This is a genomic window from Streptomyces sp. NPDC057253, assembly GCF_042669125.1.
Taxonomy (GTDB): domain Bacteria; phylum Actinomycetota; class Actinomycetes; order Streptomycetales; family Streptomycetaceae; genus Streptomyces.
The window spans coordinates 1-50341 of sequence record NZ_JBHUXV010000074.1 but is presented as its reverse complement, the minus strand read 5'-3'; the positions used below and the strand labels follow the sequence as shown (position 1 = coordinate 50341).

The following is a 50341-nucleotide window of genomic DNA, read 5'->3' as shown; positions in this document are numbered from 1 at the left end:
AGCCGGGGGTCTTGCCCGGCTCGGCCCTCGCCGTCGACCTCCGCTCATCCGCCCTGGACGAACTCCCGTGCCAGCCGCTCCCCCAGCGTCACGGCGGCCTCGTGGTCCTCGATCGGCTTCACCCGGGAGTCCTTGAAGACGATGTAGGTGACGCCGGAGGGCGTGCCGCCGCCGTGCGGGTCCGGGCGGATGCCCAGGGCCTTCGCGGTGGCGTAGGACGCCTCGCCGATGATGCCGCTCGGACCCACGTCCCCGACGACGGCGTACTGCACCCGGTCCTGGTACACGACGGCCGCGACCGCCCCGCCGTGCACCCCGTGGGCGCGGTAGTCCCAGATCGCGCTCGGGGTCGGGACCACGATGAACGGCAGGGTCTCGGCGCTCAGATAACGGCCGTCGGACTGCTCGTAGGCGGTGGCGTCGGAGAAGAGGGGGTCGGTGCGGCTGTTGCAGTAGCGACCCGGCCGGCCGTCGCAGTCGATGTCCATGTCGGCCGTCCAGAAAACGGCCTCCTTGGTGCCGCAGACCGGGATGGTCGCGGGGGTGCCCTCGTCGGCGCGGTAGCGGCCGCGCGAGACGGGGGCGCAGTCCCGTACCCGGGCCAGCAGGTCGGCGGCCGGGACCGCGCCCTCCCGCCGGACCACCGGCTCCGTGCGGGCGGTGGCGAGTTCCATGGCGGGGGCTGCCGTGGGGGCGAGCAGAGCGGCGCTTGCCGCGGCCAGCGTCAGCGACTGGACACGCACGATGAGGGACCCTCTCCTCGGAGGCTGTGACGGGCACTCAGGCCAATCTGATGCGGTTTCAGCCGGGCGGCCACCGCTGGGGGTCCGGACGGGGCAGGGGCCGGGGGCCCGGGCCCTCGACGAGCCCCGGCCTCCCGGCCACCCGTACCGGCGCGGGAACAGCGACGACAGCGGCCCGCGCCGGTGGCACGAACTCCCCGTCCCTCATGGAGAGTTCGGCCGTAAGGGTCTTCAGCATACGTAACCGCCCCGAATCCGGCCCACGGGGTCGCCCCCTTGCCCCGGGCCCGCCACCGGCGCCATATTGGTCCGGACCATTGCCGTGGTGTCCTCCGGGGAGGCAGAGACGTGCGAGGCGTACCCGTCCCCCTGGCCCTGTGTGCAGCCCTGGTCTTGGTCGGTTCCTGCGGGTGGAGCGGACCGGCCGAGGAGGAGAGCGGTCGGCTGCCCGCCGCCCCCGTGGGCGTCACCGCGGCCGCGGGCAGCGCGACCAGCGTGCATCTGATGTGGAACGCCGTCGACGCGAGGATCGACCGCTACGAGGTATATCGCGGCACCACAAAGGTCCAGGAGGTACCTGGTTCACAGCACATGGTGGACGTCACCAGGCTCCGGCCCGCCACCCCCTATGTCTTCACCGTGCGGGCCCGCGACACCGAGGGGCGTCTCGGCCCGCCGAGCCCGCAGGTACGGGCCACGACTCCCGCCGCCACGGCCGCGGACCGCTCGGCTCCGACCCGACCCGGCGAGCTGCGCGGCCGGACGGCGGGCAGCCGGGCCGTCCAGCTGAACTGGACCGCCTCCTCGGACGACCGGGACGTGGTGTCGTACGACATCTATCAGGGCGGCAGCAAGATCCACAGTGTGGGCGGCGCCCAGACGGCGGCCGTGGTCACGGGGCTGCGTCCGGGCACCCGCTACTCGTTCACCGTCCGGGCCCGGGACGCGGCCGACAATCTCTCGCCGGCCGGGGCGGCGGTCCGCCTCACGACACCGGGCGGCGACGACGGCAGGGACACCGCCCCGACGGACTTCCGCGCCACGGCACGGCGGGGCGAGGACGGGGCGTACTACCTGGACCTGGCCTGGCTGCCGCCCCGGACGGACGGGGTGGTCACCGAGTACCAGGTCCGCCTCGACGGGGCGGCGGCCACCTCGCTCGTGTTCGGCGGGACACCTCCGCGCGGGAGGACGACGTACAGCTTCTATCTGGGACGCGAGGCCGGGGAACGCCACCGGGTACGGATCCGGGCCCGGCTGCCCGACGGCACCTGGGGCGGCCTGTCGGCCGAGCGGACGGTCACGACGGGGGCCGCCGCCGCCCCGTGACGGCCTCTCACCCCTGCGCCGGGCGAGGGAATGCGTCACCTGTACGGCGGCGCCCGGCATGCGGGCGGGGCCGCGAGCGCATTGGCTGCCTCTGAGGCAGCACGGGCTTCCCCCACCTCGGCGGCGCCACGGATGTACCGCCAACCGTGCCGCCGGAGGGCAGTCCATGCGCACTATTCAGCCACTTCTCCGCTCCGGCCTGACCGTCGCGGCCGTCGCCGCGCTGCCGCTCGCCCTGACCGCCGGGTCCGCCGCGGCCGGCCCCGGGATCTCCGTGAGCACCTCCGGATCCACGGTCTCCGTCACCACGACGGCCTGCTCCCGCACGGCCCCGACCGGCGGCTGGGGCACCGCCTCGCTGCTCACCAGCAGCCAGGCCAACTTCAGCCAGGGCCGTCAGGTGGCCCTGTCGGGGACCACCTCGCTCCAGTCGGCCGCCTGGTCGAGCGTGAGCCCGGGGACGTACACCGTCATCGTGATGTGCGCCTTCGACAACAGCACGGCGGGCACCCAGTCGATCATCGTCTCGGGCTCCGCCACGCCCACCATCTCGGCGACGGCCTCCGCCTCCCCCTCGCGCGGTGTCCTCGGCGGTCTGGGCGGGGCCAGCAAGGACTACGGCACCCTGACGCTGGCGGTCGGCGGCGGTCTGGTGGCGGTCGCCGGGGCGGCCACGGCGTGGGTCCTGCGCCGCCGGTCGCGGCCGTACCGCCTCTGAGGGCCCTCAGCTGTCCGGGAGCTCGGCCAGCTCCTCCAGTGCCTCGGTGAGCCACTGGGTCCAGAAGGTCTCCAGTTCGATGCCCGCGCGCAGGACCAGGTGCTGAAGCCTGGCCTGCGCGCTGTCCTTGCCGGGCGGGAAGTCGCGCTCCTGGATCTGCTCGTACTCCGCCAACTGCCGCCGGTGCAGGTCCAGATGGCGGCGCAGATCGGCTTCGAGGCCCTGTGTGCCGACGACGGCGGCCGCGCGCAGCCGCAGCAGCAGGGCGTCCCGGTGCGGCTTGGGGTCCTGCGCCGCGGCCGTCCAGCGTTCGAGTTCGGCGCGCCCCGCGGGCAGGACCTCGTAGCTCTTCTTCTGCCCCCGGCTCGGCCGGTCCTCCGGGATGGCCCGGATGTATCCCTCGGCCTCCAGTTTTCCCAGCTCGCGATAGATCTGCTGGTGCGAGGCCGACCAGAAGTAGCCGATCGACCTGTCGAACCGACGGGTCAGGTCCAGCCCCGCCGACGGCCTTTCGAGCAGTGCGGTGAGGATCGCGTGCGGGAGTGACATGGAGTCATCCTAGGGACGAGCCGGACGACACCGGTCGGGCCCTAGAGGGCCGCCGCGACCTCGGTGCCCTGCTTGATGGCCCGCTTGGCGTCCAGCTCGGCGGCCACGTCGGCCCCGCCGATCAGGTGCGCGCTGCGGCCCGCGGCGACGAGCTCCTCGTACAGGTCCCGGCGCGGTTCCTGCCCGGTGCACAGGACGATGGTGTCGACCTCCAGGACGGTGCTCTCCTCGCCGACGGTGATGTGCAGACCGGCGTCGTCGACCCGGTCGTAGCGCACCCCCGGGACCATGGTGACGCCCCGGTGCTTGAGCTCGGTGCGGTGGATCCAGCCGGTGGTCTTGCCGAGCCCGGCGCCGACCTTGCTGGTCTTGCGCTGGAGCAGGTGCACGGTGCGGGGCGGGGCGGGGCGTTCGGGGGCGCCGAGTCCGCCGGGGGCCGTGTAGTCCATGTCCACGCCCCACCGGCGGAAGTACGTCGCCGGGTCCTCGTGCGCCTTGTCGCCGCCGTCGGTGAGGAACTCGGCGACGTCGAAGCCGATGCCCCCGGCGCCGAGGATCGCGACCCGGTCGCCGACGGGGGCGCCGTCGCGCAGGACGTCGAGGTAGCCGACCACGCTGGGATGGTCGAGGCCCGGGATGTCGGGGGTGCGCGGGGTGACGCCGGTGGCGACGACGACCTCGTCGTATCCCGCCAAGTCACCCGAGGACACGGGGGTGTTGAGCCGTACGTCCACGCCGTGGGCGGTGAGCTGATGGCGGAAGTAGCGGATCGTCTCGTCGAACTCCTGCTTGCCGGGGACCTTGCGGGCCACGTTGAGCTGGCCGCCGATCTCGCTCGCGGCGTCGAACAGGGTGACCTCATGACCGCGTTCGGCGGCGGAGACCGCGCAGGCGAGACCCGCGGGGCCGGCGCCGACGACCGCGACGCGCTTCTTCCGCCGGGTCGGGGACAGCACCAGCTCGGTCTCGTGGCAGGCGCGCGGGTTGACCAGGCAGGAGGTGATCTTGAGGCTGAAGGTGTGGTCGAGGCAGGCCTGGTTGCAGCCGATGCAGGTGTTGATGGCCTCGGGGCGGCCCTCGGCCGCCTTGTTCACGAACTCGGGGTCGGCGAGCATCGGGCGGGCCATCGACACCATGTCCGCGTACCCGTCGGCGAGCAACTCCTCGGCCAGCTCGGGGGTGTTGATGCGGTTGGTGGTCACCAGCGGCACGGACACCTCGCCCATGAGCCGCTTGGTCACCCAGGTGTAGGCGCCGCGCGGCACCGAGGTGGCGATGGTGGGGATGCGGGCCTCGTGCCAGCCGATGCCGGTGTTGATGATCGTGGCGCCCGCGGCCTCGACGGCCTTGGCGAGCGTGATCACCTCGTCCAGGGTGGAGCCGCCCGGGACCAGGTCCAGCATGGACAGCCGGTAGACGATGATGAAGTCCTCGCCGACCGCCTCGCGCACCCGGCGCACGATCTCGACCGGGAAGCGCATGCGGTTCTCGTACGACCCTCCCCAGCGGTCGGTGCGGTGGTTGGTCGGGGCGGCGATGAACTCGTTGATCAGGTAGCCCTCGGAGCCCATGATCTCCACGCCGTCGTAGCCGGCCTGCCGGGCGAGGCGGGCCGCGCGGGCGTAGTCCTCGATGGTCCGCTCGATGTCGGCGTCGGAGAGCTCGCGGGGCGGGAAGGGGCTGATCGGCGCCTGGAGGGGGCTCGGGGCGACGAGGTCCTGGTGGTAGGCGTACCGGCCGAAGTGCAGGATCTGCAGGGCGATCCGGCCGCCCTCGCGGTGCACGGCCTCGGTGACGGTCCGGTGCTGCTCGGCCTCCGCGTCCGTGGTGAGCTTGGCGCCGCCCTCGTAGGGCCGCCCCTCGTCGTTGGGTGCGATGCCGCCGGTGACGATCAGGCCCACTCCGCCCCGCGCGCGTGCCGCGTAGAACTCCGCCATGCGCTCGAAGCCGCGCTCGGCCTCCTCCAGGCCGACGTGCATCGAGCCCATCAGGACGCGGTTGGGCAGCGTGGTGAAGCCCAGGTCGAGCGGGGTCAGCAGGTGCGGGTAACGGCTCATGGGGCCCCTCCGTCGCGGTCTCGTCCTCCTGTTGTAGAGGACCGCGACGCGTTTATGCAACTAGTTGCATAACGGGGTGACGAGAACCACGTGCTCGGAGGGGCTGCCCGGTGCGGCCTGGTGGACGACCAGCTGCTGGCCGGGGGCGGGCATCACCACCACCGAACTGGGCGCGGACATGCGGGACACGGAGGCACGGACGGTCCTGTCCCGCATGCGCACCGACGTGGACGCCCCTTCGCGACGGCGGCCCCGCCGAACGTCAACGTGGCGGAGATGGTGGTGGTGCCGGACCGGTCACGACAACACCGCGTCCGCTGAGTCAGCGGCTCTCCAGTCGCACATGCAGTTCCCGCTCCTGGTCCCCCGAGGCGGAGGAGAGATCCCGCACCGTGAACATCGAGTCCAAGGTCGTCCGAAGCTGCTCGATGGCCCAGTAGCCCCCCTGCGCGTCGGCCTCCACGGAGGACGACAGCCGCGCGGGCGGCGGGCAGTCCCGCGCCTCGGTCACCTCGAAGGTCCCCAGCCACACCATCGGCCGCGACTCGTGGAGCTGCTGCGGCACCTCGTCGGCACCCCGGTCGGACTCGAAGCAGGTGGTCAGCGTGTCGAAGACGATCCGTGCGTCCTCCGCGCTGCACCCGCTGATCTCCAGGGAGACGGACTCCTCGTGCGTTCGCTCACGATCCATCGTGGTCGCTCCTCTCGTGACGATGACCGGACCGCCGGGTTCCCCGCGAACCGCGCCACACCCTCAGAAAAGCACCACCTTTCGCGGAGCACTACCGGCGGGCGTGGGGCATCTCCGGCGGGCGTGGGCCGCGGTCACCGGTGCGGGCGGTCCCGGTGCGGGTCGAACAGCGGGACCGCGATGCCGGTGAGCACCAGGCCCGTCGCCACGAGGATGCCTTCCGGCAGGGCCATGCCGAAGGCCAGGAGGGCCACGCCCACGGCGAGGGTGCACCAGGCTCCGGTGCGCCGGTACTCGCGGGGCCGGGTGGGACGGCCCGAGCCCAGCGCGCGGGCGAACCGTGGGTCGTCCCGCTCCAGCCGTGCCGCGAGTTCGACCAGGTGTTCGTCGTCGGGCCGGCCCATGACTCCTCCTTCGCGCGGCGAATCTCCGCTACCGTTCGGCGTCCGCCCCCACCGCCACGGGGACCGGCTGCGGGCTCGTGTCGTCCCCGGGTGTGCGGGCACGACGACGGGACCCCAGGGCCCGGGCCAGCAGATGGGCCCGCCCCGCGGCCACGGGGCCGAGAACGGCCAGGACAAGGACATACCCGGCGATGAACGGCGCCAGACGTGCGTCGAGTCCCGCGCCGGCCGCCATCGCGCCGAGAATCAGGGCGAATTCGCCGCGGGCGACGAGGGTGGTGGCGATGTCGGCGGCGGGCTGGGCGCCGTAGCCGTAGAGGCGGGCGACGAGCAGACCGGCGACGATGTTCATCACGACGGTCACGGCCGCCGCGGCGGCGACCGGTCCGGCGACGGTGGTGACGACACCGGGGTCGATGGACAGTCCGAAGGCGAAGAAGAAGATGGCCGCGAAGGCGTCGCGCAGCGGGTGCACCAGGCGGCGGATCCGGGGCCCGGAGGGGGTGCCGGCCAGGATCAGACCGACCATGAAGGCGCCGATGGCGTCGGCGACGCCGAGCACCTCGGAGACCCCCGCGACCAGGACGGCCGCGCCGAGGAAGCTGATGACCAGGAGTTCGTTGTCCCGGACGTGGATCAGCCTGCCGATCCAGCGGGTCCCGTAGCGGGCGGCGACGGCGAGCACGATCAGGAACCCGAAGGCCTTGCCCGCCTGGAGGAGCATCTCCACGGGTCCGCGCGCGCCGCTGATGACCGGCTGGAGCGCGGCGAGGTAGAGGGCGAGGAAGATGTCCTCCACGACGATCACGCCGAGGATCAGCCGGGTCTCGGGGCGGCCGATCCGCCCCAGGTCGATGAGGATCTTGGTGACGATCGCCGACGAGGAGATGCCGAGGACCCCGGCGAGCACCAGGGCCTCCCGCGTGCCCCAGCCGAGCGCGAATCCGAAGCCGAGGCCGGCGCCGACGTTGGCGAGGAGGTAGATCCCGCCCGCGGCGAGCAGCCGCCTGCCGCCGGTGCGCAGGTCGTCGACGTGGAACTCCAGGCCCAGGTAGAACAGCAGCAGCACCAGGCCGAGCGCGGAGAGCATCTCGAAGTCGTGGGCGTCCTGGACCAGCACCAGACCTGGGGTGTGCGGGCCGAGCAGGATGCCGGCGAGCATGAACAGCGGGATGGTCGGCAGTCCGATACGGCCGCCGAGACGGGCGAGGAAGGCCGCGGCGAGGAAGGCGCCGCCCATGGCGAGCAGGGTGTCAGCGTGTCCCACGGGTCACCTCCCCCGGGGGCGCGGACGGACGGGTGTGCTGTGTCGTTCGGGGATGGGTGCGACAGGTCTTACGGGGATGGATGCGACAGCTCCTTCGTCGGTGGATGTCGTTCCACCGTCGCATCCGGTCCCTGGGCCCCGCCATCGGTGCCGACCCCCATTTCCGCGAGGGCCGGCACCCGTCGTTCAGGGGCTCAACTCCTGGTGAAGCGGTAGGTCTTGCTGTCCGTCAGCACACAGAAGCCGGGTGAGACGACGATCACGCGCAGGGTTCCGGTGCGGCGGTCGTAGTCGATGCCCTCCGCCTCGAACGAGCCGGAACACGAGCTGCGCAGGGGCAGTTGGCGCAGTGCCGTGACGTGCCCGGTGACGTCCGCCGAGCCGGTCGGGGCGGCGGACAGGTCGACCTGGAGGAGCGGCTTGGTGTAGCCGAAGAGCGTGCCGGCCGGGTCGTCGGAGGAGCACAGCAGCCGGGTGGCGGTCACGAAGTCGCAGCCCTGTACGTCCCGTACGGCGTGGTCGAGGGTGACGGTGGCCGCCTGCGGGAGGTTCGCCGAGGGCGAGGTGCTCGCGTTGACGCCGGGCGTGGGGAAGACCAGGAAGCGGGTCATGGTGCCCCACTCACCGGAGAGCATCCACTGTCCGTCGGGCGAGATCGCGACCCAGGAGTTGTTGAGCGCCTCGCCGGGGCTGAGGGTGTGGACGTACTCGGACCAGGTGCCGTTCGGCGCCTGCACGCGGTACATCTTCGCGGTGCCGGAGTCGGCCTGGTAGGGCTCGACGTAGTGGCCGTCGTAGGAGGCGTCGGGGTCGCCCACGTGGTTCCAGCCGCGGGTGGAGACGCCGAAGGGGATGGTGCCGATGCCGGTGTACCGGTTGGCGGAGTTGGCCGGGACCTCGACCGAGGTCAGGCCCTGGCTCTCGGTGAGCGGGTCGGCGCGGTCGGAGCCGACCTCGGTCCAGGTGTCGGCGGCGGAGGCGGGCGGCGCGGCGGCCAGGAGGGCCGTCGCGGTGAGGGTGAGGAGGGCGGCGAGAACGGCGTGACAACGCTGTCTGGCGCGCAGGGGCATGGAGGACTCCTGAGACTCCTGGGGCGGGGGGTGAGGTGGTGCGGCGGACAGTCTGGCGCCCAGGCAGGGGTCATGTACAGACCAAGCGAAGGAACGGGAGGGCACCGGAAGAAAGCGAGAGGGCGTTCGTCACCCCGGCGCACTTCACCGGACGCGCGCCCCCTTGTTGAGGGATGGTGGAAGAACACGACCGCGTGGCCACGGAGACGGTTGAGCGCGGTAGAACAAGGGGAGTCGGCACGGGGGTACGGCGTGCCGCGAGGACGGTCTAAGGCGGTTCGTGCAATGGGTGCAGCCGGAATACCCGCGTCCGAGGGCGGGGAGCCCGCGCGCGGGGCAGTACGGCCGAGCGGACTGCTCGACGAGTTGGGCATGGCCTCGGTGGTGCTGGACACCAAAGGCCGCATCGTGCTCTGGAGCCCGCAGGCCGAGGAACTGTTCGGCTACCCCGCGCAGGAGGCCCTCGGGCAGTACGCCGCCCATCTGATGATCCACGAACAGCACGCCGACCTGGTCGTCAAGCTGTTCGCCGACGTCATGGAGACCGGCCAGAGCTGGGCCGGGGCGTTCCCCGTACGGCACAAGGACGGCAGCACCAAGCTCGTGGAGTTCCGCAACATGCGGCTGCTCGACGATCGCGGGGACGTCTACGCGCTGGGGCTGTGCGCCGACCAGGAGACCGTGCGCCGCCTCGACCGGGACGTGGCCCTGTCCACCCGAATGGTCTCCCAGTCCCCCATCGGACTGGCCGTGCTGGACACCGAACTGCGATACGTCTCCGTGAACCCGGCCCTGGAGCAGCTGAACGGCGTCCCGGCCGCGGACCACGTCGGGCGGAAGATCGGCGAGGTCCTCCCCCATCTCGACGTGGCGCCCTTCGAGGCGGCCGCCCGCGAGGTGATGCGGACCGGCAGGCCACTGGTCGACCAGCACACGGTCGGCCACCCGCCCGCGGACCCCGACACGGAACACGCCTGGTCGGTGTCGCTGTACCGCCTGGAGGACGCCAACGGCACCGTCCTCGGCGTCGCGAGCTCGGTCCTGGACGTCACCGAACAGCACCAGGCGACCGTGGAGGCCGAGACCGCCCGCCGCAGGCTGGCCCTGGTCGCCGACGCCTCCGCCCGCATCGGCACCACGCTGGACCTGGACCGGACCGCCCGGGAGCTGGCCGACGTGGCGGTGCCGGAGCTCGCGGATGTGGCGGCCGTGGACCTGCTGGAGGCGGTGGTGCAGGGCCGGCCGAGCACCCTGCGCCCGGCCGAGCCCGCCGTGATGCGCCCGCTGGCCGTCGAGGCGGCCGGGACCCCCGACGCCCTGCCCGCGGCGGACCCGCCGGGACAGGTCGCCCGGTACGCCCCCGAGCGCCTGGTCACCGAGTGCGTGCGCACCGGGAACCCGGTCCTGGTGCCGCAGGTCGGCTCGGACGACCTCGCCCGCATCGCCCGGTCCCCGGAGTCGGCCGCGGTGCTGGCCCGGGCGGGCCTGCACTCCTATCTGGCGGTACCGCTGATCGCGCGCGGCGAGGTGCTCGGCGCGCTCGACCTCAAGCGGGTCGGCAACCCGGAGCCCTTCGGCGAGGACGACCTGCTGCTGGCCCGTGAGCTCGCGGCCCGCGCGGCCGTGCAGATCGACAACGCCCGCTGGTACCAGGACGCCCGCAACACCGCCCTCACCCTCCAGCGCAGTCTGCTGCCCAGCCACCCCTCGGTGACCGGCGGCCTGGAGGTCGCCTCCCGTTACCAGCCCGCGGGCGCCACCGCCGAGGTCGGCGGCGACTGGTTCGACGTGATCCCGCTGACCTGCGGAAAGACCGCGCTGGTCGTGGGCGACGTGATGGGCAGCGGCATCACCGCGGCCGCCACCATGGGCCGGCTGCGCACCGCCACCACCACCCTGGCCTCCCTCGACCTCGACCCGGCCAAACTCCTCGAACACCTCGACCGGATCACCGAGGAACTGGACCACTCCATCGCCACCTGCGTGTACGCCGTGCACGATCCGCGGCTCGGGCAGTGCTGGATCGCCAACGCCGGGCATCTGCCTCCGGTACGGCTGCGCGCGGGCCGTCCGCCCGAGCTGCTGGAGTTGCCCACGGGGGCGCCGCTGGGGGTGGGCGGTGTCGCCTTCTCCACGACCACCGTCGACCTCGAACCCGGCGACCGGCTCGTCCTCTACACGGACGGCCTGGTCGAGACCCGGCAGCATCCCCTCGACGAGCGCCTGGATGCCCTCCTCGACCTCCTCGACTGCCCCGACCGCCCCCTGGAGGAGGTCTGCGACCTCCTGCTGCGCACCCTGCACCAGCCGGACAACTCCGACGACGTGGCCCTGCTGATCGCGCGGGTGCGCACACCAGAGGTCTGAGGCCGGCGTTCTCAGGGCTCCCGCGTGAGCGGCTGTGCCTGGTGCCGGGGTGCGAACTTCTCGACGGCCGCGGCGGTGACGGGGGTGAAGAAGTTGACGAGGTTGCCGTCGGGGTCGCGGAACAGCAGGGACCGGTTGCCCCAGGGCATGGTGGTGGGCCCGGCCACGAAGTCGGTGACGAAGCCGGTCAGGTTCCGGTGCACACGGTCCACGTCGTCGACGAGGAACTCGGTGATCACGCTGTGGTTGTCCGCCGGGCGGGCGGAGTCCGGGGCGAACAGCGGGACGGTGCGGGTGCCGGCGATCGCGAGGGTGGCGCCCGCGGTCCTGAGCTCGGCGAAGTCCTCGGTGGCCCACGTCGCCCGCGCCCCGGTGGCTCGCTCGTAGAAGTCGACCAGGCGTGCGACGTCGCCGGTGATGATGCGGATCGAGACGAAGTCCATGGGAATCTCCTTGGCTGTGCTGAGGCGTGCAGGTCGCAGGCTAGGAGAGATAGTGGACAGAATCGGTCCGGTATCCGCATTAGGCTGCGACCATGTCCCGACCCACCGGCCGCGTGCTGACGCTCCTGGAGCTGTTGCAGTCGGGCGGCACCCGGACGGTGGCCGAACTCGCCGACCGGCTCGGCGTCGAGGGGCGTACCGTGCGCCGGTACGTGGACCAGCTGATCGAGCTCGACGTGCCCGTGGAGTCGGTGCGCGGTCGCTACGGCGGCTACCGGCTGGGGCCCGGGTACCGCGTGCCTCCGCTCATGCTGAGCGACGACGAGGCGCTGGCGGTGCTGCTCGGCCTGGTCGCGGGCCGCCGGGCAGAGCTGACGACGGCCGAGCGCACGGCGAACGAGACGGCGTCGGCGAAGATCCGGCGGGTGCTGCCCCGGCACATCGCCGACCGGCTCGACGCCCTCCTGGACGCTCTCGCCTTCACGGATCAGCCCGGCGAGACGGACCACCCGGACGCCGGGGTCCTGCTCACCGTCGCCGACGCGGTGCGCCACCGCCGGCCGGTCTCGATCCGCTACACCGACCGTGACGGACGGCGCAGCGACCGCACGCTGCACGCGTACGGGATCGTCGCCCACGGGGGCCGCTGGTACGTCACGGGCAAGGACCCCCTGGTCGACGAGGACCGGACCTTCCGCCTCGACCGCATCGAAGACGCGCGGACCCTGCCCGGCTCATTCGACCTGCCGACCGGGCCCGATCCGGCACAGCGCGTGGTGTCAGGGTTCGCCGCGGCCGCGTACCGGCACGAGGTGACCCTGCGCATCGACGGCACGGTCGAGCAGATCCGCGCACACCTTCCGGCCAGTGTCGCGACCCTGGAGGAGCACGAGCCCACGGCCGGCGAGGATCCGACCGCGGGGCACTGGATTCGCGTCGAGCTGCGGGCGGAGCGGCTCGACTGGCTGCCTCCGGTGCTCGCCGCACTCGACCGGCCGTTCGTCATCGAACGCCCCGCCGAACTCCGCGAGCTCGTCGGCGCCCTCGCCGACCGGCTCACGTCCTCCGCCCGCCGGAGTTGACGGTCAGGTGTGCGGCTACGCCCTGGTGCCGATCACGACATGGGCGTAAAGCTCCTCGGAGACCGTCAGACGGGGCGTCAGGCCGCTCCGGGTGAAGGCGTCGACGGCGGCCGGGGCCTGGCGGGCGCTGGTCTCGACGAGGAGGCAGCCGTCCGGGGCCAGCCAGTCGAGGGCCCCGGAGGCGACCCGGCGCAGGAGGTCCAGGCCGTCCGTGCCGCCGTCCAGAGCGACCAGGGGTTCGTGGTCGCGGGCCTCGGCGGGGAGGAGGGCGACCTCCTCGGTGGGGACGTAGGGGACGTTGGCCGCCAGGATGTCGACGCGACCGCGCAGACCGGCGGGGAGGGCCCCGAAGAGGTCACCGGCGTGGACATGCCCGCCGACGTCGGCCGTGTTGCGGCGGGCGCACTCCACGGCTGTCGGGTCGATGTCGGCGCAGTGCAGCTCGACCGGGCCCAGCGCGGCGGCAAGGGCCGCGCCGACCGCACCCGAGCCGCAGCACAGATCCAGCACCACCGTGGCGTGCGGTGCCTGGGCGAGGGCCTGTTCGACGAGGAACTCGGTGCGTCTGCGGGGCACGAAGACACCGGGGGCCACGGAGATGCGCAGACCGCGGAACTCCGCCCAGCCGACGACGAGTTCGAGGGGGTGGCCGGCGACCCGGCGGTCCACCATGGCGGCCAGTTCGTCCGGGGTGCGGGCGGCGGCGAGGATCAGCCGCGCCTCGTCCTCCGCGAAGACACAGCCGGCCGTGCGGAGAGCGGCGACGACCAGGTCGTCGGAGGTGAAGCGAGGAGAGGGGGAAGGCATGGAAGCCGAGGGCCTTTCGAGAGCCGAAGGGCGCTCCCGCGGTCACCTAACGGCGGTGATCCGCGTCGATGCGAGGAGAGAGCACCCGATCTGACACAGCGTTGATGGGTCTCACCCCCTCGGTGACGCACGGCCGGGACCTCCCGCGGCCGGACGGCCACCCTACCCCAGGGCATGATGAGTTGTACTATGCAACCAGTACTGCGAAGGAGGTCCGATGCGAGCGGATGCGGCCGTGGAGACGATCCAGCACGAGATGACGGTCTTCGCCCGACGGGCCCGGGCCTCGGCGAGCCGGCTGCACCCCGAGCTGTCGCTGGTGTCGTACACCCTCCTCGGGCACCTGGAGGAGCGTGACGGCTGCCGTGCCACCGACCTGGCCGCCCACTACGCCCTGGACAAGTCCACCGTGAGCCGCCAGGTCGCCGCGCTGGAGCGGGCCGGGCTCATCGAGCGGCGCCCGGACCCGGGAGACCACCGGGTCCAGGTGCTGCATCTGACCGACGCGGGCCGGAACATCCTCGGCCAGGTCACCGTGAGCCGCCGGGCCGCCGTGGGTGAGCGGCTGGCGGAGTGGTCGCAGGAGGACCTGGAGCTGTTCGCCGGCTATCTCGTGCGGTACAACTCCTGGTCCCCGTCCGACTGATGGGCCCTACGACACCGCTTCCGGCAGCCGTTCGGGTGTGCGGGCCGCCAGGAAGGCGGTCCTGCGGCGGAGCCGGAAGCCGAGGGACTCGTAGAGCCGGATCGCGTTGGTGTTCCTGGCGCCGGTGTGCAGGAACGGTGTCTCGCCGCGCTCCCGTATGCCGTGCGCGACGGCGAGGATCAGCCGGGTCGCGAGGCCCTGGCCACGGACCGCGGGGTCGGTGCAGACCGCGCTGATCTCGGTCCAGCCCGGCGGGTGCAGCCGCTCGCCCGCCATCGCGACCAGGGCGCCCTCCCTGCGGATGCCCAGGTAGGTGCCCATCTCGATGGTGCGGGGCAGGAAGGGGCCCGGCTGGGTGCGGGCGATCAGGTCGAGGATCTCGGGCACGTCGGCGGGGCCCAGGAGGACCGCCTCCGGGTCGGGTGCGGCGGCGATGCCGTCGTCCACGAGCTGGACGCCCTCGACATGGAAGGTGATCTCCCAGCCCTCCGGCACCTGCCCCGCGTACGCCGTCAGCGGGACCTCCGCGCCGGGACCGGCCAGCGCCGCGAGGTCGGCCCAGTCGCCGGCACCGGGCTCGTCGGGCAGCGCCAGCCACGGCGACACGTCGACCGGGTACCGCAGCACCCGCCCCCGCTTCTCGGCGAAGTGCGCATGCGGGCCGGTGAGGGAGGCGAGGGCAGGGTTGTCGAGGACGTGGGTCGCGCCGGGGCTGTCGACGAGGTGCGGAGCGCTTCCGACTCGGTCGACCTGGTGCGGCGCGTCGGTGGCCACGGAGGCCTGGGGCGCGCTGTCACCCGCGAAGTCCTGCGGGGCATCGCTGCCACGCAGGGCTCGCGAGGAGTCGCCGCCGTCGAGCGCCCGCGGGGCACCGCTGCCGTCACCGGCTCGCGAGGCCTCGCTGACGTCGACGACATGCGGCGCGTCGGTGGCTCCCGAGACCTGGGGAGTGCTGCCCCCGGAGGGCTGGTGCGGGACGCTGCTGTTGTCCACCACGCGTGGGGTGTCGCTGCTCATCGGGCGACCTCGATCACCGTCTTGCCGCGGGCGTGGCCCTGCTCGACCGTGCGCAGCGCGTCGGCCGCCCGGTCGAGAGGGAACGTTTCGGTGATGTGCGGGTCCAGGTCGCCGGCGACCACGAGCCGCGCGACCTCCTCCAGTACGGCCGCGTTGCGGGCCCGGGCCACGCGGGCGCCGCCCAGTCGGCGCACGTCCTCCTCCGACGCCCCGGCGGTGATCAGCTTCGTGCGGTCGGTGAGCAACTCGGCCGCCTCGGCCAGCACTTCACCGCCCACGAGGTCGTAGACGCCGTCCGGCGCGGTCGCCCCCGCCCGCTCGGCCCAGCCGGGTCCGGAGGCGACATGGACGGCGCCGAGCGACTCGACGAAGTCCTTCTTGGCCTCGCTCGCGACACCGACGACCTTCAGGCCGAGGGCGCGCGCGATCTGCACGGCCGCCGCACCCACTCCCCCGCCCGCGCCCGTGACCAGCAGCGTCGCCCCCTCGCCGAGATCCAGCTGGCGGACGCCGTCGTACGCGGTCGCCGCGGCGACCGGCAGGGTGGCCGCGGCCGCGTGGGAGAGCCCGGCCGGCTTGTGCGCCGCGATGGCGACCGGCACCAGGGTGTACTCGGCATAGCCCCCGGTGAGCGTGTTGCCGAAGACCTCGTCCCCGACCGCGAACCCCTCGACGCCCTCGCCGATCTCCGCCACGACACCGGAGACCTCGCTGCCGAGCACGGAGGGGAAGACGCGGTCGCCGCTGTCGCCGGGCCGCCGGTAACCGGAGCGGATCTTCCAGTCGACGGGGTTCACGCCCGCCGCCCGTACGGCGACCAGGAGCTCACCGGGTCCGGGGCTCGGCCGGTCCACGTCCACGAACGCCTCGGTCTCCGGTCCGCCGTACCGCGTGAAGACGTACGCCTTGGGCATCTGCTTCCTCACTCTCCTCGTACCGTCACCGGGGCAGCGACCCGGCACTCCAGCGCCAAGGAGCGGCGCGCTGCGGCTATTCCCGCAGCCGCACGGTGTTCATACGGCCGCAATGATCGGGGCACTGACCTGGGACGGAGCACGCGCGACGAGAGCGTACGGTTGATGCATGAACGTCACCCGAGGCTTCACCGGACGCCCCCGCGTCCACAACCCCGGACTGCCACCCGGCCAGTACGACGCGGGCGACGACTGGCCCGTGCTCTCCGCCGAGGTCACCCCCGACCTGTCGCCGGCCGACTGGACGTTCCGGGTGGACGGGCTGGTCGAGGAACCGCGCACCTGGGACTGGGACGAGGCGCACGCGTTGCCGTCGTCGGCCTACGAGGGTGACATCCACTGTGTGACGAGCTGGTCGAAGTTCGGGGTGCGGTTCGCGGGCGTCTCGCTGGACGCGTTCCTGGCCGTGGTGCGGCCCCATGAGTCGGCCACCCATGCCGTCGCCCATGCGCACACCGGTTACACCACGAACCTGCCGCTCGCGGATCTGACCGGCGGGAAGGCCTGGATCGTCTGGGAGTACGACGGCAAGCCGCTGCCCGCCGAACACGGGGGCCCGGCGCGGCTGTTGGTGCCGCACCTGTACTTCTGGAAGAGCGCCAAGTGGGTCGCCGGCCTGACGCTGCTCGACCACGACGAACCGGGTTTCTGGGAGCAGAACGGCTATCACGCGCGGGGCAACCCGTGGGAGGAGCAGAGGTACGCCGGTGACTGAGACGCTTTCCCCGGCCGCCCCCACCCCCGGCACGCGGTTCGCCGTGCCCGGGCGGATCGCCGTCAGCAACCGGGCCGCCTCGGTGTGGCAGACCGCCACACTCACCGAGATCCGCCGGGAGACGCCGTACGCGTCCACGTTCCGCTTCGCGGTGCCCGACTGGCAGGGGCATCTGCCCGGCCAGCATCTGATGCTGCGGCTGACCGCCCAGGACGGCTACACGGCTCAGCGGCACTACTCGATCGCGTCCCCGCCCGAGGACTCCGGGCACATCGAGCTGACCCTGGACCACGTGGAGGGCGGTGAGGTGTCCGGCTGGTTCCACACGGAGGCGGTGCCCGGTGACCGGATCGAGGTGCGCGGGCCGCTGAGCGGCTTCTTCGCCTGGCCCGGGGACCGGCCCGCGCTGCTGATCGGGGCCGGGTCCGGGGTCGTACCGCTGATGTCGATGGTGCGGCACCACCGGGCGCGCGGGCTGTCCGTGCCGCTGCGGATGCTGGTGTCGGCGCGCGGGCCGCAGGAGCTGATCTACGCGCGCGAGTTGGGCGCCGAGACCACGCCTGTGTTCACGCGGAACGCACCGGAGGGGGTGCCGGTGGGACGGATGTCGGCCGCACATGTGGCGCCACTCCTGGCCGAACAGCCTGATGATGGATGGGAGGCCTATGTGTGTGGATCCAACGCGTTCGCCGAACACGCCTCGCGGCTTCTGGTGGCCGCGGGGCAGCCGGTGGACCGTATCCGGATCGAGCGTTTCGGCTGACGGGGGTGCGGGTGTGCACTCCGTGTGCATGTGCGCTCCCCCACAAGTGAACGACGCGGGTTGAGGGGTACTACATCTTTGTGACCACTCGCAGACGTGCGTGGTGCGGAGGTCGACATGCGAACCCGGGTGCGCGGCTGGCGCTGGCGGCGCAATCCGCTCAGGCGCCGGTCGGACGTCGTCGAGGCGTGGACGGTACTGGCCGTCGCTCTGTTGTTGTTGCTGGTGGCCCCGCTGGCGGGCGCGGCCGTGGGCTGGTGGGCGCATGACGACGCGCGTGCGGTCGCGGCCGAGCAGCGTGCCGAGCGGCATCGGGTGCGCGCGGAGGTGACCGGCAGGGTGCCGGACACTCCGCCCACCGTCCAGGGCGGGCGGGAGCGTTCGTACCGCGTGACCGTGCGCTGGACGGAGGCCGGTGTCGCGAAGACGGCCACGGCGCGGGTCCCGGCCGGGACCGACCAGGGCGAGAAGGTCGACGTGTGGTTCGACTCCCTGGGGCGGAGCGTGGCCCCGCCGCCCGACGAGACCGCGGTCTGGCAGCACACCCTGACGATGGGTGCCTGCGGAGCGGGTGGGGCGATCGCGGTGATCCTGCTCGGCCACTCCCTCGTCCGAGCCGCCGCCAACCGCCACCGGCTCACCGAGTGGGAACGCGAGTGGGCCCTCACCGAACCCCAGTGGACCCGCCGCCGAGCCTGACCCCGCCCTCCGGAGACACGCGCCGCCACCTCGCCCCGCGCCACGTCCCTTGAGGGACCCGGGCGGCTGAGGCCACCGCCCGCGGTGTCGCGGCCTGCGCCGGGTGGCTCCCGCCGATCGCCCAGGACGGCGGCTCTGTGGCATCGGCCGCGTTCGATCGCTCCCCCGCCCTGCGTCCGCCCGCCCCCTTACGCCCCCATCTGCATCCGCCGCGCAATCCCCCCATGCGTCCGCAGCGCATCCGTCAGTCCAGGCAGCCGCGGCTCGCCGGCGTCGACCAGCACCCGTCCGCCCACCACCGTCGTCCACGCGCGGGCCGGGCCGCAGCGGAGCCAGGCCTCCACCGGGTCGGTCAGGGCGCCCGCCAGGGCCACCTCGTGCAGGTCCCAGACGACGAGGTCGGCGCAGGCGCCGGGGCGCAGGTGGCCGATCTCGTCCGCGCGGCCGAGGCAGCGGGCCGAGCCCCTGGTGGCGAGGTCGAGGGCGTCGCGCGCGGTCATCGCGCCCGGTCCGCCCCGGTAGCGGCCCAGGAGCAGCGCGGCCCGGGTCTCCATCCAGAGCGAGGCGTGGTCCGTGGAGGCGGAGCCGTCGCAGCCGATGCCGACCGGCATGCCCAGCTCGCGCATCTCCCGCACGCGCGCGGTCCCGCCGCCGATCAGCATGTTCGAGCTGGGACAGTGCGCCACCCCGACGCCCGCGGCGGCCAGCCGGCCGAGCTCCGCGTCGTTCGGGTAGATGCAGTGCGCGACCCAGGTGCGGTCGCTCATCCAGCCGGTCTGCTCGAAGTACTCCACGGGCCGGCAGCCGTAGGTCTCCAGGCAGTAGGTGTCCTCGTCACGGTCCTCGGCGAGGTGGGTGTGCAGCCGTACGTCGTACCGCTCGGCGAGTTCCGCGGTCGCCGTCATCAGCTCCTTGGTCACGGAGAACGGCGAGCAGGGCGCGAGGGCGACCCGGATCAGCGCGCCGGGCGAGGGGTCGTGGTGCGCCTGGATCACGCGCTCGCTGTCCGCGAGGACCTCCTCGTCGGTCTGGGTGACGCTCCTGGGCGGCAGCCCGCCGTCCTCCACCGAGCGGGTCATCGAACCGCGGGTCGCGTGGAAGCGGAAGCCGATGTCACGGGCCGCCCGGATCTCCGCGTCGACGAGCCGCGGTCGCGGATGGACGTAGAGGTGGTCCGAGGACGTGGTGCAGCCGCCCATCAGCAGCTCGGCCATGCCCACGTAGGCCGAGACGTAGGCGGCCTCCTCGTCGAGCGCGGCCCACAGCGGGTAGAGGGTGGTGAGCCAGTCGAAGAGGGAGCCGTTCACGGCGGGGGCGTAGGAGCGGGTGAGGTTCTGGTAGATGTGGTGGTGCGTGTTGACCAGGCCCGGGGTGACCAGGCGTCCGCCGGCCGAGACGGTCGTCCGGGCCTCGGGTTCGGTGCCGGTCGTACCCACGGCGGTGACCCGACCACTCTCGATTGCCAGCCAGCCGCCCGCGAGCTCCCGCTCGCCGTCCACGACCAGCAGTCCGGCGTCCTTGACCAGCAGATCCACGGCTGTCGACATGGCCGCATCGTAGTCAGCGGGCCACGCAAAGGCCTGGCGATTCGTCCGACCACGCACGTACGGTGTGATCATCCCGCACTGTCCCTTCGCAAAGGCGGTCCTGCATGGCCCTGTTCGACCTCCCCCTCGACGAACTGCGCGAGTACCGCAGCGAGTCCACCGCGCCCGAGGACTTCGACGCGTTCTGGTCCAAGACCCTTCAGGAGGCCCGCGAGCACGACCTGGACGCCCGCTTCGAGCTCGTCGACACCGGCCTGTCCACGGTGAAGGTGTACGACGTGACGTTCGCCGGGTTCGGCGGCCAGCCGGTCAAGGGCTGGTTCACGATCCCGGCCGAGGTCTCCGCGCCGGTGCCGGTGGTCGTGGAGTTCATCGGGTACGGCGGCGGGCGCGGTCTGCCGCACGAGCATCTGCTGTGGGCGTCGTCGGGCCGGGCCCACTTCGTGATGGACACCCGGGGCCAGGGCAGCGCCTGGGGCGGTGGCGGCGGCACCGCTGACCCGCAGGGCGGGGCGCCGGCGTACCCCGGTTTCATGACCCGGGGCATCGACGCTCCCGATAACTACTACTACCGGCGGGTGTTCACGGACGCGGTGCGCGCGGTGGAGGCGGCCCGCTCGCACCCGCTGACCGATCCGGCGCGCACGGTCGTGCTCGGCGGCAGCCAGGGCGGGGGCATCTCGATCGCGGTCGGCGGCCTGGTGCCGGACCTGGCGGCGGTCGCGCCGGACGTGCCGTTCCTGTGCGACTTCCCGCGCGCGGCGACCCTGACGGACCGGCACCCGTACCGGGAGATCGGCCTCTACCTCAAGACGCACCGCGGCCGCTTCGAGGACGTCCTCGGCACCCTCGCCTACTTCGACGGCGTGCATTTCGCGAGCCGCGCCCGCACCCCCGCGCTGTTCTCGGCGGCCCTGGAGGACCAGACCTGCCCGCCCTCCACGGTCTTCGCGGCCTTCAACGCCTGGGGCCACGAGGACAAGGCGATCGAGGTCTACGACTTCAACGACCACGAGGGCGGCGGCCCCTACCAGGAGGCGGCGAAGCTGCGCTGGCTGCGCGCCTACGCGTGAGTGCCGCCTGACACCTTCCCCCCGGTCCGACCAGTCGGTATGTTCGGCGGATCCGGGTCGCGACGGCGCGGCCCGGACGTCCGGCGACGACGGAGGGCCCATGTCCGAGCATCAGCCAGTTGTCCACGGCCACTGCGACGAGCGGTTCACCGCGGTGCGGACGGCGTTCGAGGAGAACTTCCGGGACCGGGCCGAGCTGGGTGCCGCGGTGAGCGTCTCGGTCGGCGGCGAGACGGTGGTGGACCTGTGGGGCGGCTGGGCCGACGCGGCCCGCACCCGCCCCTGGGAGCGGGACACGCTGGTCAACGTGTGGTCGACGACCAAGGGCCCGACCGCCCTGTGCGCCCACATCCTCGCCGACCGGGGCCTGCTCGACCTCGACGTCCCGGTGGCCGTGTACTGGCCTGAGTTCGCGGCGGCGGGCAAGGAGAAGGTGCTCGTACGGCACCTGCTGTCGCACCGGGCCGGACTGTCCGGGCTGCGGGAGCCGCACTCCCTCGCCGAGCTCTGCGACTGGGAGCTGACGACGGAGCGGCTCGCGGCGACGGAGCCCTGGTGGGAGCCGGGCACGGTGTCCGGGTACCACGCCTTCACGTACGGCTTCCTGGTCGGGGAGGTCGTCCGGCGGGTCTCGGGGCTGCGGCCGGGCGCCTTCCTGGAGCGGGAGGTGACGGGGCCGCTCGGCATCGACTTCACGATCGGCCTGCCGGAGAAGGAGGCCGGGCGGGCCGCCGAGCTGGTGCATCCGCCGGTGGTGTCGACCAGCGAACAGGCGGCGATCTTCGCCCAGTTGACGCCGGCCGCCCTCGCCGCGCTGACCAACCCGGTGGCGGGAGCCGCGGAGGCGAACACCCCCGAGTGGCGGGCCGCCGAGATCCCCGCCGCCAACGGCCACGGCACCGCCCGGGCCGTCGCCGCGCTCTACGGCATCTTCGCGGGCCGGGGCTCCTACGGCGGTCACCGCGTCCTGTCCCCGGAGGCGGCCGAGCGGGTGCGCGAGGGGCAGGGCAGCTGCCGTGACCTGGTGCTGGGCGTCGGCCTCGGGAACGACACGGAACTCGGGCTCGGCCTGTGGCTCAGCGGGCCGGAAGGCTCGTACGGGCCCAATCCGCGGGCCTTCGGCCACGACGGGTTCGGCGGCTCGTGCGGTCTCGCCGATCCGGAGGCCGGGGTCTCCCTGGGATACGTGATGAACCGGATGGGCCCCCACATCGCCAACGACCCGCGGAAGACGGCCCTGGTCGACGCGCTGTACAGCGCGCTGTGACGGCGGGCCGCGGTCGGCGAGGCTACGGAAGCGCGCCGCGCACCACGCGGGACTGACGCCCGAGGGCCAGCAGCCGGCCGTCCGCCGACCAGACGGCGCTGTCGTCGACGGCCCACCCGGCGCCCGCGTGATCGGTGCGGATCCGGACCAGGGTCCAGCCCTCGGGGAGAGCTTCGCTCTCGTCGAGGGCGTCGGTGAAGTGGACGGTGAGCTCCGCGCTCGGCACGGGGCGCGGGGCCTTCCAGACGGCGTACAGCGCGGGCGGCAGCACATCGGTGAGGGTGACGACGGCCCCCGCGTCGAGCGGCCGGTCGTCCAGGAAGCGCACCCAGGCGAGCAGTTCGGCCCGGTCGCCGCCGGCCAGCGGCAGGTCGGCGGTGGCGGGCCGGATCTCCAACTGCCGGGCGAAGGGCGCCAGATGTCCGGGCAGTCGGACGCTCCGGCAGTCGTCGGGACCCGGTACGTCCGGGGCGGGCTGTCCGTCGTACGCCGTCCCGGGGCGCCCCGAGCCGAACAGGGCCGAGCCGACGACGACCGGCAGGCCGTCCTGGTGGCCGGAGAAGACACAGGCGGCGGTGCGCTTCCCGGAGGCGGGCGCGGTGCCCGAGACGTGCAGCGGACCGGCGCCGACCGGGGCCAGGAAGTGCGTGGTCAGGGTGCGGACCGGCCGGGCTCCCCCGGCGAACCGGGCGCGGACGGCCGCCAGGGCGACGGCGGCGACATGGCCGCCGTGCGCTCCTTCCCAGGACCGCCACTCGGGGTCGATCTGGCTCTCGTGCTCGGTGGATGTGGTCACGCGCCTCACCATAACGTGGTGAGTTGGAAAATCAAACGCTTAAGTTGGAAATCCAGACCGACTAGGCGGGCCGTCTCGCCACGACCATCCGGACCCGGGGGCTGCCGTCCGGCCGCTCGCCGAACTCGGGCAGGGCGTGCAGCTCCACCTGGAGCCCGGCCCACTCCAGCTCCCGTCGCACGTCCCCGAGCCGGAAGTCGCGGTAGTACATGACGAACGGCGGCCGCCACAGGGCGTTGCGCACCCGCATCACGGCGTCGAAGCCGAGCAGCATCCAGTACGCCGGGGACGAGGGGCGGGGCGGGGCGACGATCGGGAAGGCGAAGCAGCCGCCCGGCCGCAGTACCTCGCGGGCCTGGGCGAAGAGACCGGGCAGCTCGCGCGGCAGGAAGTGCCCGAACGCCCCGAAGCTCACGACCAGGTCGAAGGAGCCGGCGGCGAAGGGCAGGGCGCGCGCGTCACCCCGCACCCAGGACACACGCGGCCCCCGCGACCTGATCCGCCGCCGGGCCACGTCGAGCATCCCGGCGCTGAAGTCGACACCGGTGACACTCTCCCCGCAGACCCGGGTCAGCACACCGACTCCCGCGCCGGTGCCGCAGCACAGGTCGAGTCCGGCGTCGAAGGGGCCCATGCGGCGCAGCGCGGACGCGACGGCGTCCAGGACGGAGTCCGGCGTACGGAAGGGCGTGTGGTCGAACTTGGGGGCGAGCAGGTCGTAGCCGCGCTCGACGGACGACAGCGCCTGGACGGCGAGTTCACGGAGGCTCGGGCCTTCTGGGCTGAACATCCGCGACAGCTTAGGCGAGTCAGATGTGCTGGGCGCGCCGCTTGAGGAGCACGAGGGCGCGTTCACACCAGCGGGCGGTCTCGGTCTCCAGGGCGATGCCGCCCAGCAGGGTGAGATAGGGGCCGATGCGCTCGGCGTCCCGCAGGTACTCGTCCTCGGTGCGGCCGTCCAGGAGCCGGTCCCGGACGCGCTCGTAGCGGGCGAGCTTCCCGCGGGCCCAGGACAGCCGCTCCTCGAACAGTTCCCTGGTGGCCTCGGGGTCGGTGCCGTCCATGGCCTGGACCTTGATCAGGAACTCGTCACGCAGGGCGGCCGGCCTGCGGGGCGGCTCCGCGGCGAAGGCGCCCAGCTCGCGGCGGCCGGTCTCGGTGAGCGTGAACAGCCGCTTGTTGGGCCTGCGTTCCTGCTGGACCACCCGCGCCTCGATCAGCCCGTCCTGCGCCAGACGCTCCAGCTCCCGGTAGAGCTGCTGCGGGGTCGCGGGCCAGAAGTTCGCCAGGGAGACGTCGAAGACCTTCGACAGTTCGTAGCCCGATGCCTCGCCCTCCAGCAGGGCCGCCAGGACGGCGTACTTGAGCGACATGTGGACACGCTAGCAGCCGGTGATTAATCTACTCCACACCTACTCAACAAATTGACTATGGAGGCTCGATGCGCGCGTTCCGAGAAGCGGTGGAGGCGGGGGACCTCGGCGCCGTCGAGGCGCTGCTGGCCGAGGACGTGGTCTTCACGAGTCCGGTGGTGTTCAAGCCGTACGAGGGCAAGGCCATCACCGCGGCGATCCTGGGCGCGGTGGTGAAGGTCTTCGAGGACTTCCACTACGTGAGCGAGCTGAGCGGTGCGGACGGCCGCGACCACGCGCTGGTGTTCTCGACCCGGGTCGGCGAACGGGCCCTGGAGGGCTGCGACTTCATCCACCTCGACGAGGACGGGCTGATCGACCGGCTGACGGTGATGGTCCGTCCGCTGTCGGGGGCGCAGGCGCTGGCGGCGGCGATGGGGGCACGGTTCGAGGAGATCGCGAAGGAGGCGGAGGCGCGGGAGGCCGCCGCCTGAACCACGCGATCACTGACGCGTCCGACGCATGAGGTCGTCCGCGGGCCGGTGGGAGCTGGTCGCGCGGTTCCCCGCGCCCCTGAGCGGGACACCGCGCCCGGCAACGCCCAGGCACAGGTCAGTCCAGCCGCCGCAAGGACTGCGCAGGCCGTGAAAGCCGCCTGGTAGCCCTCCGTCAGTGCTGCCAGGCGGTTCGAGCCCACCGTGTGCGAGACGGTCGCCGAGGTGACCACGGCGACCCCGAACGCCCCGCCGATCTGGAAGGCCGCCGTCTGGATGCCCGAGGCCACGCCCGAGTCGCGCTCCCCCACACCGGTCAGCGCGGCGATGGAGCCGGCCACCGCGCAGGCACCCACGCCCGGGCCGAACAGCAGCAGCGCGGGGAGCAGGTCGCGGGCGAAGGCGCCGTCCACCGGTACGCCGGTCAGGAGCAGGGCCGCCGTACCGGTCAGCGCCAGTCCGCCGAGCGCGACCCGGCGGGTGCCGAGCCGGGCGACCAGGGCCTGACCGGCGTACGAACCGACGACCGCGCCCAGGGGCATCACCACGTTGGCGAGTCCGAAGCGCAGCGGTGACCAGCCGAGGACCTCCTGGCCGTACTGGGACAGGGTGTACGACATGCCGAAGCAGGCGGCGCCCAGCAGGAGGACGACCAGGTTGGCGCCGCTCACCGTGCGGGAGCGCAGCAGCCGCAGCGGGACGAGCGGGGCCGCCACCCGCGACTCGGTGCGCACGAAGGCGAGGGCCAGGACGGCGGCGAGAGCCAGCAGGCCGGTCGTCCGCGCCGACAGCCAGCCGGCGTGGGGCGCCTCGACCACGGCGTAGACGCAGGCGACCAGCGCTCCGGTGGCCGTGAGGGCGCCCAGCGGGTCGAAGGGCCGGGTGCGGGCCTCGGTACGGCTCTCGCGCAGCAGCAGCGGGCTCAGGACGAGCAGCAGCAGCGCGACCGGCACATTGAGGAAGAAGACCCACCGCCAGCCGAACGCCTCGGTGAGCGGACCGCCGATCAGCAGCGCCGCGGTCGCGCCGAAGCCGCCGCTGCCGGACCAGAGGGCGAGGGCCTTGTTGCGCTCGGGGCCGTCCTCGAAGGTGTTCAGCAGGATCGACAGCGCGGTGGGCGCCATGACGGCGGCCGACACGCCCTGGACGGCACGGGCGGCGATCAGCACGGCCGCCGTACCGGCGCATCCGCACAGCAGCGAGGACAGGCCGAACAGCAGGGTGCCGGTCATGAAGACCCGGCGGCGCCCCAGCAGGTCGGCCGTCCGGCCACCGAGCAGCAGCAGTCCGCCGAAGCTCAGCAGGTAGGCGCTCATCACCCACTGGGCGCCGCCGGCGGAGACGCCGAGGCCGGTGGCGATCGACGGCAGGGCGAGCACGACGATCTGCGCGTCCAGGATCACCATGAACCCGGCGACACAGAGCAGACACAGGGCGTACCAGCGGCGGGTGTCGGTGGCGGACATGTCGGTGGCGGTCATGGGGACCTCCGGTGGCTCGGGGTTGCCTTCACCCCACCGACGAACGGCTCCTACGCCGGTCGACACTCCGCGAGACGCCTTTCCAGGAAGTTCCGCTCCGCCTCGTTCTCCACCAGCTCCAGCGCCCGCGCGTACGCCTCGGCCGCCTCCGTCGTACGGCCGCTGCGGCGCAGCAGGTCGGCGCGGGTCGCCGGGAGCAGGTGGTAGCCGCTCAGCTCGCCCTCCTGCTCCAGTTCCGCGACCAGGGTCAGTCCCGCATCGGGGCCCTCCGCCATGCCGACGGCCACCGCACGGTTGAGGCGGACCACGGCCGAGGGCACGAAGCGCTCCAGCTCCCCGTACAGGCCGGCGATGTCGGCCCAGTCGGTGTCCTCGGCGGTGGCCGCCGTGGTGTGGCAGGCGGCGATGGCGGCCTGGATCTGGTACGGCCCGGGGCGGCCCCGGCGCAGCGCGGTCTCCAGCAGCGCGGCACCTTCCTGGACCTCGGCGTGGTCCCACGCGGTGCGGTCCTGGTCCTCCAGGGTGACCAGTTCGCCGCCCGCGTCCACGCGCGTGTCCCGGCGGGCGTCGTGCAGGAGGAGGAGCGCGAGCAGGCCGAGGGCCTCGGGCTCGTCGGGCATCAGCCGGGCCAGCACCCGGGCCAGCCGGATCGCCTCCGCGCACAGGTTCCGCCGTACGAGATCGGCGCCCGAGGTGGCCGTGTACCCCTCGTTGAAGAGGAGGTACAGCACGCCGAGCACCCCCGTGGTGCGCTCGGGCAGCAGGTGGGCGGGCGGGACGCGGTAGGGGATGCCGGCGTTGCGGATCTTCTTCTTGGCGCGCACCAGGCGCTGCGCCATGGTCGGCTCGGGGACGAGGAAGGCGCGGGCGATCTCCGGTGTGGTCAGCCCCGCGAGGGTGCGCAGGGTCAGGGCGACCCGGGCCTCGATGTGCAGCGCGGGATGGCAGCAGGTGAAGATCAGCCGCAGTCGGTCGTCCTGGACCCCGCTGTCGTCGTACGGCTCCTCGGGGGCCGTGAGCATCGCCGCCTCCTGCAGTTTCCGTGCTCCGACGGCCTCCCGGCGCAGCACGTCCATGGCCCGGTGGCGGGCGGTCGTGGTGAGCCAGGCGCCGGGGCGGCGCGGGACGCCGTCGCGCCGCCACCGGTCGAGGGCTTGGGCGAAGGCGTCCTGCGCACACTCCTCGGCGAGGTCCCAGTCGCCGGTCACCCGGATCAGGGTGGCGACGACCTGGCCCCACTCCTCCCGGAAGGCGGCGGCGACAGCGTCTTCCGGTGTCACTCCCACACGGGCCGCACTTCGACCGAGCCGCCCGCGAGCGCCGCCGGATGCCGGGAGGCGAGGGAGATCGCCTCGTCGAGATCGGCGACCTCGATGATGTCGATACCGGCGATGTACTCCTTGGACTCGATGAACGGCCCGTCGGTGAGCAGGACCTCGTCGCCCTGCACACGCACGGTGGTGGCGTCCGAGGCCGGGCGCAGCCGGGCTCCGCCCTTGACGAGGTCCCGGCTGCGGACCTCGTCGATGTACGAGGTGAAGCGGGGGTCCTCGGCGATCTCGGCGGGGCTGAGCTCCTCGCCGCCGACGGGAGTGCAGATCAGCAGGACGTACTTCATGACGTGGCCTCCGTGACGTGCTCGTGGACGATCACCCAGCGCGGGCCGACGTTGCGGTAGCCGGTGGTGACCCGCTGGAGCCGACCGTCGCTGCGGACGAGGGCGTGTCCGAAGGCGATGCTCTCGTCGACGTGGATCCGGGACTCCAGGACCTCCCGGGTGACCGGCCCGGTCTCCGACCGTTCCTTGCGGAGCGCCTCGGCGCCCCGCACCGCCCGGCCGTCCGCCACGACCTCCGCGTCCGGCGCGTAGCAGGCGAGGGTGCGCTCGACGTCCCCGGCGCGAGCCGCGTCCGTCAGTTCGGCGTCCAGGCGCCGGATCTCGCCCTCGGCGTCCTCGTCCTCCCAGAACGGGCGCACTTCCATGGCTCCGACGGTGGCGACGGGGTGCTTGGCGGCGGCCTCGACCGCCTCCTCCAGGCTGTCGCACTCCAGGATGTCGAACCCCGCGACGTACTCCTTGGTCTCCGCGAACGGCCCGTCGGAGCGCAGCACCTCACCGCCGCGCACCCGCACGGTGACCGCGTCGGCGGGCGCGGCGAGCCGGTGCCCGTGCAGCCGTACGCCGCGGTCGCCGAGCTCGTCGACCCAGGGTTCGACGGGGGCCATGTCCGAGGCGTCGTTGGTGTCGTCGCCGCAGACGAGCAGCATGTACTTCATGGTTCCTCCCGGTCCTCATGAGCTTCCTACACCCCACCGACGAACGGGACCGAGGCGAATCGACACCGCGCGCCGAAAAAGAATCGTGGCGTCGGACATCCGGCCCCTGATCGCCCCCGCTTCGCGGTTGGATGGGCTCATGACGTCCGACGAGCACGTACGGCTGATGCGCGCCAACCAGGCCAACTGGGACGCCCGCACCCCCGTCCACCTCGCCAGCCGGTTCTACGGCCTCGACCAGGACCTCGATCCCGAGCGCTGGTTCGCCGCCTTCGAGTGGGAGGACCTCGGCGACCTCGCCGGCCGGGACGTGCTCCACCTCCAGTGCCATCTCGGCACCGAGACCCTCGCCCTGGCCCGCCGCGGCGCCCGGGCGGTGGGCCTCGACTTCTCGGCGGCGTCGGTGGCGGCCGCACGGGACATCGCGGCGAATGCGGGCGTCGAGGTCGAGTACGTGCGGGCCAATGTGTACGACGCTGTGGAGGCACTGGAAGGACGGCGGTTCGACGTCGTCTACACCGGCAAGGGCGCGCTCTGCTATCTGCCCGATCTGGAGCGCTGGGCCGGAGTGGTCGCCGAACTCCTGCGTCCCGGCGGGCTGTTGTACATCGTCGAGTTCCATCCCCTCCTCAACTCCCTGGGCCCGAAGCCCGCTCCGGGAGAGGGGCCGGAGCTGCTGCTGCGCCACGACTACCTCGGCGGGGACGGTCCCGTACGCCGGGACGCGACCCACACCTACACCGACGGTCCGGCCGTCGAGGGCGCCACGGAGAGTTTCGAGTGGATGCACGGAATAGGCGAGGTCCTGGGCGCGTTGACGGGGGCAGGACTGAGCGTCCGGCGGCTTCGCGAGAGTGACGAGCTGCCCTGGCCCCGCTGGTCGCGGATGACGCGCACGGCGTCCGGCTGGTGGCGCCTGCCCGAGCCGCGGATCCCGCTGCTGTACGGACTTCTCGCCACACGCTGAACCGCCGTGGTACGGTCCTGCTAGCACTTGTGTACGCCCCGTCAGGGCGCCGGTGCCAGTTCTCCTTCCTACGCCGGTCGATGGACCGGCTTCTCCTCACCACCTCTTGAGGTGTCTCTCGCCGCCCGAAGGCGCTCTGTCCGCCTTCCCGAAGTCGCGGCTTCCCCCCTTCCTTCCGCATGTCCCATGCCTTCCGTCCCTGAGAGGACCGACCACCATGACCACCACACTCGAAACCCCCCAGACTCAGCAGCAGATCCCGGTCCGGGCCGTCACCGGCGTGCTCGACATCGACGCGAACGGGAAGGGTCACCTCCGCGGCCCGGACCTGCTGCCCACCCCCTCCGACCTCCAGGTCTCCCCCGCGCTGATCCGTCGGTTCGGCCTGCGCAAGGGCGACGTCGTCGACGGGGTGCGCGGGACCCAGCGCGCTCTCACCGAGGTCGCCCGGGTCAACGGGCACCTGTCCGACGCGAAGCGTCCCCGCTTCCACGACCTCACCCCGCTCTTCCCGCAGGAGCGGATCCGGCTCGAGCACCCGGCGTCCGGACTGACCGGCCGGGTCGCCGACCTGATCGCCCCCGTCGGCAAGGGTCAGCGCGGGCTGATCGTGGCCCCGCCGAAGACCGGCAAGACCGTCATGCTCCAGCAGATCGCGGCAGCGGTCGCCGGCAACCACCCCGAATGCCACCTCATGGTGGTGCTGCTCGACGAGCGGCCCGAGGAGGTCACCGACATGCGGCGCTCCGTGCGCGGCGAGGTGTACGCCTCGACCTTCGACCGCTCGCCCAAGCAGCACATCGCGCTCGCCGAGCTGGTGATCGAGCGGGCCAAGCGGCTCGTCGAGGCCGGCGAGGACGTCGTGATCCTGCTCGACTCCCTGACCCGGCTGTGCCGGGCCCACAACAACGCGGCCACCGGCAACGGCCGCACCCTCAGCGGCGGTGTCGACGCCGGCGCGCTGATCGGGCCGAAGCGGTTCTTCGGCGCCGCCCGGCTCACCGAGGAGGCCGGTTCGCTCACCATCCTCGCCACCGCGCTGGTGGAGACCGGCTCCCGTGCCGACGACTTCTACTTCGAGGAGCTGAAGAGCACCGGCAACATGGAGCTGCGGCTGGACCGCGAACTCGCCTCCCGCCGTGTGTTCCCGGCCGTGGCCGTCAACCCCTCGGGCACCCGCCGCGAGGAACTCCTGCTGACCCCGGCGGAGTCGACCGCCGTACGCGGACTGCGCCGGGCCCTGCAGAACGGCGACGGGCAGGGCAACCTGGAGACCCTGATCCAGCGCATGCGCGAGACCCCGGACAACGCGACGTTCCTGCGCCGCATCCAGCCGACCCTGCCCGCCGGCTAACCCAGGCGCAGGGCCGCCCACTCCTCGTCGTCGAGGGTCAGCAGGCGGTCGATTCCGGCCCGGTCGGGTGCCGTGGGCACGTCGCCGCCGGTCGCCAGGGCCGCGGCGGCCATCACATGGCCCAGGCGCAGCGCGTCCCGCGTACGTCGCCCTTCGAGGTGCGCCGCGAGGAATCCGGCCGCGAAGGCGTCGCCCGCGCCCACGCGTTCGACGATCCGCGAGTCGGGCGTGGGGACGAACAGCTCCTCGCCGTCGGCGGTGTACGCCGTGGCACCGTGTTCCGCGTCCTTCACGACGACGACCGGGGCGGGGGCCAGCAGGTCCCGGATCTCCTCCGGTTTCGCGGTGCCCCACAGTGCCTCCGCCTCGTCCCGGCCGACGAAGACGATGTCGGCGTGGCGGGCCGGTGCCAGCAGGGCGGTCGCCGGGTCCCGGTGACTCCACAGGGCGGGGCGGTGGTTCACGTCGAAGGAGACGGTCGCGCCGGGGACGGCCCGGCGTACGACGATCTCCGTGACCAGTTCCGCGCAACTGTCCGACAGGGCAGCCGTGATGCCGCTGAGGTGGACCACCCTGGCCTTCTCGCACTGCGTCGCGAGGTCCGGTCCCATGCGGGTGGCCGCCGAGCCCCTGCGGTAGTAGTACGTGCCGGTGCCCGCCGGGCCGGTGTCCTTGAAGTACACGCCGGTCGGGCGGTCCGGGTCGGTCCCCACCCCGCCGACGTCCACGCCACGGCCCCGCAGTTCGGCCAGGACCCGACGGCCCAGGGGGTCGTCCCCGACGCGGCTGACCCAGGCCACGCGGTGCCCCAGCGCGGCCAGTCCGCAGGCCACGTTGGACTCGGCGCCGCCCACCTCCAGACGCAGGGTGTGCTGGCGTTCCAGGGGGCCCTCGTCGGGCGGGACGAGGACGGCCATGGTCTCGCCGACGCAGACGACCTCCGGCGGGGTGTGGTGACGAACCCTCACGTGTCCAGCACCCGGTGCAGGAACTGCTGGGTGCGTGGCTCGGCGGGGCTGCCGAACACCTGCTCCGGCGGGCCCTGTTCGAGGACGACGCCGCCGTCCATGAAGACGACCCGGTCGGCGGTGTCCCGCGCGAACCGCATCTCGTGGGTGACCACGACCATCGTCATCCCCTCCTCGGCGAGGGAGCGCATGACGCCGGTGACCTCGCCGACCAGCTCCGGGTCGAGCGCGGAGGTCGGCTCGTCGAAGAACATGATCGCCGGGTCCATGGCGAGGGCGCGGGCGATGGCGACGCGCTGCTGCTGGCCTCCGGAGAGCTGCGCCGGGTAGGAGTCCGCCTTGTCGGCGAGACCGACCCGGGCCAGCACCTCGCGTCCGCGCCGGTCCGCCTCGGCCTTGCCGAGTCCGCGCACCTTGAGCAGCGCCAACGTGACGTTGCCCAGGGCGGTCCTGTGCGGGAAGAGGTTGAACTGCTGGAAGACCATGCCGACATGGCCGAAGATCTCGGGCGCGCGCTTGCGGTCGTGCAACGGCACGTCGTTGACCCAGACCTCGCCGCTGTCGGCGCGCTCGAGGTCGCACATGATGCGCAGAAGGGTGGACTTGCCGGAGCCGCTGGCGCCGATGAGGACGACGACCTCGCCGGGTGCCACGTCGATGTCGACGCCCTTGAGGACCTCCAGGTTCCCGAAGCGCTTGTGGACGCCGGTCAGGGAGACGCTCGCGGTCTGCCGGTCGGTGAGGGTGCTGGTCATGCGAGGACGGCCTTTCTCTCCATCCGCCGTACCAGGACCGACAGCGGATAGCAGATGACGAAGTACAGGACGGCGACGGCGAGATAGGAGGTGCCGGGGTCGCCGACGCGGTCGATGACGGCCTGTCCCTGGCGCACCAGTTCGACGTAGCCGATGACCACGGCGATCGAGGTGTCCTTGATCAGGGAGAGGTACTGGCCGACCAGCGGGGGCAGCACGATCGCGCGGGTCTGCGGCAGGATCACGCTCAGGAAGGTCCGCACCCGCCCGAGCCCGAGGACGCGCGCGGCCTCCCACTGGCCGCGCGGGACGGCCTCGATGCCGGCCCGGAAGATCTCCGCGATGTAGGCGCCCTGGTAGAGGGTGAGGGCGAGCAGTGCGGCACCGAACACGGTGACGCCGAAACCGCTCAGGTAGGCCGCGCCGAAGTAGATGAACAGCATCTGGATCAGCAGCGGGGTGCCGCGGAACACTTCCAGGTAGCCGCGGGCGAGCTGGGCCAGCACCGGGATCCGGCTGGTGCGCACGGCGGCGACGAGCAGTCCGGTGAGCGTGGCGGTGGCGATGGCCGCCAGCGACAGCAGGACCGTGGCCCACAGCCCGGAGAGGTAGAGGTCGCGGTTGTCGGAGACGATCGACCAGTCCATCAGGCCTCCTTGCGGCGCGGAAGGGCCGGCAGCAGCCGTCGTACGGCGTCCAGGGGCCGGGGGCGTACGGCGGCGGGACGCAGCGGCGGCTTGAAGGCCATCCGGCCCACCAGCCCGGCCGCGAGCACGACCAGGTTGGTCAGGATGAGGTAGAGGATCGCCGCGATGCCGAAGACCTGGACGGTCAGCAGGGTGCGGGAGTTGATGACCATCGAGGTGCCGGTGAGTTCGGGGACCGAGATCGCCGACAGCAGCGAGGAGCCCAGGATGATCTGGACGAGCTGGTTGACCACGGCCGGGTAGACGTTGCGCAGCGCCTGGGGCAGCACCACGTGGGTGAAGGCGCGTCCGGGGCTCAGCGCCAGGACGCGGGCCGCCTCGCGCTGGCCGCGGGGTACGGCCTGGATGCCGGCCCGGAAGATCTCCGTGAGGTACGCGCCCACGTTGACGCCGAGAGCGAGGACACCTGCCTGGACCGGGGTGAGCCGCAGGCCCGCGGAGGGCAGCGCGAAGTAGGCGACGAACATCTGGAGCAGGACAGGGGTGTTGCGGATGACCTCGACGTAGACGGCGGCGACCGCCCGCAGGACCGCATGGCGGGATCTGCGGGCGGCGGCGCCGAGGAGGCCGAGGGCGCATGCCAGGGCGAAGGCGGCCAGCGACAGGCGCAGCGTGAGCCAGGCCGCGTCGACGTAGGTGGTCCAGTCCCTCAGGGCGTACGTCCAGTCGGTGAGCATGAGTACTCCTCAACAGGCCGTTCAGTACGAGGGGTTGAGCGGGAAGGAGCGGCTGACGCCGAACCACTTCTTGTACAGGGCGTCGGCCTGGCCCGAGGTGTTGAACTCGCGCAGCCAGGTGTCCACCCACTGGATCCAGGTGGCGTCGCCGAGCGGGAGGCCGATGCCGTTGTACTCCAGCGGGACGACGGAGTCCTTGGTGACCTTCAGCGAGGGGTCCAGCTTGGCCTGGTAGTTGAGGAAGTTGGAGTCCTCGACCATGGCGTCGGCCTGTCCCTGCTTGACCGCGAGAACGGCCGCAGAGGAGGTGTCGTACTCCTGGATCTTCGCCTGCGGGTTGCCGGCCTTGACCGCGTCGCCGTTGGTGGAGCCCTTGGTGACGGCGACGGTCTTGCCGGTGAGGTCCTTGAGCGTGGAGATGCCGCTGGACTTCTTCACCAGCATGACCTCGCCCGCGACGATGTACGGGTCGCTGAAGGAGACCTGCTTGGCCCGTTCGGCGGTGGTGGTGAAGTTGCAGACGACCGCGTCGACCTTCTTGGTCTGGAGGTTCGGGATGCGGTTGGCGGAGGTCGTGTCGACGATCTTCACCTTGACGCCGAGGGCGGTGGCCATGGCGGTGGCCACGTCGACGTCGAAGCCCTGCGGCTTGTTGTCCTTGCTCGTCGAGCCGAACGGCGGGAACGTCAGACAGCTGGCCACGTTGAGGGTGCCGCGCTTGACGACCTCCTGGAGGGTCGAGGACTGCGCGGAGGAGGACGAGCCGGTCGAGCCCGCGGCGGAGGTGCACGCGGACAGCAGTGCGGCACCGGTCACACTGACGCAAATCACCATCAAAGGCCGGGTACGGTGGCGAAATCTCATGAGGGGGCACCCTTCGGGGGGACGGGTTCTGCATTGCAAAACAACGTTTCGTAATGCGTTGCGCAGAAGCTAGCCCTGAGTTTTCAGGACCGTCAACCACCGATTTCAATATGTGATACTGCGTTTTGCTATGCAGCACGCTAGGATGCCCGCATGGTCACCGCCGACGACTCCGCACCCCGCCGCAACGCCTCGTCCTCCCTGCGCCGCGCCCTCGGCATCCTGATGTACCTGGCCGAGGACCGAAGTCATCCGCACGGCGCCACCCTCAGCGACCTCGCCACCGGGCTGGAGATGAGCAAGAGCACCGTCCTCAGGCTGGTCGCCCCGCTCAGGGACGTGCGGCTGGTCGACCAGGACCCGGAGTCCGGCCGCTACCGACTCGGCCCGCACAACGCCCTGCTCGGCCAGGCCTATCTGGAGCGACGCGACACCCGCCGGATCACCGCCCCCGCACTGCACCGGCTGGCCGAGGAGAGCGGTGAGACCGTCCACCTGGTGAGCTTCGACCCTCCGGAGATCGTCTACATCGACAAGGTGGAGAGCCCGCGGGCGGTGCGCATGCACTCCCGGATCGGCGGCCGGCTGCCCGCCTACTGCACGGCGACCGGCAAGGTGTTCCTCGCCCACGCCAGGCAGGACGTGGTCGACACGGTGATGGCGGCGGGCATGCCGGCCCGCACGCCGACCACCATCACGACCCCCGACAAGCTGCTCGCCGAGCTCGACCGGATCCGGGAGCGCGGATACGCCGTCGACGACGTCGAGAACGAACAGGACATCCGCTGCGTCGCCGCGCCGGTCCACGACCACACCGGCGCGGTCACCACCGCGGTCAGCATCTCGGGCCCCGCGGCCCGGGTCACCCGCGAACGGCTGCCCGAACTGGGCACACTGCTCATGTCCGCCACGCGCACCATCACCGCGGACCTGGGGGGCGCGGCACGGGAGCCCGCACAGGACTGACACACCGGCAGACGTGTGGCATCCGGGTGCTCACGGACGCTCTTCGGCCCGGGCAGCGCGATGTGGGGAGGGTCCGTTTCTAGCTTTGCGGTATGACAATCGGATTTCCCTCCCGGATTGCCGTCCCGGCCTGCGCCCTGTGCATGACGGGACTGCTGGTGCTCGCTCCCGCCACGGCGGCCGCGCACACGGGCTCCGGACCCGACGCGCCCAGCGGGCCACGCACCACGGCCGTGTCACCGGCCCTGCTCTACGACTCCGGCACCCAGGTCCGCCCGCACCGGGGCGCACCCCGCCTCCCGGCCCTGTCCGCGCTGTCGTGGGTGGTGGCCGACGCCCACAGCGGGGAGGTCCTCGCGGCCCACGACGCCCACCGCAGACTGCCGCCGGCCAGCACGCTCAAGACCCTGTTCGCGCTGACCGTGCTGCCGACGCTGCCCGGTGGGCTCCGGCACACGGTCGAGCCGGCGGATCTGGCGGGCATCGGGCCCGGCAGCAGTCTGGTCGGGGTCGCCGAGGGCGAGACCTACCAGGTCGCGGACCTGTGGCGCGGGGTCTTCCTCAACTCCGGCAACGACGCCGTGCACGTCCTGGCCCGGCTCAGCGGCGGCTGGCGCGCGGCGGCCATCCGGATGCAGGCCAAGGCCAGGGCGCTGGGCGCCCGTGACACCCATGTCCGCTCCCCCGACGGCTACGACACCCCGGGCCAGGTCTCCTCGGCGTACGACCTCGCGGTCTTCGGCCGGGCGGGGCTGCGCAACGCCGACTTCGCCCGGTACTGCGGCACCGCCACGGCCCGGTTCCCCGGCCGTGGCGGATGGTCGTACGGGATCCAGAACACCAACCGGCTGCTGACCGGCGCCAACGGCGTGGCCCGCTACGACGGGCTGATCGGCGTCAAGAACGGCTACACGAGCCACGCGGGCAACACACTGATCGCCGCCGCCCACCGGGGTGATCGCACCCTCGTCGTCACGGTGATGAACCCCCAGTCGGGCGGCGGCTTCACGGTCTACGAGGAGGCGCGGGAACTGCTCGACTGGGGCTTCGCCGCGGGCGGGCGGGTCGATCCGGTGGGCTCCCTGGACGCGCTGCGGGCGCGGCCCAGGCCGGGGCCCGAGGTCGTGCCGGTCGCGGCGGCGGTGTCGCCGCCGCGGGGCGAGGGGCCCGGCTGGCTGGAGACCTGGGCCATCCTGGGCGCGGCCGGGCTCGGGGCGGGATCGATGGCCTTGGCGCTGCGGTCCCGGTTCGGGCGTGCGGTCCGGGGCTGACCGGCCGGCAGCCACAGCAGCAGGCCGAGGGTGATCCACGCGTACGTGTTGCTGCCGAGGAAGCCGTCGACGCCGGACGCGTCGTCGAACCACAGCCACACCACGCTGGTGCACAGCACGGCGTACAGGGCGCCCGCGATCCGTGGGTGCCCCGCGCGCACGAGGACGGCGAACGAGGGCAGCAGCCACACCAGATGGTGGACCCAGGTGATCGGGCTGACCAGACAGGCGGTCAGCCCGGTCAGCGCGAACGCGGCCGTCCAGTCCCCCACCGCCGCGGCCCGCCGCGCCCGTACGGCCCACACGCACAGGGTCAGCAGCACGGCCACCGCCCACACCGCGCGATCCGTTTCGCCGAGCCGGGCCAGGATGCCCTGCAACGACTGGTTGGAGACGTAGTCCAGGCGGCCCACCCTGGCCGTGTCCCACAGGGCGTCGGTCCAGTAGAAGCGCGAGGCGTCCGGGGCCACGACGGCCGCGAACCCCGTCGCCGCCAGGGCCACCACCGTGGCGAGGGCCGCAGCGCGCCAGCGCCTGGCGACCAGGAGCAGGCCGATGAAGAGGGCCGGTGTCAGCTTCACCGCGGCGGCCAGCCCGATCCCGACACCAGCCAGGCGTGCGCGGCCGGTCGCCAGCAGCCACGCGTCGCCGAGGACGAGGGCCAGCAGAAGAAGGTTCACCTGGCCGAAGCTGAAGGTGTCGCGCAGCGGTTCGAACAGCGCGAGCACACAGGCGCCCAGGGCGCAGCCGTACCAGCCGTGGCGCCGCCAGGCCCGGCCGGTGAGAAGACGCACGACCACGGCCAGCGCGGCCAGGTTGAGCAGCAGGCCGACGGCGATCGCGGTGCGCAGGTCGAGCAGGGCCATCGGCAGCATGGCGACGGCGGCGAACGGCGGGTAGGTGAAGCCGTACGTCGTCCCCGGCACCCGGTAGTCGTAGAGCCGTCCGCCGTGGTGGATCCAGGTGTCGACGGCTCCGTGGTAGACGCGCAGGTCGAACCAGTCGCGCAGCAGCGGCACGGTCGCCGTGAAGGCGGTGACCGCGGCGGCGAGGGTCAGGACCAGCGCCAGGCGGCCGCGGTCCGTGCCCGGCGCCCTCATGCCGGGTGTCCCGTCGCCGCGGTCCGCGCGGTCTGGTGGGCCTGGACGAGCACGACCAGGGCGAGCACTCCCCCCGACACGGCCAGGACCAGTTGGCCGCCGTCGGCCGGGCCGCCGCTCGGCAGGGTGGCGAGAGCGAGCACCCCCGTCACGGCGGCCACCCGGTGCCGTACCGAGGCGCTGGGCGCGGCGGCCGCTATGAGGAACAGGCCCCACAGGGCGTACCAGGGGCGGATCGCGGGGCCGAGGGCCGCGACGGTGGCGAGGCTCAGGCCGAGGGCGTAGACGGGTCGTGGGCGAAGGCGCAGCCATATGCAGCCGATGACGGCGACCGCGAGGGCGACCCCGAGAACGTGCCAGACCGGGACGGCCAGTGGGGCCAGGTCGCTGCCGAGGCGTTCAAGGAGCGCCGCGGTGGCCCGGCCGAGGAGGCTGGTCAGGGCCCAGTTGCCGGTGGAGACGGGGGTGTTGAGGGCGCCTATCCAGCCGTAGCCGGTGCCCGCCACGGCCGTCGCGGCGACCGTGGTGGCGGCGGCCGACGCGGCGGCGGTCAGGACGGCTCTCGCCGGTCGGTCGCCGGCCCGGATCCGCAGGACGACGATCGCCGCGAGCCCGAGCACGGCGGGCGCCTTGACCAGCGCGGCCAGCGTCACGAGGACGGCGCCCAGGATCGGCCACCGCCCCAGCGCGGCGACCAGGCCGAGGCCGAGCAGACCGAGCATGACGGCGTCGTTGTGGGCGCCCGCGACCAGGTGGAGCAGCACGAGCGGGTTGAGCGCGCCGAGCCAGAGCGCGGCGGCCGGGTCGGCGCCGCTGTGCCGGGCGAGCCGGGGCAGGGCGGCCGCCATGAGGGCCACGCCGAGCAGCGCGACGAGCCGCATCCCGAACAGACCGGCGGGGAGTTCACCCCGGGACGCCTTCGCGAGGGCGGAGGCCAGGCTGAGGAACACGGGCCCGTACGGGGCGGCCGTGTCGCGCCACATGGGGGCGACCTCGTCGGCGAGGGGACCGCCGAGGAGAGCGGGGCCGTGGGAGTAGACGTCCATGTGGGCGTCGGCCATGGCGCCCTGGGCGAGGTAGCTGTAGACGTCCCTGCTGAACAGGGGCGGCGCGAGGAGCAGCGGAACCGACCAGATGACGAGGACGGCCATGAGTTCACGGGTGCTCGGCCGGGTCGAGGGGTCGCGCACCAGGCGGCCGAGCAGCAGCCAGGCCGCGATCAGGAGCACGACACCGAAGTAGGCGCCCACCAGGCCCAGCGCGGCCTGGGGCGAGGCCGGGGTGAGGAGTTCGCGTACGGGGAGGGCTCCCGCGGTCTCACCCCCTGCGGCGAGGAACGCGGTGCCGACCAGACCGAGGATCTGGCAGCGGCGGAGATCGACGGAAACGTTGGCCAACACATCGGCAGCGTGGCAGTTTCGGGTGGCTGGAAGGCGACGCGGTGGCGACCGGGGTGTGACCGGTGCGGGCCGGTTGCCGGCGCTTCGGGGATGGCCGGTTGCTGGCGCTCGGGGGACGGCCGGTTGCTCGCGCTCCGGGGATGGCCGGTTGCTGGCGCTCGGGGGACGGCCGGTTGCTCGCGCTCGGGGGACGGCCCGTTGGTCGCGCTCGGGAGGACCCGTCAGAACACCGACAGGCCCGTCAGCGTGGTGAACCGGTCCAGGGCCGCCACTCCCGCCACCGAGTTGCCGCGCTCGTCCAGGCCCGGGCTCCACACGCACAGCGTGCAGCGGCCCGGCACCACCGCGATGATGCCGCCGCCCACACCGCTCTTCCCCGGCAGGCCCACCCGGTAGGCGAAGTCGCCCGCCGCGTCGTACGTCCCGCAGGTCAGCATGATCGCGTTGATCTGCTTGGCCTGGCTGAGGGTGAGGAGGCGGGTGCCGTCGGCGCGGATGCCGTGGCGGGCCAGGAAGGTGGTGGCGAGGGCCAGGTCGGCACAGGACGCCCGGACCGAGCACTGGCGGAAGTACTGGTCGAGCAGGGTGGGGATGTCGTTGTCGATGTTGCCGTACGCGGCCATGAAGTGGGCCAGGGCCGCGTTGCGGTCGCCGTGCGCCGACTCGGAGGCGGCCACCTCCTCGTCGAAGCCCAGCTCCGGGTTGCCGCTCTCCTCGCGCAGGAAGGACAGCAGGGCGCCCGCCGCGTCTCCGGTACGGCTGTGCAGGCGGTCGGTGACGACGAGGGCGCCCGCGTTGATGAACGGGTTGCGCGGGATGCCGTTCTCGTACTCCAGCTGCACCAGGGAGTTGAAGGGGTTGCCGGAGGGCTCCCGGCCCACGTGCTCCCAGAGTTCGTCGCCCTCGCGGGCCAGGTCGAGCGCGAGGGTGAAGACCTTGGTGATGGACTGCGTGGAGAACGGCTCCCGCCAGTCCCCGACCCCGTACACCGTGCCGTCCAGCTCCGCGACGGCCATGCCGAAACTGCGCGGGTCACAGGCGGCGAGCGCCGGGATGTAGTCGGCGGCGCGGCCGCGGCCGGGGGTGCGTTCGATCTCCTCGGCGATGCGCTCCAGGACCGGCTGGAAGGTGAGCGACGACGTCGTTGTCATGATCACTATTGTGCCTCCGAGCCGGTTCCGGTGCGTGTCGCCGCAGGTGGGGGTGGTCAGGCCAGCGGCGAGCGGGTGCCTGCGACGATCTCCGGGCGCAGCAGGTCGGCGAGCGTCTCGGCGGGCAACAGGCCCTTCTCCAGCACGAGTTCGGCGACCCCGCGGCCCGTGGCGAGGGCCTCCTTGGCGATGTCCGTGGCGGCCGTGTAGCCGATGTGCGGGTTGAGGGCGGTGACCAGGCCGATGGAGTTCTCGACGGTCCGGCGCAGTGCCTCGGTGTTGGCGGTGATGCCGTCCACGCAGCGCTCGGCGAGGGTCAGGCAGGCCGCGCGCAGGTGGGTGATGGACTCGGAGAGGGAGTGCAGGATGATCGGCTCGAAGGCGTTGAGCTGGAGCTGTCCGGCCTCCGCCGCCATCGTGATGGTCACGTCGTTGCCGATCACCTCGAAGGCAACCTGGTTGACGACCTCGGGGATCACCGGGTTGACCTTGCCGGGCATGATCGACGAACCGGCCTGCACGGGCGGCAGGTTGATCTCGCCGAGACCGGCCCGCGGACCCGACGACAGCAGCCGCAGGTCGTTGCAGCTCTTGCTCAGCTTGACCGCGATCCGCTTCAGTACACCGGACATCTGGACGAACGCCCCGCAGTCCTGGGTCGCTTCGACCAGGTTGGCGGCGGTGACCAGCGGCAGCCCGGTGATCTCGGCGAGGTGACGGCGGGCCGACTCGGCGTATCCGACAGGAGCGTTGAGCCCTGTCCCGATGGCCGTGGCCCCCAGGTTGATCTCATGGATCAACTGGACGGCCTCGTCAAGACGGCTGCGATCCTCGTCCATCATGACGGCATAGGCGGAGAACTCCTGACCGAGCGTCATGGGCACCGCGTCCTGCAACTGTGTACGGCCCATCTTGAGCACCTCACGGAACTCGACTGCCTTGCGGGCGAAGGAGTCCTGCAGTACAGCCATCGCCTTGAGCAGTCCATGTACCGCGAAGACCGTCGCGATCTTGACGGCGGTCGGGTAGACGTCATTGGTCGACTGCCCCAGGTTGACGTCCTCGTTGGGGTGCAGGAACGAGTACTGCCCCTTCTCGTGCCCCAGCAGCTCCAACGCCCGGTTCGCGATGACCTCGTTGGCGTTCATGTTGGTCGAGGTGCCGGCCCCGCCCTGGATCACGTCGACCACGAACTGGTCGTGCAGCTTCCCGTCGCGGATCTCCCGACAGGCCTCGACGATCGCGGCCGCCTTGCGAGGCTCCAGCAGCCCCAGCTCCTCATTGGCCAGCGCGGCGGCCTCCTTGACCGCGGCGAGGGCGTCGATCAGATGGGGGTAAGCCGAGATCGGAGTACCGGTGATGGGGAAGTTCTCGGTGGCCCGCAGGGTGTGCACACCCCAGTAGGCGTCGGCGGGTACGTCTCGATCACCGAGCAGGTCGTGCTCACGGCGACTGACGGCGGCGTTCATGAGGGAGCGGTTCCTTCTTCCAGGAGGGTTCAGGTGAGTTTGTTCAGGGGCGCGGGGAACTGCGCAACAAGCCACGACGGACCCGCACCCGCAGAACGACGTGGGGACCGAGCTCTTAGGCGCAGGCAGACACGGAAACGGGGTCCAGCGAACGAACGGGCCGCACAGACCCGACCTCCACGCCGCCCCCGAGCAGCGCCTCCCCCTGGAACTCCGTGAGCAACTCCGCCGAGACCCCGGCACGGGCAAGCGCCGCCGCCGCCACCGGAACCCGCGCCCGGTTCGCACCGTCGGAGATCTTCACGGCGACCGCCCGCCCGTCGGGCAGCGCGGCGACCTGCACGCCCTCGAACCCGTCCTTGGCCAGCAGCCCCGGCACCGCCTGCATCAGCGCGGCCACGTCCCGCCCCGCCCCGGACGCCATCTCCGGATGCGTACGCATCGCGTCGGCGACCTGTGCCTCGGGAGTGCCGGGTGCGGCGGACGTGATCCGGGCGGCGGCCCGTGCCAGACCGTGCAGGGACACGGAGAACAGCGGCGCACCGCACCCGTCCACCGTCACCCGTGCGATCCGCTGCCCGGTCAGGTCCTCCACGATCTCGGCGATCGCCTGCTGGAGCGGGTGCGAGGGGTCGAGGTATCCCTCCAGGGGCCAGTCGTTGAGCACGCACGTGTACAGCATCGCCGCGTGCTTCCCGGAGCAGTTCTGCGCGAGCCGGGACGGCCCGCGCCCCTCCCGGATCCACTCGTCCCGCACGGCCGAACCGAACGGCATGTCCGGGACGTTGCGCAGGGCGTCCTCGGAGATTCCCGCCAGGTCCAGGATCCGCCGCGCCCCGGCGAGATGGCGTTCCTCGCCGGAGTGGCTGGCCGCGGTGAGCGAGAGGAGCTCGCCGTCGAGCGGCAGCCCGGCCCGGACCATGGCGACGGCCTGGACCGGCTTGAGCGCCGAGCGCGGATAGAACGCGGCCTCGATGTCTCCGAGCTGGAAGCGGACCTCCCCGTCGCGGCCGAGGACCACGACGGAGCCGTAGTGGGTGCCCTCGATCAGGCCACCGCGGATGAGGTGGGCGACCGGAGCGTGGAGGGGCTCACGGACAAGGGGTGCGTCCGCGACGGAACTGCTGAACATCACTGCCTGCTTCTCGGGAGGCGCCACGCGGGTCTCGCGCCGGCGCCGGCGGGTGGGGTCTGGGTCATCTCGTGGTTCGCGGCCACGCCCGCGTGGACGCCGGCGGGTTCGGCCCCGGCGCCCACGCGGGCGCTCACGCCTCGGAGCCGGTGTCCCCGGTTCCGATGGCCGCTCGGGCGACCCGGCCGCGGACCGCGTACCAGCCGGCGACCAGGGCTCCGACGATCAGCGGGAGGCACAGCACGGTGGTGCGGCCGGCGCCGCCGTCGGCGTACATGAGGACCAGGACGGAGGCGAGGAAGGCCAGCGTCACGAGTTCGGTCCAGGGGGAGCCCGGCAGTCGGTAGCCGGGGCGGGTGAGTTCGCCCTTCTCGGTCTTCTGCCAGAAGAGCAGGTGGCAGATCATGATCATGCCCCAGGTGGCGAGGATGCCGATGGCGGCGAAGTTCAGCACGATCTCGAACGCGTCGGCGGGGACGACGTAGTTGAGGCCGACGCCGAGGACGCAGATGCCGCTGGTGAGCAGGATGCCGCCGTAGGGGACCTGGCTGCGGCTCATCACGGAGGTGAACCTCGGGGCCGAGCCGGACATGGCCATGGAGCGCAGGATGCGGCCGGTGGAGTACAGGCCGGAGTTGAGCGAGGACATGGCCGCGGTGAGGACGACGAGGTTCATCACGCCGCCCGCCGCCGGGATGCCGATGTTCGACAGCACGGTCACGAAGGGGCTTTCGCCGGCTGTGTACTTGTTCCACGGCAGCAGCATCGAGAGCAGGACGACCGAGCCGACGTAGAAGAGGCCGACGCGCCACATGATCGAGTTGATCGCCTTCGGCATGATCTGCTCGGGGTTCTCGGTCTCGCCCGCGGCGACGCCGACCAGTTCGACGGAGGCGTAGGCGAAGACGACGCCCTGGATGATCAGCAGCATGGGCAGCAGGCCGTTGGGGAAGATGCCGCCGTTGTCGGTGATCAGGGCCGGGCCGGGGTGGTGGCCGTCGATCGGGTGCTGGGTGGCCAGCAGGAAGATGCCGATCAGCAGGAACGCCACGAGCGCGCCCACCTTGATGATGGCGAACCAGAACTCCAGCTCGCCGAACATCTTCACGGAGATGAGGTTCACCGTGAGGACGACCGCGAGGGCGATGAGTGCGAGCACCCACTGCGGGATGTCGGCGAACATGCCCCAGTAGTGGGTGTAGAGGGCGACCGCGGTGATGTCGGCGATGCCGGTGGTGGCCCAGTTCAGGAAGTACATCCAGCCGGCGACGTAGGCGCCCTTCTCGCCGAGGAACTCCCGGGCGTACGACACGAAGGCGCCGGACGAGGGCCGGTACAGGACCAGTTCGCCCAGCGCCCGGACGACCAGGAAGGCGAAGACGCCGCAGACCGCGTAGGCGATGAACAGGGAGGGGCCGGCGTCGGCGAGGCGGCCGCCGGCACCGAGGAAGAGGCCGGTGCCGATCGCGCCACCGATGGCGATCATGTTGACGTGCCGGGACTTCAGCGACTTGCTGTAGCCCTCGTCTCCGGCGTCGACATGGCCGGAACGTTTCTGCACATCGTCGTGCAGGCTCTGCTCGCTCACGCCTGGGGTTCGCCTTCCGTGGAGGTGTCCGCATCCGTGCGCGGGGATCGCACGATGTCGGTGAGGGTGGTCTCGACGCGGTCGAGGTGATGGGACATCGCCTCCACCGCGTCGTGCTCGGAACCGTCGATCAGCGCCTCGACGATCGCGCGGTGCTCGCGGTTGGACTGCTCCCGGCGGCCGCCCAGTTCGTTGAGGAAGGCCGACTGACGCGCCAGTGCGTCCCGGATCTCCTCGATGACCCGGCGGAAGACCGGGTTCTGGGCGGCCTCGGCCACGGCGAGGTGGAAGAGGGTGTCCATCGCGACCCACGCGGTGGTGTCGGTCTCCCGCTCCATCCGGTCCAGGAGGTGGGCCAGGTGGTCGAGGTTCTCCGGGGTGCGGCGCCTGGCCGCGTACCCGGCGACCGGGATCTCGACGTGCCGGCGCACCTCCAGGAGGTCGCTGGCCACGTAGTCGCCGAAGGTGGGGTCCTCCACCGCGTTGGCCACGACGAAGGTGCCCTTGCCGGTCTTGGAGACGGTCAGCCCCATGGTCTGCAGGGCCCTGAGGGCCTCGCGCAGCACGGGCCGGCTGATCTCCAGGGTCCGGCAGAGCTCCGCCTCGGAGGGGAGCTTGTCGCCGATGGCGTACTCCCCGCGCTCGATGGCACCACGGAGGTGCGCCAACACGGCCTCCATGGCACTGATGCGCCGCGGCGGCTGACTGGCTGTCCGGCTGTCTGACAGGTTCACGGGAGAGATACTCCGGGCGACGGGAGGGTGCTGTCAAGGGGGTGGTTTCCGGGGGGCGGGAGGTGAGCCGCGTGCCGCCCGGCGGCGCGGGGATGTCTCACCGACGGGGTGTAGGGCACTGGCGAGGTGGTTCCCGTGGGGGCGGGAGGTGAGCCGTGTGTCGACCGGCGGCGCGGGGATGCCTCACCGACGGCCTGCAGGGCACGGGCGGGGGCGAGGCGTTCAGAGTCGCGGAACGGACGGACGCCGGGGGGCGGTGGGGCGCGGAGGCGGGCGGTGCCACAGGGGCGCCGGGGCGCGAAGGTGGGCGGCGGTGTTGTGGGTCGGCAGGCCAGGAGCGAGGGCGACCCGAAGTGGCCCGCAGCGCACGGGCCCAGGCCGACATCACACGGCCGACAGGACACAGGCCAGGGCCCACGCCACACGGGCCGGCAGGACGTAGGCCCGGGTCGACGCCTGGTCGACAGGCACAGATGGGCGGACGCTTGATCGGCGGGGCACAGGCCCCGGCCACGCCGCACGGGCCCGTACGGCACAGACGGGCCCACGCCTACCGGCCGGCAGAACCCAGGCCCGCTCGGCGACACCACAAGCGGGCGGATCCGCATGGACCAGCAGGCCTCAAGCGACGGCGACCCGAAGTGGCCCACACGACACACACAGGCCGACACCACGGCCCGCGCCGCGCGGTAGGCGCCGCGCTGACGCGAGCCGACCACCTTCGGGCCCGGCATGGCACCGGCGGCGTGGGTGCAGGCCACGTGGCCAGGGCAGCACCGCCACCGCAGTCCCCCACAAGTCAGCCGGACAGCGTCCCCGTCGTCAGCAGCCCGAACAGGAGCAGGCCCACGACGATGCGGTAGATCACGAAGGCGTTGAAGGAGTGCTTGGCCACGAACTTCAGGAGCCAGGCGATGGAGGCGTAGGCGACGACGAAGGACACCCCCGTGCCGACGGCAAGCGGCGCCGCGCCCACGCCCGCGCCCAGGGCGTCCTTGAGCTCGTAGATGCCGGCGCCGGTGAGGGCGGGGATGCCGAGGAAGAAGGAGAGGCGGGTGGCGGCGACGCGGTCGAGGTCCAGGATGAGGGCCGTCGACATGGTCGCGCCGGAGCGGGAGAAGCCGGGGAAGAGCAGGGCGAGGATCTGCGAGCTGCCGACCAGCATGGCGTCCTTGAAGGAGGTGTCGTCCTCACCCCGCTTGTGCCGCCCCATCTGGTCCGCCGCCCACATCACACCGCTGCCGACGATCAGCGAACCGGCGACCACCCACAGGGAGGCGAGCGGCCCCTCGATGAGCGGCTTGGCGGCGAGACCGACCGCGACGATCGGGACGGTCGCGGCGATCACCCACCACGCGAACTTGTAGTCGTGGTGGTAGCGCTCCTCCTTGTTGAACAGCCCCCTCCCCCACGCGGAGACGATCCGCACGATGTCCTTGAAGAAGTACACGAGCACGGCGGCGATCGCGCCCACCTGGATGACGGCCGAGAACCCGACCACGGCGTCGTCGTCCACGGGGATGTTCATCAGCCCCTCGACGATCTTGAGGTGGCCGGTGGAGGAGACGGGCAGGAACTCGGTCACTCCCTCGACGGCTCCGAGGACGACGGCCTGACCGACGCTGATGACGCTCATGGGATCCAGTTCTTCTCAGGAGAAGGCAGGTGCGGAGGGCACAGTCTTACTACAGATGGGCGAGAACGGATTCCCTACGTCCACACCGCCTGCGCCAGCGCCACCCCCGCGAAGGCCGCTCCCAGACCTGCCACGACACTCGCGGCCACGTTGGCGGCGGCATGGACGCGCGCCCCGGTCTCCGCCAGCCGCAGGGTCTCGTACGAGAAGGTCGAGTACGTCGTCAGCGCCCCGCACAGGCCGGTGCCCAGCAACAGCTGGAGGTGGGCCCCGGCCGCCCCCGCCGCCACCGCGCCGGTCAGCAGGCCGAGGACCAGGCACCCCGTGACGTTGACGACGAAGGTGCCCCAGGGGAAGACCGAGTCGTGCCTCGCCTGGAGCGCGCGGTCGGTGAGATAGCGCAGGGGGGCACCGACCACGGCACCCGCGACGACCAGCAGCCAGTTCACAACAGCTTCTTACCCTTCGTGCCCGTTTTGCCCCGAGTCGGCTCCGAGCGGTCGTCGCGTCCGACGTACCGGATGACCTCGCACGCGTCGAGGGTCACCAGGCCCTCGGTGACGAGTTCGTCGAGCTGCGGCAGGAACTCCCGTACGCGCGTCTCGCTGTCGACGATGACGACGGCCACCGGCAGGTCCTCGCTGAGGGACAGCAGCCGGGAGGTGTGGATGAGGGAGGAGGCGCCGAAGCCCTCGATGCCGTGGAAGACGCTGGCCCCGGCGAGACCGGCGGCGTGGGCGCGGTGCACGATCTCGGTGTAGAGGGGCTTGTGGTGCCAGGTGTCGTTCTCGCCGATGTGGACGGTCAGGCGCAGCGCGCTGCCGGTGAGCCTCGTCATGGCTGCCTCCGCTTCAGGACGCGGCGGGCGGCCGTGGAAGCGAGCGACACCGCCGTGAGGGCCGCGAACAGGGTCGCGGCGAGATAGGCCAGGCCTGTGGCGGGCCGGCCGTGGTCGACGAGTTTCTGGATGTCGACGGCGTAGGTGGAGAAGGTGGTGAAGCCGCCGAGGACGCCGGTGCCGAAGAACGGGCGGACCAGGCGGTGGGCGGCCCACACATCGGTGATGACGACCATGAACACGCCGATGACGGCACAGCCGACGACGTTGGTCCAGAAGGTCGCCCAGGGGAAGCCGCCCGGCTGCGCGGGCCAGTGGAGCGCGAGCGCGTACCGGGCCGTCGCGCCGAGGGCGCCCCCGAGGGCGACCACGGCGACGACCGGCGCCTGCCCCTGCCAGACGGACCGCCGTGCGGGTCGGGCCGGGGCACGCAGGCTCTCCGGGGCTGTCATGGCTGTGTCTCTCCTACTCGCCGGGGCCCGGGCATGCGGGCGCGCTCCATCGCAAGTAGGGACCGTTGGCGGCGCCTTCGCCGCGGTTCGGGTACGGCGGGCCCCACCGCCGCGCCGCGAGGGTGATCGCGACCGAGGACCAGGGTAACGCCGGGCGGCGACCGGGGTCACTTCGCGGCGGGCGGCTCGCACAGCGCGATGCCGCGCTCCCGGAGGCTGCCGAGGACCAGGTGGCCGGAGGCCTCGCAGACGCTTGTGACCATGCGGAAGCGGGAGCGGTGGCGGGTGAGGTGGTGGACGGTACGCCCCTCGTCGTCGACCGCGAGGACGCCGATGAAGCCGGTGGGCCGGTAGGGGGCGGCCACGGCGACGCGGGCGGCGGCTCGGCGGGCGGCCGGGGCGGCGCGGTGCAGCAGGTCGAGCGGGGGGACGCGGGGGCCGGCGAGGGAGACCCAGATCGGTCCGTCGGGTCCGCCGCGCCAGATGTTGTCGGGCATGCCGGGGAGGTTCTCGGCGAGGGGTTCGGCGCGGCCTGCCAGGGGGCCGTCGAGCCAGTAGCGGGTGAGTCGGCGGGCCCCGGTCTCGGCCACGACGAGGAAGGACTCGTCGGCGCTCGCCGCGAGGCCGTTGGCGAACTGGAGCCCCTCCAGGAGGACTTCGGGAGTGTCGTCACCGGGTGCCAGCCGCAGCAGGCGGCCGGTCCCGGTGTGTTCGACGATGTCGCCGATCCACTGGTCGAGGGGGTAACGGCGGCTGGAGACGGTGAAGTACACGCTGCCGTCGGACAGCGCGACCGCGTTGCTGGTGAACCGCAGCTTCTCCCCCGCCACCTCGTCGGCGACGACGCGTACGGAGCCGTCGGCGAGGTCGACGCCCAGCAGTCCGCGTTCGGCGTCGCACACCAACAGGGCGCCGTCCGGGAGGAGTTCGAGGCCGAGCGGCCTGCCGCCGGTCTCGGCGAGGACCTCGACGCGGGGCGCGACGGGTTCCGTGAGGCCGTCGACGCGCAGGATGCGGCCGTCCGCCACGCCGGTCAGGACCCGGCCGCGGGCGTCGGCGACGACGTCCTCGGGGCCCTCGCCGCCGATGTCGACGTAGTGGCGCGGGGTCAGTGCGGTGGGACGGTCCATGTGCTGTCTGCCCTTCCGGTGCGGCCGGCTACCAGCCCTTCTCGAACATGCGCGCCACCTCGGCGATGCGCATCTCGTCGCGACGGTAGTACGTACGCCACCGGATTCTCTTGGTGCGCACCAGGCCGATGTTCACCAGGAGGCCGAGATGGGTCTGGGCGACCGAGCGCGACACGCCGAGCTTGACCGCGACGGCGCGGGCGGAGACGCCGTCCTCGACGGGGTCGATGTGCCGCTGCGGGGGGAAGTGCGCGGCCGGGTCCTTCAGCCACTCCAGGATGTCCTGCCGCCGCCGGCCGGTCGGAGTCCTCAGCATGTCGTCCCCTCCGCCCCTCCTTCTGCGTGTCACCACTGTCCCGCAGTCGCAGCCACCTTGTCCCGGGGGTCGCTGAGCTTGTCCGATATCGAACTCCTCTGCGACAAGGGGCTGTTCGGCGGGTACGGCGATGACCGGGCAGGGTGAAGGCCCCCCAGGCAGGGACGAGGCCCCCGGGCAGGGCTGGGGCTCCCGGGCAGGGCTGGGGCTCCCGGGCAGGGCTGGGGCCCCCTCCGCC

The 50341-nt window shown here is 72.3% G+C and carries 50 protein-coding genes and 2 pseudogenes; 15 read left to right on the top strand and 37 right to left on the bottom strand.

Translation table 11 applies throughout. The features are described from left to right. Positions 1–44 precede the first annotated feature (44 nt). Positions 45–743, bottom strand: a complete 699-nt coding sequence (locus ACFULQ_RS32200) for a glycoside hydrolase family 75 protein (RefSeq protein ID WP_383550745.1) — start codon at positions 741–743, stop codon at positions 45–47. Positions 744–1091: 348 nt separating this feature from the next. On the opposite strand from ACFULQ_RS32200, the gene ACFULQ_RS32195 reads away from it, so the two are divergent. Next, positions 1092–2072: a fibronectin type III domain-containing protein gene (locus tag ACFULQ_RS32195; protein WP_383550743.1), complete on the top strand. Its 981-nt coding sequence runs from the start codon at positions 1092–1094 to the stop codon at positions 2070–2072. Positions 2073–2238: 166 nt separating this feature from the next. Then, positions 2239–2790: a hypothetical protein gene (locus ACFULQ_RS32190; RefSeq protein WP_383550741.1), complete on the top strand. Its 552-nt coding sequence runs from the start codon at positions 2239–2241 to the stop codon at positions 2788–2790. 6 nt (positions 2791–2796) lie between these two features. Here ACFULQ_RS32190 and ACFULQ_RS32185 read toward each other — a convergent pair whose 3' ends face one another. The 6 genes from ACFULQ_RS32185 to ACFULQ_RS32160 all read right to left on the bottom strand — a co-directional run bounded on the left by ACFULQ_RS32185 (position 2797) and on the right by ACFULQ_RS32160 (position 8828). Further along, positions 2797–3339, bottom strand: a complete 543-nt coding sequence (locus tag ACFULQ_RS32185; RefSeq protein ID WP_383550739.1) for a PadR family transcriptional regulator — start codon at positions 3337–3339, stop codon at positions 2797–2799. Between the two features lie 41 nt (positions 3340–3380). After that, positions 3381–5396 (bottom strand): FAD-dependent oxidoreductase, encoded by a 2016-nt coding sequence (locus ACFULQ_RS32180; RefSeq protein ID WP_383550737.1) that lies wholly within the window; start codon positions 5394–5396, stop codon positions 3381–3383. Positions 5397–5718: 322 nt separating this feature from the next. After that, positions 5719–6087, bottom strand: coding sequence for a hypothetical protein (locus tag ACFULQ_RS32175; RefSeq protein WP_383550735.1), 369 nt, complete (start codon positions 6085–6087; stop codon positions 5719–5721). A 134-nt stretch (positions 6088–6221) separates the two neighbouring features. Then, positions 6222–6491 carry a DUF3040 domain-containing protein gene (locus ACFULQ_RS32170; protein WP_383550733.1) on the bottom strand — a complete coding sequence of 90 codons (270 nt, stop codon included), beginning with the start codon at positions 6489–6491 and terminating at the stop codon, positions 6222–6224. Between the two features lie 28 nt (positions 6492–6519). Beyond that, positions 6520–7758 (bottom strand): cation:proton antiporter, encoded by a 1239-nt coding sequence (locus ACFULQ_RS32165; protein ID WP_383550731.1) that lies wholly within the window; start codon positions 7756–7758, stop codon positions 6520–6522. Positions 7759–7952: 194 nt separating this feature from the next. After that, positions 7953–8828: a hypothetical protein gene (locus ACFULQ_RS32160; protein WP_383550729.1), complete on the bottom strand. Its 876-nt coding sequence runs from the start codon at positions 8826–8828 to the stop codon at positions 7953–7955. Between the two features lie 285 nt (positions 8829–9113). Between ACFULQ_RS32160 and ACFULQ_RS32155 the strand changes: the two genes are divergently transcribed. Next, positions 9114–11195 (top strand): SpoIIE family protein phosphatase, encoded by a 2082-nt coding sequence (locus ACFULQ_RS32155; RefSeq protein ID WP_383550727.1) that lies wholly within the window; start codon positions 9114–9116, stop codon positions 11193–11195. A gap of 11 nt (positions 11196–11206) precedes the next feature. Here the strand turns inward: ACFULQ_RS32155 and ACFULQ_RS32150 are convergent, their stop codons facing one another. Further along, positions 11207–11638 (bottom strand): VOC family protein, encoded by a 432-nt coding sequence (locus tag ACFULQ_RS32150; protein ID WP_383550725.1) that lies wholly within the window; start codon positions 11636–11638, stop codon positions 11207–11209. Between the two features lie 92 nt (positions 11639–11730). On the opposite strand from ACFULQ_RS32150, the gene ACFULQ_RS32145 reads away from it, so the two are divergent. Beyond that, a complete protein-coding gene (locus tag ACFULQ_RS32145) occupies positions 11731–12720 on the top strand; it encodes a helix-turn-helix transcriptional regulator (RefSeq protein WP_383550723.1) in 990 nt (329 codons plus the stop codon). A 15-nt stretch (positions 12721–12735) separates the two neighbouring features. Here ACFULQ_RS32145 and ACFULQ_RS32140 read toward each other — a convergent pair whose 3' ends face one another. Further along, positions 12736–13527 carry a putative protein N(5)-glutamine methyltransferase gene (locus ACFULQ_RS32140; RefSeq protein ID WP_383550721.1) on the bottom strand — a complete coding sequence of 264 codons (792 nt, stop codon included), beginning with the start codon at positions 13525–13527 and terminating at the stop codon, positions 12736–12738. A gap of 217 nt (positions 13528–13744) precedes the next feature. Between ACFULQ_RS32140 and ACFULQ_RS32135 the strand changes: the two genes are divergently transcribed. Further along, the gene (locus ACFULQ_RS32135) at positions 13745–14173 is read left to right on the top strand and encodes a MarR family winged helix-turn-helix transcriptional regulator (protein WP_383550719.1); all 429 of its coding nucleotides are present in this window, start codon (positions 13745–13747) and stop codon (positions 14171–14173) included. 6 nt (positions 14174–14179) lie between these two features. Here the strand turns inward: ACFULQ_RS32135 and ACFULQ_RS32130 are convergent, their stop codons facing one another. Together ACFULQ_RS32130 and ACFULQ_RS32125 are read right to left on the bottom strand one after the other, a co-directional pair. Continuing rightward, positions 14180–14947, bottom strand: coding sequence for a GNAT family N-acetyltransferase (locus tag ACFULQ_RS32130; protein WP_383550749.1), 768 nt, complete (start codon positions 14945–14947; stop codon positions 14180–14182). A gap of 239 nt (positions 14948–15186) precedes the next feature. Then, complete coding sequence (locus ACFULQ_RS32125; RefSeq protein ID WP_383550717.1) at positions 15187–16104, bottom strand: NADP-dependent oxidoreductase; 918 nt, start codon at positions 16102–16104, stop codon at positions 15187–15189. A gap of 169 nt (positions 16105–16273) precedes the next feature. Here ACFULQ_RS32125 and ACFULQ_RS32120 point away from each other — a divergent pair, with 169 nt between their 5' ends. The 3 genes from ACFULQ_RS32120 (at position 16274) to ACFULQ_RS32110 (ending at position 18341) form a co-directional block, all read left to right on the top strand. Further along, positions 16274–16879, top strand: a complete 606-nt coding sequence (locus tag ACFULQ_RS32120; RefSeq protein ID WP_383550715.1) for a sulfite oxidase-like oxidoreductase — start codon at positions 16274–16276, stop codon at positions 16877–16879. After that, positions 16872–17642: a ferredoxin reductase gene (locus ACFULQ_RS32115; RefSeq protein WP_383550713.1), complete on the top strand. Its 771-nt coding sequence runs from the start codon at positions 16872–16874 to the stop codon at positions 17640–17642. The genes ACFULQ_RS32120 and ACFULQ_RS32115 overlap by 8 nt, the downstream gene beginning before the upstream one ends. Positions 17643–17759: 117 nt before the next feature. Then, positions 17760–18341, top strand: a complete 582-nt coding sequence (locus ACFULQ_RS32110) for a hypothetical protein (protein WP_383550711.1) — start codon at positions 17760–17762, stop codon at positions 18339–18341. Positions 18342–18529: 188 nt separating this feature from the next. Here ACFULQ_RS32110 and ACFULQ_RS32105 read toward each other — a convergent pair whose 3' ends face one another. Then, on the bottom strand, positions 18530–19888 hold the full coding sequence (locus tag ACFULQ_RS32105; protein ID WP_383550709.1) for an 8-oxoguanine deaminase: 1359 nt from the start codon (positions 19886–19888) through the stop codon (positions 18530–18532). Between the two features lie 104 nt (positions 19889–19992). Between ACFULQ_RS32105 and ACFULQ_RS32100 the strand changes: the two genes are divergently transcribed. Beyond that, complete coding sequence (locus ACFULQ_RS32100; protein ID WP_383550707.1) at positions 19993–20961, top strand: acetylxylan esterase; 969 nt, start codon at positions 19993–19995, stop codon at positions 20959–20961. A 100-nt stretch (positions 20962–21061) separates the two neighbouring features. After that, positions 21062–22228, top strand: a complete 1167-nt coding sequence (locus ACFULQ_RS32095) for a serine hydrolase domain-containing protein (protein ID WP_383550703.1) — start codon at positions 21062–21064, stop codon at positions 22226–22228. A gap of 22 nt (positions 22229–22250) precedes the next feature. Here the strand turns inward: ACFULQ_RS32095 and ACFULQ_RS32090 are convergent, their stop codons facing one another. The 3 genes from ACFULQ_RS32090 to ACFULQ_RS32080 form a co-directional block, all read right to left on the bottom strand. Next, positions 22251–23024, bottom strand: coding sequence for an acyl-CoA thioesterase (locus ACFULQ_RS32090; protein WP_383550701.1), 774 nt, complete (start codon positions 23022–23024; stop codon positions 22251–22253). Positions 23025–23085: 61 nt separating this feature from the next. After that, entirely contained in the window at positions 23086–23814 is a 729-nt protein-coding gene (locus ACFULQ_RS32085; RefSeq protein ID WP_383550699.1) for a methyltransferase domain-containing protein, read from the bottom strand. A gap of 19 nt (positions 23815–23833) precedes the next feature. Beyond that, positions 23834–24397, bottom strand: coding sequence for a PadR family transcriptional regulator (locus tag ACFULQ_RS32080; RefSeq protein ID WP_383550697.1), 564 nt, complete (start codon positions 24395–24397; stop codon positions 23834–23836). A gap of 68 nt (positions 24398–24465) precedes the next feature. On the opposite strand from ACFULQ_RS32080, the gene ACFULQ_RS32075 reads away from it, so the two are divergent. After that, complete coding sequence (locus tag ACFULQ_RS32075) at positions 24466–24870, top strand: nuclear transport factor 2 family protein (RefSeq protein WP_383550695.1); 405 nt, start codon at positions 24466–24468, stop codon at positions 24868–24870. A gap of 62 nt (positions 24871–24932) precedes the next feature. On the opposite strand, the pseudogene ACFULQ_RS32070 reads toward ACFULQ_RS32075, so the two are convergent. The 4 genes and pseudogenes from ACFULQ_RS32070 to ACFULQ_RS32055 all read right to left on the bottom strand — a co-directional run. Beyond that, a pseudogene (locus ACFULQ_RS32070) lies at positions 24933–26336 on the bottom strand (MFS transporter); the annotation flags it as partial. A gap of 65 nt (positions 26337–26401) precedes the next feature. Continuing rightward, positions 26402–27631 carry an RNA polymerase sigma factor gene (locus tag ACFULQ_RS32065; protein WP_383550693.1) on the bottom strand — a complete coding sequence of 410 codons (1230 nt, stop codon included), beginning with the start codon at positions 27629–27631 and terminating at the stop codon, positions 26402–26404. Further along, entirely contained in the window at positions 27628–27969 is a 342-nt protein-coding gene (locus tag ACFULQ_RS32060; RefSeq protein WP_383550691.1) for a YciI family protein, read from the bottom strand. The genes ACFULQ_RS32065 and ACFULQ_RS32060 overlap by 4 nt, the downstream gene beginning before the upstream one ends. Beyond that, entirely contained in the window at positions 27966–28628 is a 663-nt protein-coding gene (locus tag ACFULQ_RS32055) for a YciI family protein (RefSeq protein WP_383550689.1), read from the bottom strand. The genes ACFULQ_RS32060 and ACFULQ_RS32055 overlap by 4 nt, the downstream gene beginning before the upstream one ends. A 139-nt stretch (positions 28629–28767) precedes the next feature. Here ACFULQ_RS32055 and ACFULQ_RS32050 point away from each other — a divergent pair, with 139 nt between their 5' ends. Continuing rightward, positions 28768–29595 carry a class I SAM-dependent methyltransferase gene (locus ACFULQ_RS32050; protein WP_383550687.1) on the top strand — a complete coding sequence of 276 codons (828 nt, stop codon included), beginning with the start codon at positions 28768–28770 and terminating at the stop codon, positions 29593–29595. 217 nt (positions 29596–29812) lie between these two features. Then, complete coding sequence (gene rho / locus ACFULQ_RS32045) at positions 29813–30949, top strand: transcription termination factor Rho (protein WP_383550685.1); 1137 nt, start codon at positions 29813–29815, stop codon at positions 30947–30949. Here the strand turns inward: rho and ACFULQ_RS32040 are convergent. From ACFULQ_RS32040 to ACFULQ_RS32020, 5 genes are read right to left on the bottom strand one after another with little or no spacing between them, the layout of a single operon-like run. Further along, entirely contained in the window at positions 30946–31866 is a 921-nt protein-coding gene (locus tag ACFULQ_RS32040; RefSeq protein ID WP_383550747.1) for a sugar kinase, read from the bottom strand. The genes rho and ACFULQ_RS32040 overlap by 4 nt on opposite strands. A 47-nt stretch (positions 31867–31913) precedes the next feature. Next, a complete protein-coding gene (locus ACFULQ_RS32035; RefSeq protein WP_383550683.1) occupies positions 31914–32672 on the bottom strand; it encodes an amino acid ABC transporter ATP-binding protein in 759 nt (252 codons plus the stop codon). Continuing rightward, positions 32669–33319 carry an amino acid ABC transporter permease gene (locus tag ACFULQ_RS32030; protein WP_383550681.1) on the bottom strand — a complete coding sequence of 217 codons (651 nt, stop codon included), beginning with the start codon at positions 33317–33319 and terminating at the stop codon, positions 32669–32671. Before ACFULQ_RS32030 ends, ACFULQ_RS32035 begins: the two co-directional genes overlap by 4 nt. Further along, a complete protein-coding gene (locus ACFULQ_RS32025; protein WP_383550679.1) occupies positions 33319–34056 on the bottom strand; it encodes an amino acid ABC transporter permease in 738 nt (245 codons plus the stop codon). The genes ACFULQ_RS32030 and ACFULQ_RS32025 overlap by 1 nt, the downstream gene beginning before the upstream one ends. 21 nt (positions 34057–34077) lie before the next feature. Next, entirely contained in the window at positions 34078–34872 is a 795-nt protein-coding gene (locus tag ACFULQ_RS32020; protein ID WP_383550677.1) for a transporter substrate-binding domain-containing protein, read from the bottom strand. Positions 34873–35073: 201 nt separating this feature from the next. Here ACFULQ_RS32020 and ACFULQ_RS32015 point away from each other — a divergent pair, with 201 nt between their 5' ends. Together ACFULQ_RS32015 and ACFULQ_RS32010 are read left to right on the top strand one after the other, a co-directional pair. Continuing rightward, complete coding sequence (locus tag ACFULQ_RS32015; RefSeq protein WP_383550675.1) at positions 35074–35886, top strand: IclR family transcriptional regulator; 813 nt, start codon at positions 35074–35076, stop codon at positions 35884–35886. A gap of 92 nt (positions 35887–35978) precedes the next feature. Then, positions 35979–36815 (top strand): annotated as a pseudogene (locus ACFULQ_RS32010) (D-alanyl-D-alanine carboxypeptidase family protein); the annotation flags it as partial. A gap of 83 nt (positions 36816–36898) precedes the next feature. Here ACFULQ_RS32010 and ACFULQ_RS32005 read toward each other — a convergent pair. From ACFULQ_RS32005 to ACFULQ_RS31945, 13 genes are all read right to left on the bottom strand, one after another. Beyond that, the gene (locus ACFULQ_RS32005) at positions 36899–38257 is read right to left on the bottom strand and encodes a glycosyltransferase 87 family protein (RefSeq protein ID WP_383550673.1); all 1359 of its coding nucleotides are present in this window, start codon (positions 38255–38257) and stop codon (positions 36899–36901) included. Then, entirely contained in the window at positions 38254–39657 is a 1404-nt protein-coding gene (gene mptB / locus ACFULQ_RS32000) for a polyprenol phosphomannose-dependent alpha 1,6 mannosyltransferase MptB (RefSeq protein ID WP_383550671.1), read from the bottom strand. Before mptB ends, ACFULQ_RS32005 begins: the two co-directional genes overlap by 4 nt. Positions 39658–39878: 221 nt before the next feature. Beyond that, a complete protein-coding gene (locus ACFULQ_RS31995) occupies positions 39879–40808 on the bottom strand; it encodes a glutaminase (RefSeq protein WP_383550669.1) in 930 nt (309 codons plus the stop codon). Between the two features lie 56 nt (positions 40809–40864). Beyond that, positions 40865–42277, bottom strand: a complete 1413-nt coding sequence (gene aspA / locus ACFULQ_RS31990; RefSeq protein WP_383550667.1) for an aspartate ammonia-lyase — start codon at positions 42275–42277, stop codon at positions 40865–40867. Positions 42278–42392: 115 nt separating this feature from the next. Continuing rightward, the gene (locus tag ACFULQ_RS31985; protein WP_383550665.1) at positions 42393–43409 is read right to left on the bottom strand and encodes an asparaginase; all 1017 of its coding nucleotides are present in this window, start codon (positions 43407–43409) and stop codon (positions 42393–42395) included. A gap of 133 nt (positions 43410–43542) precedes the next feature. After that, on the bottom strand, positions 43543–44997 hold the full coding sequence (locus ACFULQ_RS31980) for an amino acid permease (protein WP_383550663.1): 1455 nt from the start codon (positions 44995–44997) through the stop codon (positions 43543–43545). After that, positions 44994–45731: a FadR/GntR family transcriptional regulator gene (locus ACFULQ_RS31975; protein ID WP_383550661.1), complete on the bottom strand. Its 738-nt coding sequence runs from the start codon at positions 45729–45731 to the stop codon at positions 44994–44996. Before ACFULQ_RS31975 ends, ACFULQ_RS31980 begins: the two co-directional genes overlap by 4 nt. Before the next feature lie 799 nt (positions 45732–46530). After that, positions 46531–47367 carry an undecaprenyl-diphosphate phosphatase gene (locus ACFULQ_RS31970; RefSeq protein WP_383550660.1) on the bottom strand — a complete coding sequence of 279 codons (837 nt, stop codon included), beginning with the start codon at positions 47365–47367 and terminating at the stop codon, positions 46531–46533. A gap of 74 nt (positions 47368–47441) precedes the next feature. Further along, on the bottom strand, positions 47442–47816 hold the full coding sequence (gene crcB, locus ACFULQ_RS31965) for a fluoride efflux transporter CrcB (RefSeq protein ID WP_383550658.1): 375 nt from the start codon (positions 47814–47816) through the stop codon (positions 47442–47444). After that, positions 47813–48205, bottom strand: coding sequence for a DUF190 domain-containing protein (locus ACFULQ_RS31960; protein ID WP_383550656.1), 393 nt, complete (start codon positions 48203–48205; stop codon positions 47813–47815). The genes crcB (ACFULQ_RS31965) and ACFULQ_RS31960 overlap by 4 nt, the downstream gene beginning before the upstream one ends. Then, positions 48202–48657, bottom strand: coding sequence for a fluoride efflux transporter CrcB (crcB, locus tag ACFULQ_RS31955; RefSeq protein WP_383550654.1), 456 nt, complete (start codon positions 48655–48657; stop codon positions 48202–48204). Before crcB (ACFULQ_RS31955) ends, ACFULQ_RS31960 begins: the two co-directional genes overlap by 4 nt. A 167-nt stretch (positions 48658–48824) precedes the next feature. Continuing rightward, the gene (locus ACFULQ_RS31950) at positions 48825–49787 is read right to left on the bottom strand and encodes an SMP-30/gluconolactonase/LRE family protein (protein WP_383550652.1); all 963 of its coding nucleotides are present in this window, start codon (positions 49785–49787) and stop codon (positions 48825–48827) included. A 28-nt stretch (positions 49788–49815) separates the two neighbouring features. Continuing rightward, positions 49816–50103 (bottom strand): winged helix-turn-helix domain-containing protein, encoded by a 288-nt coding sequence (locus ACFULQ_RS31945; RefSeq protein WP_383550650.1) that lies wholly within the window; start codon positions 50101–50103, stop codon positions 49816–49818. Positions 50104–50341: the final 238 nt, after the last annotated feature.

What these genes read in the sequence shown, in the direction of transcription:
- ACFULQ_RS31995 (WP_383550669.1), bottom strand. Translation starts at nt 40,808, where the DNA reads ATGACAACGACGTCGTCGCTCACCTTCCAGCCGGTCCTGGAGCGCATC.
- ACFULQ_RS32100 (WP_383550707.1), top strand. Translation starts at nt 19,993, where the DNA reads ATGGCCCTGTTCGACCTCCCCCTCGACGAACTGCGCGAGTACCGCAGC.
- ACFULQ_RS31960 (WP_383550656.1), bottom strand. Translation starts at nt 48,205, where the DNA reads ATGACGAGGCTCACCGGCAGCGCGCTGCGCCTGACCGTCCACATCGGC.
- crcB (WP_383550654.1), bottom strand. Translation starts at nt 48,657, where the DNA reads ATGACAGCCCCGGAGAGCCTGCGTGCCCCGGCCCGACCCGCACGGCGG.
- ACFULQ_RS32040 (WP_383550747.1), bottom strand. Translation starts at nt 31,866, where the DNA reads ATGGCCGTCCTCGTCCCGCCCGACGAGGGCCCCCTGGAACGCCAGCAC.
- ACFULQ_RS32185 (WP_383550739.1), bottom strand. Translation starts at nt 3,339, where the DNA reads ATGTCACTCCCGCACGCGATCCTCACCGCACTGCTCGAAAGGCCGTCG.
- ACFULQ_RS32125 (WP_383550717.1), bottom strand. Translation starts at nt 16,104, where the DNA reads ATGCCCAAGGCGTACGTCTTCACGCGGTACGGCGGACCGGAGACCGAG.
- aspA (WP_383550667.1), bottom strand. Translation starts at nt 42,277, where the DNA reads ATGAACGCCGCCGTCAGTCGCCGTGAGCACGACCTGCTCGGTGATCGA.
- ACFULQ_RS32160 (WP_383550729.1), bottom strand. Translation starts at nt 8,828, where the DNA reads ATGCCCCTGCGCGCCAGACAGCGTTGTCACGCCGTTCTCGCCGCCCTC.
- ACFULQ_RS31945 (WP_383550650.1), bottom strand. Translation starts at nt 50,103, where the DNA reads ATGCTGAGGACTCCGACCGGCCGGCGGCGGCAGGACATCCTGGAGTGG.
- ACFULQ_RS32035 (WP_383550683.1), bottom strand. Translation starts at nt 32,672, where the DNA reads ATGACCAGCACCCTCACCGACCGGCAGACCGCGAGCGTCTCCCTGACC.
- ACFULQ_RS32135 (WP_383550719.1), top strand. Translation starts at nt 13,745, where the DNA reads ATGCGAGCGGATGCGGCCGTGGAGACGATCCAGCACGAGATGACGGTC.
- ACFULQ_RS32150 (WP_383550725.1), bottom strand. Translation starts at nt 11,638, where the DNA reads ATGGACTTCGTCTCGATCCGCATCATCACCGGCGACGTCGCACGCCTG.
- ACFULQ_RS31970 (WP_383550660.1), bottom strand. Translation starts at nt 47,367, where the DNA reads ATGAGCGTCATCAGCGTCGGTCAGGCCGTCGTCCTCGGAGCCGTCGAG.
- ACFULQ_RS32075 (WP_383550695.1), top strand. Translation starts at nt 24,466, where the DNA reads ATGCGCGCGTTCCGAGAAGCGGTGGAGGCGGGGGACCTCGGCGCCGTC.
- ACFULQ_RS32025 (WP_383550679.1), bottom strand. Translation starts at nt 34,056, where the DNA reads ATGCTCACCGACTGGACGTACGCCCTGAGGGACTGGACCACCTACGTC.
- ACFULQ_RS32080 (WP_383550697.1), bottom strand. Translation starts at nt 24,397, where the DNA reads ATGTCGCTCAAGTACGCCGTCCTGGCGGCCCTGCTGGAGGGCGAGGCA.
- ACFULQ_RS31950 (WP_383550652.1), bottom strand. Translation starts at nt 49,787, where the DNA reads ATGGACCGTCCCACCGCACTGACCCCGCGCCACTACGTCGACATCGGC.
- ACFULQ_RS32015 (WP_383550675.1), top strand. Translation starts at nt 35,074, where the DNA reads ATGGTCACCGCCGACGACTCCGCACCCCGCCGCAACGCCTCGTCCTCC.
- ACFULQ_RS32095 (WP_383550703.1), top strand. Translation starts at nt 21,062, where the DNA reads ATGTCCGAGCATCAGCCAGTTGTCCACGGCCACTGCGACGAGCGGTTC.
- ACFULQ_RS32190 (WP_383550741.1), top strand. Translation starts at nt 2,239, where the DNA reads ATGCGCACTATTCAGCCACTTCTCCGCTCCGGCCTGACCGTCGCGGCC.
- ACFULQ_RS32105 (WP_383550709.1), bottom strand. Translation starts at nt 19,888, where the DNA reads ATGTCGACAGCCGTGGATCTGCTGGTCAAGGACGCCGGACTGCTGGTC.
- ACFULQ_RS32085 (WP_383550699.1), bottom strand. Translation starts at nt 23,814, where the DNA reads ATGTTCAGCCCAGAAGGCCCGAGCCTCCGTGAACTCGCCGTCCAGGCG.
- ACFULQ_RS32030 (WP_383550681.1), bottom strand. Translation starts at nt 33,319, where the DNA reads ATGGACTGGTCGATCGTCTCCGACAACCGCGACCTCTACCTCTCCGGG.
- ACFULQ_RS32180 (WP_383550737.1), bottom strand. Translation starts at nt 5,396, where the DNA reads ATGAGCCGTTACCCGCACCTGCTGACCCCGCTCGACCTGGGCTTCACC.
- ACFULQ_RS32175 (WP_383550735.1), bottom strand. Translation starts at nt 6,087, where the DNA reads ATGGATCGTGAGCGAACGCACGAGGAGTCCGTCTCCCTGGAGATCAGC.
- ACFULQ_RS32110 (WP_383550711.1), top strand. Translation starts at nt 17,760, where the DNA reads ATGCGAACCCGGGTGCGCGGCTGGCGCTGGCGGCGCAATCCGCTCAGG.
- rho (WP_383550685.1), top strand. Translation starts at nt 29,813, where the DNA reads ATGACCACCACACTCGAAACCCCCCAGACTCAGCAGCAGATCCCGGTC.
- ACFULQ_RS31985 (WP_383550665.1), bottom strand. Translation starts at nt 43,409, where the DNA reads ATGTTCAGCAGTTCCGTCGCGGACGCACCCCTTGTCCGTGAGCCCCTC.
- ACFULQ_RS32170 (WP_383550733.1), bottom strand. Translation starts at nt 6,491, where the DNA reads ATGGGCCGGCCCGACGACGAACACCTGGTCGAACTCGCGGCACGGCTG.
- ACFULQ_RS32060 (WP_383550691.1), bottom strand. Translation starts at nt 27,969, where the DNA reads ATGAAGTACGTCCTGCTGATCTGCACTCCCGTCGGCGGCGAGGAGCTC.
- ACFULQ_RS32120 (WP_383550715.1), top strand. Translation starts at nt 16,274, where the DNA reads ATGAACGTCACCCGAGGCTTCACCGGACGCCCCCGCGTCCACAACCCC.
- ACFULQ_RS32145 (WP_383550723.1), top strand. Translation starts at nt 11,731, where the DNA reads ATGTCCCGACCCACCGGCCGCGTGCTGACGCTCCTGGAGCTGTTGCAG.
- ACFULQ_RS32140 (WP_383550721.1), bottom strand. Translation starts at nt 13,527, where the DNA reads ATGCCTTCCCCCTCTCCTCGCTTCACCTCCGACGACCTGGTCGTCGCC.
- ACFULQ_RS32055 (WP_383550689.1), bottom strand. Translation starts at nt 28,628, where the DNA reads ATGAAGTACATGCTGCTCGTCTGCGGCGACGACACCAACGACGCCTCG.
- ACFULQ_RS32155 (WP_383550727.1), top strand. Translation starts at nt 9,114, where the DNA reads ATGGGTGCAGCCGGAATACCCGCGTCCGAGGGCGGGGAGCCCGCGCGC.
- ACFULQ_RS32005 (WP_383550673.1), bottom strand. Translation starts at nt 38,257, where the DNA reads ATGAGGGCGCCGGGCACGGACCGCGGCCGCCTGGCGCTGGTCCTGACC.
- ACFULQ_RS32050 (WP_383550687.1), top strand. Translation starts at nt 28,768, where the DNA reads ATGACGTCCGACGAGCACGTACGGCTGATGCGCGCCAACCAGGCCAAC.